At 63.3% G+C, this 56382-nt stretch carries 50 protein-coding genes and 1 pseudogene (2 of these 51 running past the window's edge); 23 read left to right on the top strand and 28 right to left on the bottom strand.

The features are described from left to right. Positions 1–973: the 5' portion of a GMC family oxidoreductase gene (locus tag AC3A4M_RS08360; protein WP_498735183.1), read on the bottom strand. 614 nt of this gene lie to the left of the window's left edge; only the first 973 of its 1587 coding nucleotides appear in the window; it begins with the start codon at positions 971–973; the stop codon falls past the left edge of the window. After that, positions 970–1548: a gluconate 2-dehydrogenase subunit 3 family protein gene (locus AC3A4M_RS08355; protein ID WP_498735182.1), complete on the bottom strand. Its 579-nt coding sequence runs from the start codon at positions 1546–1548 to the stop codon at positions 970–972. The genes AC3A4M_RS08360 and AC3A4M_RS08355 overlap by 4 nt, the downstream gene beginning before the upstream one ends. A gap of 184 nt (positions 1549–1732) precedes the next feature. Between AC3A4M_RS08355 and AC3A4M_RS08350 the strand changes: the two genes are divergently transcribed. Further along, positions 1733–2371, top strand: coding sequence for an MBL fold metallo-hydrolase (locus tag AC3A4M_RS08350; protein WP_498735181.1), 639 nt, complete (start codon positions 1733–1735; stop codon positions 2369–2371). A 35-nt stretch (positions 2372–2406) separates the two neighbouring features. On the opposite strand, the gene AC3A4M_RS08345 is transcribed toward AC3A4M_RS08350, so the two are convergent. Beyond that, complete coding sequence (locus tag AC3A4M_RS08345) at positions 2407–3312, bottom strand: LysR family transcriptional regulator (protein ID WP_498735180.1); 906 nt, start codon at positions 3310–3312, stop codon at positions 2407–2409. A 68-nt stretch (positions 3313–3380) separates the two neighbouring features. Between AC3A4M_RS08345 and AC3A4M_RS08340 the strand changes: the two genes are divergently transcribed. Further along, positions 3381–4268, top strand: a complete 888-nt coding sequence (locus AC3A4M_RS08340) for an EamA family transporter (RefSeq protein WP_498735179.1) — start codon at positions 3381–3383, stop codon at positions 4266–4268. Positions 4269–4432: 164 nt separating this feature from the next. On the opposite strand, the gene AC3A4M_RS08335 is transcribed toward AC3A4M_RS08340, so the two are convergent. From AC3A4M_RS08335 to AC3A4M_RS08300, 8 genes are read right to left on the bottom strand one after another with little or no spacing between them, the layout of a single operon-like run. Next, positions 4433–4942 carry a heme-degrading domain-containing protein gene (locus AC3A4M_RS08335; RefSeq protein WP_498735177.1) on the bottom strand — a complete coding sequence of 170 codons (510 nt, stop codon included), beginning with the start codon at positions 4940–4942 and terminating at the stop codon, positions 4433–4435. After that, positions 4943–5992 (bottom strand): L-glyceraldehyde 3-phosphate reductase, encoded by a 1050-nt coding sequence (gene mgrA / locus AC3A4M_RS08330; protein WP_498735175.1) that lies wholly within the window; start codon positions 5990–5992, stop codon positions 4943–4945. A 45-nt stretch (positions 5993–6037) separates the two neighbouring features. Beyond that, positions 6038–6664, bottom strand: a complete 627-nt coding sequence (locus AC3A4M_RS08325) for a bifunctional 4-hydroxy-2-oxoglutarate aldolase/2-dehydro-3-deoxy-phosphogluconate aldolase (RefSeq protein ID WP_498735174.1) — start codon at positions 6662–6664, stop codon at positions 6038–6040. Continuing rightward, on the bottom strand, positions 6652–7395 hold the full coding sequence (locus tag AC3A4M_RS08320; RefSeq protein ID WP_498735173.1) for an IclR family transcriptional regulator: 744 nt from the start codon (positions 7393–7395) through the stop codon (positions 6652–6654). Before AC3A4M_RS08320 ends, AC3A4M_RS08325 begins: the two co-directional genes overlap by 13 nt. A gap of 7 nt (positions 7396–7402) precedes the next feature. Then, positions 7403–8314: a sugar kinase gene (locus AC3A4M_RS08315; protein ID WP_498735171.1), complete on the bottom strand. Its 912-nt coding sequence runs from the start codon at positions 8312–8314 to the stop codon at positions 7403–7405. Continuing rightward, entirely contained in the window at positions 8286–9791 is a 1506-nt protein-coding gene (locus AC3A4M_RS08310) for a tripartite tricarboxylate transporter permease (protein ID WP_498735169.1), read from the bottom strand. The genes AC3A4M_RS08315 and AC3A4M_RS08310 overlap by 29 nt, the downstream gene beginning before the upstream one ends. Continuing rightward, positions 9788–10294, bottom strand: coding sequence for a tripartite tricarboxylate transporter TctB family protein (locus tag AC3A4M_RS08305; RefSeq protein ID WP_498735574.1), 507 nt, complete (start codon positions 10292–10294; stop codon positions 9788–9790). The genes AC3A4M_RS08310 and AC3A4M_RS08305 overlap by 4 nt, the downstream gene beginning before the upstream one ends. Before the next feature lie 14 nt (positions 10295–10308). After that, complete coding sequence (locus AC3A4M_RS08300; protein ID WP_498735167.1) at positions 10309–11154, bottom strand: tripartite tricarboxylate transporter substrate binding protein; 846 nt, start codon at positions 11152–11154, stop codon at positions 10309–10311. Between the two features lie 507 nt (positions 11155–11661). On the opposite strand from AC3A4M_RS08300, the gene AC3A4M_RS08295 reads away from it, so the two are divergent. Beyond that, positions 11662–12234 carry an MOSC domain-containing protein gene (locus AC3A4M_RS08295; protein ID WP_498735165.1) on the top strand — a complete coding sequence of 191 codons (573 nt, stop codon included), beginning with the start codon at positions 11662–11664 and terminating at the stop codon, positions 12232–12234. A 562-nt stretch (positions 12235–12796) separates the two neighbouring features. Continuing rightward, positions 12797–13678, top strand: a complete 882-nt coding sequence (locus AC3A4M_RS08290) for a hypothetical protein (RefSeq protein ID WP_498735163.1) — start codon at positions 12797–12799, stop codon at positions 13676–13678. A gap of 78 nt (positions 13679–13756) precedes the next feature. On the opposite strand, the gene AC3A4M_RS08285 is transcribed toward AC3A4M_RS08290, so the two are convergent. Next, complete coding sequence (locus tag AC3A4M_RS08285; RefSeq protein WP_498735161.1) at positions 13757–14677, bottom strand: restriction endonuclease; 921 nt, start codon at positions 14675–14677, stop codon at positions 13757–13759. 347 nt (positions 14678–15024) lie between these two features. After that, positions 15025–19827, bottom strand: coding sequence for a DEAD/DEAH box helicase (locus AC3A4M_RS08280; RefSeq protein WP_498735160.1), 4803 nt, complete (start codon positions 19825–19827; stop codon positions 15025–15027). A gap of 385 nt (positions 19828–20212) precedes the next feature. On the opposite strand from AC3A4M_RS08280, the gene AC3A4M_RS08275 reads away from it, so the two are divergent. From AC3A4M_RS08275 to AC3A4M_RS08245, 7 genes and pseudogenes are all read left to right on the top strand, one after another. Further along, on the top strand, positions 20213–22126 hold the full coding sequence (locus AC3A4M_RS08275) for a GmrSD restriction endonuclease domain-containing protein (RefSeq protein WP_498735159.1): 1914 nt from the start codon (positions 20213–20215) through the stop codon (positions 22124–22126). Between the two features lie 130 nt (positions 22127–22256). After that, complete coding sequence (locus AC3A4M_RS08270; RefSeq protein ID WP_498735157.1) at positions 22257–22913, top strand: hypothetical protein; 657 nt, start codon at positions 22257–22259, stop codon at positions 22911–22913. After that, positions 22906–24141, top strand: a complete 1236-nt coding sequence (locus tag AC3A4M_RS08265) for an exonuclease domain-containing protein (RefSeq protein ID WP_498735155.1) — start codon at positions 22906–22908, stop codon at positions 24139–24141. The genes AC3A4M_RS08270 and AC3A4M_RS08265 overlap by 8 nt, the downstream gene beginning before the upstream one ends. Positions 24142–24226: 85 nt before the next feature. Continuing rightward, complete coding sequence (locus tag AC3A4M_RS08260) at positions 24227–25150, top strand: exonuclease domain-containing protein (protein WP_498735153.1); 924 nt, start codon at positions 24227–24229, stop codon at positions 25148–25150. Positions 25151–25228: 78 nt separating this feature from the next. Next, a complete protein-coding gene (locus AC3A4M_RS08255; protein WP_498735151.1) occupies positions 25229–26023 on the top strand; it encodes a nuclease-related domain-containing protein in 795 nt (264 codons plus the stop codon). Beyond that, positions 26020–26265 (top strand): annotated as a pseudogene (locus tag AC3A4M_RS08250) (zinc-ribbon domain-containing protein); the annotation flags it as partial. The gene AC3A4M_RS08255 and the pseudogene AC3A4M_RS08250, both read left to right, overlap by 4 nt. A 12-nt stretch (positions 26266–26277) precedes the next feature. Further along, complete coding sequence (locus tag AC3A4M_RS08245) at positions 26278–27471, top strand: zinc-ribbon domain-containing protein (RefSeq protein WP_498735573.1); 1194 nt, start codon at positions 26278–26280, stop codon at positions 27469–27471. A gap of 436 nt (positions 27472–27907) precedes the next feature. On the opposite strand, the gene AC3A4M_RS08240 is transcribed toward AC3A4M_RS08245, so the two are convergent. Continuing rightward, complete coding sequence (locus AC3A4M_RS08240; protein WP_498735572.1) at positions 27908–28705, bottom strand: hypothetical protein; 798 nt, start codon at positions 28703–28705, stop codon at positions 27908–27910. A gap of 323 nt (positions 28706–29028) precedes the next feature. On the opposite strand from AC3A4M_RS08240, the gene AC3A4M_RS08235 reads away from it, so the two are divergent. Then, positions 29029–29280: a hypothetical protein gene (locus tag AC3A4M_RS08235; RefSeq protein ID WP_498735149.1), complete on the top strand. Its 252-nt coding sequence runs from the start codon at positions 29029–29031 to the stop codon at positions 29278–29280. Positions 29281–29544: 264 nt separating this feature from the next. Then, positions 29545–29769 carry a hypothetical protein gene (locus AC3A4M_RS08230; protein ID WP_498735147.1) on the top strand — a complete coding sequence of 75 codons (225 nt, stop codon included), beginning with the start codon at positions 29545–29547 and terminating at the stop codon, positions 29767–29769. A gap of 526 nt (positions 29770–30295) precedes the next feature. On the opposite strand, the gene AC3A4M_RS08225 is transcribed toward AC3A4M_RS08230, so the two are convergent. Next, on the bottom strand, positions 30296–31333 hold the full coding sequence (locus AC3A4M_RS08225) for an LLM class flavin-dependent oxidoreductase (RefSeq protein WP_498735145.1): 1038 nt from the start codon (positions 31331–31333) through the stop codon (positions 30296–30298). A 264-nt stretch (positions 31334–31597) separates the two neighbouring features. Beyond that, positions 31598–31732 (bottom strand): hypothetical protein, encoded by a 135-nt coding sequence (locus AC3A4M_RS08220; RefSeq protein WP_498735144.1) that lies wholly within the window; start codon positions 31730–31732, stop codon positions 31598–31600. Positions 31733–32014: 282 nt separating this feature from the next. Between AC3A4M_RS08220 and AC3A4M_RS08215 the strand changes: the two genes are divergently transcribed. Together AC3A4M_RS08215 and AC3A4M_RS08210 are read left to right on the top strand one after the other, a co-directional pair. Then, entirely contained in the window at positions 32015–32314 is a 300-nt protein-coding gene (locus tag AC3A4M_RS08215) for a DUF4193 domain-containing protein (protein ID WP_498735142.1), read from the top strand. A 145-nt stretch (positions 32315–32459) separates the two neighbouring features. Next, positions 32460–34634 (top strand): amylo-alpha-1,6-glucosidase, encoded by a 2175-nt coding sequence (locus tag AC3A4M_RS08210; RefSeq protein ID WP_498735141.1) that lies wholly within the window; start codon positions 32460–32462, stop codon positions 34632–34634. Between the two features lie 293 nt (positions 34635–34927). Here the strand turns inward: AC3A4M_RS08210 and AC3A4M_RS08205 are convergent, their stop codons facing one another. Both AC3A4M_RS08205 and AC3A4M_RS08200 read right to left on the bottom strand, forming a co-directional pair. Further along, the gene (locus AC3A4M_RS08205; RefSeq protein WP_498735139.1) at positions 34928–35875 is read right to left on the bottom strand and encodes a DUF368 domain-containing protein; all 948 of its coding nucleotides are present in this window, start codon (positions 35873–35875) and stop codon (positions 34928–34930) included. Between the two features lie 238 nt (positions 35876–36113). Further along, positions 36114–36890, bottom strand: coding sequence for a YkvI family membrane protein (locus AC3A4M_RS08200; RefSeq protein ID WP_498735137.1), 777 nt, complete (start codon positions 36888–36890; stop codon positions 36114–36116). A gap of 232 nt (positions 36891–37122) precedes the next feature. Between AC3A4M_RS08200 and AC3A4M_RS08195 the strand changes: the two genes are divergently transcribed. Beyond that, the gene (locus tag AC3A4M_RS08195; protein WP_498735135.1) at positions 37123–38352 is read left to right on the top strand and encodes a dicarboxylate/amino acid:cation symporter; all 1230 of its coding nucleotides are present in this window, start codon (positions 37123–37125) and stop codon (positions 38350–38352) included. Positions 38353–38464: 112 nt separating this feature from the next. On the opposite strand, the gene AC3A4M_RS08190 is transcribed toward AC3A4M_RS08195, so the two are convergent. The 3 genes from AC3A4M_RS08190 to xsc form a co-directional block, all read right to left on the bottom strand. Beyond that, positions 38465–38857, bottom strand: coding sequence for a RidA family protein (locus tag AC3A4M_RS08190; RefSeq protein WP_498735134.1), 393 nt, complete (start codon positions 38855–38857; stop codon positions 38465–38467). Between the two features lie 96 nt (positions 38858–38953). Beyond that, positions 38954–40342 (bottom strand): NAD(P)/FAD-dependent oxidoreductase, encoded by a 1389-nt coding sequence (locus tag AC3A4M_RS08185; protein WP_498735132.1) that lies wholly within the window; start codon positions 40340–40342, stop codon positions 38954–38956. Between the two features lie 142 nt (positions 40343–40484). After that, positions 40485–42293, bottom strand: a complete 1809-nt coding sequence (gene xsc, locus AC3A4M_RS08180) for a sulfoacetaldehyde acetyltransferase (RefSeq protein WP_498735131.1) — start codon at positions 42291–42293, stop codon at positions 40485–40487. A 12-nt stretch (positions 42294–42305) separates the two neighbouring features. On the opposite strand from xsc, the gene AC3A4M_RS08175 reads away from it, so the two are divergent. The 6 genes from AC3A4M_RS08175 to AC3A4M_RS08150 all read left to right on the top strand — a co-directional run bounded on the left by AC3A4M_RS08175 (position 42306) and on the right by AC3A4M_RS08150 (position 48054). Then, on the top strand, positions 42306–42500 hold the full coding sequence (locus AC3A4M_RS08175) for a hypothetical protein (protein WP_498735129.1): 195 nt from the start codon (positions 42306–42308) through the stop codon (positions 42498–42500). Beyond that, positions 42488–43327: an IclR family transcriptional regulator gene (locus tag AC3A4M_RS08170; protein ID WP_498735127.1), complete on the top strand. Its 840-nt coding sequence runs from the start codon at positions 42488–42490 to the stop codon at positions 43325–43327. Before AC3A4M_RS08175 ends, AC3A4M_RS08170 begins: the two co-directional genes overlap by 13 nt. Positions 43328–43329: 2 nt before the next feature. After that, positions 43330–44298: an AAA family ATPase gene (locus AC3A4M_RS08165; RefSeq protein WP_498735126.1), complete on the top strand. Its 969-nt coding sequence runs from the start codon at positions 43330–43332 to the stop codon at positions 44296–44298. 4 nt (positions 44299–44302) lie between these two features. Further along, positions 44303–46093: a cobaltochelatase CobT-related protein gene (locus tag AC3A4M_RS08160; protein ID WP_498735125.1), complete on the top strand. Its 1791-nt coding sequence runs from the start codon at positions 44303–44305 to the stop codon at positions 46091–46093. A 381-nt stretch (positions 46094–46474) separates the two neighbouring features. Further along, a complete protein-coding gene (locus tag AC3A4M_RS08155; RefSeq protein ID WP_498735124.1) occupies positions 46475–47626 on the top strand; it encodes a thermonuclease family protein in 1152 nt (383 codons plus the stop codon). A 53-nt stretch (positions 47627–47679) separates the two neighbouring features. Beyond that, the gene (locus AC3A4M_RS08150; protein WP_498735122.1) at positions 47680–48054 is read left to right on the top strand and encodes a PH domain-containing protein; all 375 of its coding nucleotides are present in this window, start codon (positions 47680–47682) and stop codon (positions 48052–48054) included. 2 nt (positions 48055–48056) lie between these two features. On the opposite strand, the gene AC3A4M_RS08145 is transcribed toward AC3A4M_RS08150, so the two are convergent. Together AC3A4M_RS08145 and AC3A4M_RS08140 are read right to left on the bottom strand one after the other, a co-directional pair. After that, a complete protein-coding gene (locus tag AC3A4M_RS08145; protein WP_498735120.1) occupies positions 48057–49130 on the bottom strand; it encodes a DNA polymerase IV in 1074 nt (357 codons plus the stop codon). Between the two features lie 439 nt (positions 49131–49569). After that, a complete protein-coding gene (locus AC3A4M_RS08140) occupies positions 49570–50136 on the bottom strand; it encodes a helix-turn-helix domain-containing protein (protein WP_498735119.1) in 567 nt (188 codons plus the stop codon). A gap of 65 nt (positions 50137–50201) precedes the next feature. Here AC3A4M_RS08140 and AC3A4M_RS08135 point away from each other — a divergent pair, with 65 nt between their 5' ends. Then, a complete protein-coding gene (locus AC3A4M_RS08135; RefSeq protein WP_498735118.1) occupies positions 50202–51071 on the top strand; it encodes a class I SAM-dependent methyltransferase in 870 nt (289 codons plus the stop codon). Positions 51072–51237: 166 nt separating this feature from the next. Here AC3A4M_RS08135 and AC3A4M_RS08130 read toward each other — a convergent pair whose 3' ends face one another. The 5 genes from AC3A4M_RS08130 to pta all read right to left on the bottom strand — a co-directional run. Beyond that, positions 51238–51687, bottom strand: a complete 450-nt coding sequence (locus AC3A4M_RS08130) for a sensor histidine kinase (protein WP_498735117.1) — start codon at positions 51685–51687, stop codon at positions 51238–51240. A 369-nt stretch (positions 51688–52056) separates the two neighbouring features. Next, the gene (locus AC3A4M_RS08125) at positions 52057–53184 is read right to left on the bottom strand and encodes a PLP-dependent cysteine synthase family protein (protein WP_498735116.1); all 1128 of its coding nucleotides are present in this window, start codon (positions 53182–53184) and stop codon (positions 52057–52059) included. Positions 53185–53219: 35 nt separating this feature from the next. Further along, a complete protein-coding gene (locus AC3A4M_RS08120; protein ID WP_498735115.1) occupies positions 53220–54293 on the bottom strand; it encodes a YeiH family protein in 1074 nt (357 codons plus the stop codon). A 76-nt stretch (positions 54294–54369) separates the two neighbouring features. Beyond that, entirely contained in the window at positions 54370–55947 is a 1578-nt protein-coding gene (locus AC3A4M_RS08115) for an APC family permease (protein ID WP_498735114.1), read from the bottom strand. Between the two features lie 43 nt (positions 55948–55990). After that, a protein-coding gene (gene pta, locus AC3A4M_RS08110; RefSeq protein WP_498735112.1) for a phosphate acetyltransferase crosses the window boundary here: on the bottom strand, positions 55991–56382 show its 3' portion. The gene runs 694 nt beyond the window's last position; only the last 392 of its 1086 coding nucleotides appear in the window; the start codon falls outside the window, past its right edge — the gene reads right to left on this strand; its stop codon occupies positions 55991–55993.

Raw genomic sequence — 56382 nt, 5'->3', positions numbered from 1 at the left:
ACATGTTGACCGGCATGTCGAACTGCGCATAGACCGAGCCGGTGGTGTGGCGCATGTAGTTGCGGCCGAGCTGCCCGGAGGAGTTGGCGAGGCCGTCGGGGAAGAGCGGCGAAGCGGAGAGCATCAGCAGCCGTGGCGTCTCGATGGCATTGCCGGCCACCGCGACAAGGCGGGCCTTCTGCCGCTGGAGGTTCCCCTCGCCGTCGATGTACAGCACGCTGTCCGCCTTGCCCTCGGGCGTGTGCGTGATCTGCACCGCCTGGCTGTCCGGCCTCAGGTCCAGCTTGCCGGTGCGCAGCGCCTTGGGAATCTCGGAGACCATGATGGACCATTTGGACTTGTTCTTGTCGCCCTGGAAGTTGAAGCCGTCCTGGATGGAGGCCGGCCGGCCGTCATAGGGCTCCGCGTTGGTGGCGTACGGACCGGTGGCGTAGTGCTGGTAGCCCAGCCGCTCGGCGCCGTTGGCCAGCACCTTGTAGTTGTTGTTGGCCGGCAGCGCCGGGCGGCCGTGCCGGTGCGTGCTGCCCATCTTCTGCTCCGCCCGGTCGTAGTACCGGGCCAGGTCCTCGAGCGTGATGGGCCAGTCCAGCAGGTTCGCGCCGTCGATCCGGCCGTAAGTGGAACGCGCCTTGAATTCGTGGGCCTTGAACCTCGGGGTTGCCCCGGACCAATGCGTGGTGGTGCCGCCTACGGCCTTGACAATCCAGGCCGGCAGGTTCGGGAAGTCACGCGCAATCCGCCAGGATCCCGACGTGGTGCGTGGATCCAGCCACGCCATCTGGTTGAAGGCTTCCCACTCGTTGTTCTCGTAGTCCTCATTGGTCAGGTGCGGCCCCGCCTCCAGCAGGACAACCTTGATTCCCTTCTCCACGAGTTCGTGGGCGAGGGTACCGCCGCCGGCGCCGGACCCCACGATGACGACCACTGAATCGTCGTCGTAATCAAAACGTGCAGATTCATCCTGAATGTTCACAGCGACTGTGCTCCTTCGACCTTGTCGGTGCCCTTGAAGAGGTCTTCCACGGATTCGATGCCTTCCGACAGCGGCTTGAGCGCCAGCTGGTACGGCAAGGGGCCGACCTCCGTCAGGGTTTCTTCGCTCTCCTCGATCCGGGGATCCGGCAGCCAGGCCAGATCGTTGAAGCCGCGGTTGATGTAACCGCCCTTGGAGAAGGACTCGCCTTCGTAGCCCAAGGCTTCGCACACTTCCGGGTCCTCGTAGAAGTTGAGGACGGTGGTCCGGCGGATGAAACCAAAGAACTCAAGATCGGTAATGCGCTTGAGCACCGCCAGGGCCCTGTCCTCCGGAAGCTCCAGGAAGTGCTCTTCGGTCAACGTGTCCAGGGTCATCAGACCCTGCGTGAGCGCCATCCGGAACCATCGCGATTCTTCCGAAACTTCAATGATCTTCTGAGTCATCCGCTCGTAGGGCCCATCCGGGATCTTGGGATGCGGGAAAGCTACCCGGATGATCCGTGTCAGGACCTGCCGGGCTTCCTCAGAAAGCTCAAGCGCGTTGAGTTCTGAGTATTTTGCGGGAAACACCATCGTTGTCACCTCTGGTCGTAACGGGCATCTGCCAGGCTCGTCAACTGGGCCGGCCCCGAGGCCTGCACCGCCAGAACGAAAGCCGGTTCCAGCAGTCTCTCCGGCCACCCCTGCCCGAGCCAACGCCCATTATCGGTTTGTGAGAATCCATTTCCTGACGCCTGAAAGCCATTAGGCTGGCGCCATGATTGACCTCCCAGAGATCACCATCCGCAGCATCTCCGTCAGCGAGATGGACAACAACGTGTACTTGCTGACCTCGAAGAAGACCGGACAACAGGTACTCATCGATGCGGCCGACGACGCCGACGCGATCAAATCGATGCTCGAAGAAGCCCGCGCGGATTCGGCCCAGGAAACGCGCGTGGCCTACGTCGCCACCACGCACTCCCACTGGGACCACGTCCGTGCGCTGAAGGAAATCGCCGACCACACCGGTGCCAGGACCGCGGCCGGGACCGAGGACGCCCCCGACATCGAAGTGCGGACGGATGTGCTGCTCGACCAGGGCGAGTTGCCGGACCTGGACGGATTCAACCTCGAACTCATCAAGCTCCGCGGCCATACTCCCGGTTCCGTGGCGTTCCTCTACCGGGATCCGAACGGGCCCGCGCACCTGTTCAGCGGAGATTCGCTCTTCCCCGGAGGAGTCGGCAATACCTTCAACGATGCGGATAAATTCCAGCAGCTCTTCAGCGATGTGGTTGCGCGCGTTTTCGACAAGCTGCCGGATGACACCATCGTGCACCCGGGCCACGGCAAGGGCACCACCCTCGGGGCGGAACGGCCGCACCTCGATGAGTGGAGAGCCCGCGGCTGGTAGCTGGCACACGTCCCTCAACGGGCGGGATGTGACGGCTAGCTCGATTCCGCTGCGAGGCGGGCAAGCACGTAACGCAACGGCGGCCACGTGGTACGCCCTTTCCTCGTGTGGGCATAGGCGCGTAGCCGGACCTCGGGCTCGGCGAGCGGGAGAATTACGACGCCGGGTGGCGGCTTCCTATCCGCGGGCAGCAGACCGACACCCATGCCGGCAAGGATGAGGTCTTCGACGAGATCGAGGCTGTCGGCTTCGTGGCGCAGGCGGGGTTCGAAGCCGGCGAGGGAACCTATGGACCGCACCACGACCTCGTCCGCCCGGTTGCGGGAATTACCGACCCAGTCCCGGTCGCGGAACGCGCTGAAAACCTCCGGGGCGCTGCCCTGCACCGATTGCTGGTCGTCCGCCGGGACGCCAAGTCCCCAAGATGTGGACCAGAGCGGAAGCCTGTCGAGCCGGGGATCCTCTAGCTCCGGGGCGAGGTTGTAGTCGTAGGTCAGTGCGAGGTCCGTCCTGTCAGCCAGGAGCATCTCGAGCGCCTCGGCCGGCTCATGTTCCTGTACGGCGATCCTGAGTGCCGGATGACTGACCGCAGCCTCTTTGACGGTGGGGATGATGTTCCTGCGGATTGCGGTGGCGAAACCGGCCACGCGGAGGGTGCCTGAAGGCGCGGCTTCCGGATCAAGATCCGCCCGCGCGGCCTCGACCGCGGCGAGGATATTGGCCGCGTGCTCGGACAAGCGCCGTCCGGCTGGCGTGAGGCGCACTCCCCTGCCCTCAGGCTCCAGAAGGACCGTGTCCGTCTCGCGGGCGAGCAGTGCGATCTGTTGCGAGACCGTTGAGGTCGTAGTGCCGAGCAGGTCGGCCACTTCCCGCATCGACCCGCTGCGCGAGAGCTCAAGCAGCGTTCGGAGCCGTCGAATATCCACCCCTTGATTGTCCATGTTTTATGAATGGTATGCACGTGATCATCACGTGGACGTGAATAGAGGATTCCGGTTCTACTAGTGGGATGACAACTGCGCTCCGCATCTCCGGCACGACCTCCGGCACCGCCATGGCGTTCGCCGCCATGTGCTGCGTTCAGATAGGCCTGGCCGTTTCTGTCGGACTCGTTGACCGGCTCGGCGCCGGAGGCGTCGCATGGCTCCGCCTGGCGTGGGCGGCCGTGATCCTGGTTGCCATCGCACGCCCCTGGCGGATCCGCTTCAGCCCCGCGGCGTTGCGCACCTGCGTCCTGCTCGGCGTCGCCACGGCCGGCATGACCATTCTGTTCATGGCAGCAGCCGAACGGCTGCCCTTGGGCACCGCCGTCGCGCTGGAGTTCCTCGGCCCGCTGGGCGTGGCCTTGGTGCGCGGACGGGGGGTGTCGCGGCTGTGGGCACTGGTAGCCGGCGCGGGCGTCGTCGCGCTGACCGAACCCTGGCATGGCCAGACCGACGGTCTGGGCGTGCTCTTCGCGCTGGGCGCGGCCCTCTGCTGGGCGGCCTACATCCTCCTGACCCAGCGGGCGGGCGACGCCGCCGAAGGACTGGGCGCCCTGGCCGTGTCCATGCCGGTCGCGGCGCTCGTCGCAACCTTTACGGTGGGGCCGGAAGCGTTCGCCCACCTCGACTGGCGCCTGCTGCTGGCCGGCGTCGGACTTGCGCTCCTGCTGCCAGTAGTGCCGTTCAGCCTCGAACTGCTGGCCCTGCGCCGGCTCACCGCCGCGGCCTTCGGCACGCTGATGTGCCTGGAACCGGCCATCGGCATGGTCGTCGGCCTCGCCTTCCTCGGCCAGGTGCCCAGTCCCTTCGCGATCCTCGGGATCGCCCTCGTCATCGCCGCCGGCATCGGCGCCACCCGCACCGGAAACCGCCCTCCTGTTACCACCAGCCCCGAAACCCTGCCCGTCACATAAGTGAAGACAGCCGTCTGATTCGCACCTTAGTCAGAGGTTGCCCTGACGCTGCAAGTGCGGGCACGGGGAGCGGTGGGCGCGGTGCGCTTTGACATCCCGGAACTGATCAACTCACAACCGGTCAAGCAGTGGAAGGCCTGCTCGATGGCAGGCCTTCCGGCGGATCACGGGTCGGTGCGCGTGCTGGGAGCACCCGGCGCAGATCCTTCGGACAGAAACGCCCGCAGTTGTTGGACCAAGAAGGCGTGATCGTCCTTTTGGGGCAGGCCGGAAACCCCGACTGTTCCGACGACGAGTCCAGAGCCCTGAAGCCGGATGGGGAACACTCCGCCATTAGCCGCGTAGCGCTGGGACGACAGACGTGAATCTTCCTCGAAGACGCGGCCGAGGACCCGGAAGTCCTCGCCAACTCCCATGGAGCTGCGTTCAAAGTGCGTGACGACGGCCGCTTTGCGTTCGAGCCACGCGTCATTGTCGGGGGTTGCCCCCGGCAGAGCCGTGTGGAAGACCTGTTGCGCACCCAGTCTGATACCGATAACCAGCGGCAGTTGCTGTGCCAACGCTGCCGCGCGCATCTCGCAGCCCAGACGCCAAGCATCGTGACGGTCAAAGGAGGGGAACTGCAAATCGCGCTCGTCGTCTTGAATCTGGTTATAGAAGGCGGTGTCCGTCATTTAGGCCTCGCTCGATACGGTCCAGAGGTTGAGTCCGCCGTCCCGCGCGTACTCGTCAATGAGTGACAGCTCTTCATCCGAGAATGGCGGGCTCTGTAAGGCCTTGACCGTGTCGTCCAGTTGCTCGGGCCTGCTGGCGCCTACCAGCACGGAGGAGATCCTGGTATCTTTCAGAACCCAGGCAACGGCCATGTGCGCCAGCGATTGTCCCCGATCCTCTGCGATTCTGGCTAAAGCACGGGCACGGTCAAGGTTCTCCTGGGATAGCATGCCGTCCTTCAGCGTCTTGCCTTGGGTAGCGCGGGAGCCGGCAGGCACACCATCCAGGTACTTGCCCGTGAGCAACCCTTGGGCGAGAACCGAGAAGGCGATGCATCCGACACCTGAGTCTGCCAAAACGTCTAGGAGGTTAGGATCCCCCTCCTCCACCCATCTATTCAGGAGCGAGTAGGAGGGTTGGTGGATGAGCAGCGGCGTACCAAGCTCCCTCAGGGCGGCAACGATCTCTTGCGTGCGGCTCGGGGAGTATGAGGAGACACCGGCATAGAGTGCCTTGCCCTGACGAACTGCAGTATCGAGGGCGGCGGCTGTTTCCTCCACAGGCGTCTCCGGGTCGAAGCGATGGCTGTAGTAAATATCCACGTAGTCCATCCCAAGGTTTTCAAGGGATCGGTCCAGCGCGGCAAGCAGGTGCTTGCGGGAGCTGCCCCCGCCGTACGGGCCGGGCGAGAATGCATAACCAGCCTTTGTCGACACTACGATTTCGTCACGCAGGCCGCGGAAGTCTTCGGACAGGATTCGTCCGGCGTTGCGTTCTGATGCTCCTGCCGGAGGCCCGTAACCGTCTGCGAGGTCGAAGTGGGTGATGCCCAGATCGAAGGCCCGTCGAACGATGGCACGCTGTCGGTCGATAGGGGTGTCATCGCCGAAATTGTGCCACATGCCCAGGGAAATAGCGGGCAGTTTGAGCCCGCTAGTCCCGACTCGGCGGTAAGGCATCGTGTCATACCGGGTGGGGTCCGGGACGTAGCGGCCTGTGGTGTTTTGCATGGATGTATGTCCTTGTCCTTGTAGTTTCTGGGGAATCTGCTCCGCTTACGGCGTATGGGTAGAGGCAGCCGGCATAAGTTCTGCCAGCAGGTCGAACTGGGCCGGGTCTTCGAGTGCGGAGCCAACGGCAACGACGTCTGCACCCGCTGCCAGGTATGCGGCAGCATTGCTCCCATTGATGCCACCGGTGGCGACGATGCGGATGTCGGGGAAGGGCCCCCTCATGCCTTGGAACCAGGAGAGCCCGAGGCTGACCGCGGGAAATGCCTTGACCCAGCGCATCCCGTGGCCGGCAGCGAGTTGCACTTCCGAGGCCGTTGCCACTCCGGGCAGGTGGGCCAGACCGGCCTCGATACTGGCCTGTGCCAAAGTGAGATCGAGGCCGGGTGCCACGGTGAAGCCTGCCCCGGCAGCCACCGCCTGCTCCAGGCGCTCCAAGCTGGTGACGGTGCCCGCGCCCACGACGCGGCCGCCGGCACGGCCCGCAGTGACAGTTGCAGCCAAAGCCTCGACCGCTGAAGGGGACTGAACCGGAACTTCCACACAGTCGATACCAAGTTCCCAGGCACGGGTGGCCAATTCGACTGTCCGCTCAGGCGTATAGCCGCGGAGGATGGCCATGACTGATGTGCCGGTGAACGTGCGGTCAAAGAGGTCGTCTACGGACGCCATCCCAACTCCTCGGAGATTGTTGTTGTTGTTGTTCTCAGTGCTGGCAATAACTGTGCGAGGTCGTGCATGGTTGCCCGTGCTTTGAGTGCTGTAATGGACACGGCTCCGGTAACCTGCCCCGTGGCATCCCTCAGTGGCATGGCGACGCAGTTTACGAAGTCTTCGTACTCGCCGTCGTCGACCGCAAAACCCTGCTCCCGGATCTCGGCTAGTTGCTGGAGAAATTCTTCGCGTGAGGTGATCGTCGTGGAGGTGTAAGGGGCGAAGTCAGTGCTGTCCAGGACGTGCTCCACGAAGCCAGGCTCGCGGTAGGCGAGGATGGCCTTGCCTACCCCGGATGTGTGGATGGTAACCGGGTGACCTATCTGCGAGTACAGCCGCACCATGCCCGGCTGCTCGATTTTGTCGGCGTAAACGATGGTTCTGCCTTGGACCGCGGCCAAGTGCACCGTATGTCCGCACCGGCTTCCAAGCGCCTGTAGATGAGGGTGGGCGATGTTGGCCAGGTCGAACTGCTCCAGAGCGAGGTTTGCCAGTCCGGCGAGTCGATAGCCGACGCCGTAGCGCCCGTCTTCTCGCCGCCGTGTCAGTCCACTGTCGGTGAGAGTCTGCAGGGTGCGCAGAGCGGTGGAACGGTGAATCTCGAAGTGCGCGGCAACCTCGCTCGGTGTGCGCGGTTGGACACTGACGTACTCGAGGATTTCGATGGCGCGCTGAATGCTTTGTGACATAGCCCCACTACACCAGATCGAAGTCTTGAACACTGGACAAGGCCCGGGCGGCGAGAGCGTGCCCGAGCATCAACCGCTCGCCGGCCTGTTCACCGGCGAGCAGGCCCGAAAGGTAGCCAGCGGCGAAAGCATCGCCGGCTCCTACTACTTCTACGACGTCGACGGCGCGTGCAGGCATGAAAACGGCTCCCGCCGCCGAAACGTCCGTGGCTCCTATTGCCCCGTCCTTCACCACCAAGTGCTGCGGACCCAGGGCACCGTACAATTCGTTGGCGTCGCCCGTGCCCCATAGCGTTTCGGCCTCGTCCCTGCCCACGAACACGATATCGGCGCGTCCGGCAAACTCCGCGAGCACCGGAGCGGCTTCCTTCGCGCTCCACAGGCCGGGCCTGTGGTTGACGTCGAAGGACACCAGCGTGCCGTTGGCCTTGGCGGCTGTGAAGGCTGATGCAAGTAAGTCGCGGCAGCTGAGGGAAAGCCCGGCGGTGATGCCTGAGAGGTGCAGCAGCGGTAACGCCTGCCAATCAATCTTCTCGAGAATATCCGGCCCCATCCGCGACGCGGCCGAATTTGAACGGTAGTAGTAAACGCTGGTGGTTGACCCACCGGGGTCCTTGAAGTACACACCCGTCGGGGCAGTGGGATCTGTGTCGACGAGCGAGGTGTCGACCCCGTGCGCAGCCAGTTGTCGTAGCAGGCGCCTGCCCAAGGGGTCGTTGCCGACACGGCTCAACCAAGCCGAGCGGTATCCCTGTCCAGCAAGGTAGAGGGCCACGGTAGATTCCGCGCCCCCGGCAGACACGACAAAACTCTCCGCGGTCTCAAGAGGCTCGGCCTCGGACGGCGTGACGAGGGCCATGGTTTCACCAAGGCACAGGACGGAGGGCCTGTTACCGGAGGGCTTCAGTGGCTTGTGCATCAAGCTTCCTCGCTTTCGTCTTCGAACGGAGCCAAGGCAGCAGCACAGCGCCCAGACTAAGGACAATGAGTCCGACGGCGATGGGACTGGTGAAAATTGTTCCGAGACCGTCGATGACGAGCGCGCGTCGCAGATTGCTCTCGGCCAGCGGGCCAAGGATAAGGCCCAGCACCATGGGGCCCGCAGGGAAACCAAATCTGCGCATGAGCAAGCCGACGACGCCGAAACACAGCATGAGGACGACGTCGAAGACGCTGCTCTGAACCGCGTACGTCCCCACGATGCAGAAGGAGATGATGATTGTCGTCAGATACTGCTGCGGCAGGGCAAGCAGCTTGACCACGCCCTGCATCCGCACGAGGGCGAGGGCCAGGGCCAGCAACGTCGCCACCACCATAATGGTCGCAAGGCTGTAAACGAGGTCGGGGGACTCTACGAACAAAGCCGGACCGGGCTGCAGTCCCCAGATGATCATGGAACCGATCATCACCGCCATCACCGAGTCGCCGGGTACGCCTAGGGCGAGCGTGGTGGTGACGGAGCCGCCCATGGTCGCTGTGCTTGCGCTGTCGGCGGCCGCCAGGCCCTCGAGCGAGCCTCGACCGAACTTCTCCGGGTGCTTGGAGGCGCGTTTCGCCTGCGCCCAGGCTATGACGCCGGCGATGTCTCCGCCCGCTGCGGGGACGACACCCACGACGGCTCCCACCCCCGTCCCAATAGCTGAAGGCTTGACCAGTTCGCGCCGTTGGAGTTTGGTGGGCCACCATGCCCCGAGCTGGGTGATCGGCGCAGGTGTCTTCTTGGACCGTGTCTCGGCGAGCTGGTTGAAGAGCTCCGCGATCCCGAACAGTCCGATGATGGCAGCGATGAACGGCACTCCGGAACTCAGTTCCGCAAATCCCAAGGTGAACCGTTGGTCGCCTGTGATGGGATCGCGTCCTATCGTGCCCAGCAGAAGTCCGGCGGCTCCAGCAACCAGGCCGCGCAGAACGTTGCTGCCTGAAACACCGACCATCATCGTGAGACCGAACACGACGAGGGCAAACATTTCGGCCGGTCCGAACCGGAGAGCAACCGAAGCAAGAGGCTGGGCCGCGAGCACGAGGATGAGAATCCCGGCGAGGGAGCCCACCGCGGAGACCAAGGCAGAGCTGGTGAGGGCGATGCCGGCCTTGCCCTGCTTGGCCAATGGGTAGCCATCGAAGGTTGACGCGATGGAGGCCGGGGTGCCCGGCGTGTTCACGAGGATGGCAGGGACGCGGTCTCCGAATTGTGCTGCAACGTAGATGGACAGCAGGACGGCAAGGCCTTGCAGCGGTTCCAGCGTGAGTGTGAATCCTGCTGCCAGGGCAACGGCCATCGTTGCTGTGATTCCCGGCACCGCACCGACCAAGGTGCCCAGAAGCACGCCGGCGAGCAGGCACAGGCCGATGGTCGGATCAAGGAGAGCGGTGGCGCCCTCGACCAGCGCGTTCACAGCGGAACCTGCAGCAGCATTCCGAACAGCCCGTAAAGCACGGCTGCCGTTAGGACGGGAAAGACCGCCAAGGCTTTCACCCCTCGCCCGCCGGTGATGAACATCAGGGCACTGAGGAAGACGACGGTAACCGGAAGGAAGTGGAAGAATCGCCAGGCGAAACCGTAGAGGATGATAGCGGTGACGACGGCTCCCAACCGCCGAAGCCCGTGCGGGCTCACTCGCTGCTCCGGCAACGGCTCAGGTTGCCTGAAAGCCAGCAATGCGATGGCGAAGGCGCCAGCTACGAGCGTGCCACCCAGCACGGTGGGCCACCATCCCGGACCGATGGACCCATCCGAAGCAAACAACTCCAGGTTGTGAATGGGCAGCACCAGTGCGCCGCCAACCAGGGCCACCGAAAGTGCCACGAGAACGCCGCGCGCATTGAATCCCTTGGTTCGCTGTGGAGACTCCCCGGGGGCAGCGGAGCTGTTACCTGGAATCCCGACCGAGGTTCCCATCACGGGCGTGTCCTTCATGACCCGGCTTCGAGCAACTTGGCGAAGCGGTTGCTCTCGGCATCAACGAACTCCGCTGTCTCCGCCGCGGGACGGTAGAGCGGCAAATTGCCGCCCTTCTCAATGAAGGAGACGTAAGCATCTGACGAAGCCGCCTTCTCCAGAGACTCCTCCAGAGTGCCCGCAACGTCCGGGTCGAGGCCGGTTGGGGCAGCTACTGCCGCCCAGCTGCCGATGACCACGTCCTGCCCCTGCTCGATTGCCGTCGGCACATCCGGGAGGACAGGAGCGCGTTCCTCGGTGAAGACAGCCAGCACTCTCAAACGGCCGTCTTTGTGGGCGGGAGCGGTCTCGCCAATGCCTGCAACAACCGCATCAACTTGACCGCCTGTCGCAGCCGTTACCGCGGGGGCACCGCCGTCGAACGGGACATTTTTGAACTTCACGCCCGAGACGCTGCCCAGTTCGGTCGCCCCCAGCTCCCAGATGGAACCCGGCCCGGCGTTGGAAACGGCCACGCTGCCCGGATCGTTCTTAGCTGCCTGGACGAGGTCCTCCAAGGTACGGAACGGGCTGTTGGCGGGGACAGCTATGGTTCCGGGCTGAGAATTCGCCTGTCCGAGGAAATCGTAGTCGGTGGGATCGATGTCGTATCCCTGGTGCCCCAGCAGGCTGACTTCCACGGGCAGGACAGCGATGGTGTAACCGTCGGCAGCCTGACCTGCGAGATGCTCCATACCCACGCTGCCGGAGCCGCCGGGGCGATTCTCCACAACTATGGAAACACCCAGGTCCTTCTCCATCTCGGTGGCAAGTGTACGGGCGGTGAGGTCGGTCGCGCCTCCTGCGGAAGTTGGCGTCATGAATGTGATCGTCTCCGAAGGAAAGTCATCTCCGGACGCCGCAGCTCCATTGCGGTCGGCGCATCCTGTAGTGGTCATCAAGGTGGTGAGGGCGGCAGCACTTGCGATAGTGCTCCAGCGTCGTGTCGTTCGAGGGGGCATTTCATCCTCTTCTATCTTGTTGCATATATTGCAACACTGCTGTGTATGTTGCACAAGCATAAGTGCCATGTGACTGCTGTGACAAGAGTCACCTCGATTTTGTTTAGGCAAGCATCACGACGAGTGGACCGGAATTGACTCATTTGGGAACACTTACCAGGAATGCCGATGGCAGGAAGAGCAACGACACCGAGTGCTACTGCGTTCAGGAACCCGCACTGCCACGCCACGCAGGCAATGTCTTCAGCCTTCGTCTTGCTTGGCACCTATAGCGAACCTCTCGCGGTCGCCATCAGGCGAGATACGCATGTGGCAGGGCTTGGCGGCGCCGTACGTGTCTTGGGGGCTACGCCTAAGCTTGAGGGCATGACGGTGACCTACAGGTACAGCGTGGAGATCCTGCACCTGCTGGTGTCATCGGGCCATGCCTACTTCGGCAGGGCCAACGACGGCGCCGCCAGCGTTCCCACGTCGGATCTCGACCGGGTCGAGGTGGTTGCAGGCAAAGGCATCGTGGGCGACAGATTCTTCGGCAAGGCAGCACATAGGGATGCAGCCGTCACGCTGATGGCCGTCGAATCCCTCGAAGCCATTGCAGCTGAACTCGAGGTCTCGCCGTTTGACCCGCTCTTGACGCGGCGCAACATAGTCCTGCGCGGCGCCCACCTGGCTCCGCTGATCGGCGAAGAATTCGCTGTGGAATCCCGTGGGGAAATCGTGCGGCTCTGGGGCGGACGGCACGCCCATCCCTGCGTCTGGATGGATCGTATGCTTGCTCCCGGCGCCCATGCCGCGATGCGCGGACGAGGAGGCCTGCGCTGCCAGCCGCTGTCGGACGGCGTCCTCCACCGCGGACCAGCCGTGCTGCTCAGCCCAGTCCCCCTCCAACCCGAACAAGCCGGCGCAGCCGCTCGGCTGAGACCCGGGCGACTGCCCTAACGCATCGAGCGCTGAAGTGCGGCGGCACGGACGTTCACCTCGCCCCCGGGAACTAACCACAGACGCTGAATGTTTGGAGACACTACTGGACGACGGGCCGGCCCCCGAAGAATCACCGACTTCCCTGAAGTCCAGCGAAAGGCCATCTTTCCTGATGTTGAGAAGAACGGTCGCGAGACAGGTATATGAGACAAGCCGGGTCTTGGAATTCAAGTTCGAGCGCACATGATCTAAGTCCGCCCCCTCGTCTTGATAAAGGATCCTTAGTTGAGACGGTGTCAGTCCCAGAAGTCGTCTGCACGGAAATCCCGCTCATCCTTCCAGAGCCCGGGAGGATATGCAGGTCGAGCGCCTGGCCGTCGCGTAAACCGGTGAGGGAATGAACCTCTTGGAGCAGCTTGCCGTCCTCTGCCGCGCGATCAAGCAGAGAAAAATCACCGGGTAGCCCGATGAAGAGGCGTGAATGTGGATTCTCACATCTGGGCACTAATCCCTAAGCACGTTCCGACCTAGTCACATTCCACGACCTGTAGGGGGGCAAGTCTCCTGCAAGAATGATGCGATGAGCACTTACGACTTCTACACAGATCGCGTCACTGGCCGGGCGCCCAGGACGCGGGAAGAGCTGCCGCCGGCCACCGTTACGGCTCTCCATGCCTTGGTAACAAGCAAGGTTGACACCAACTGGTTCGCCAAGTTATATCCGGTTCGATGCGAAGACGGTAAGGGGATTACAGACACCAATCGTGGGGCTCTGTGGGATAACGCTCGAGGGCATATTCCTGACCTCCCTGAGCACATCGGGGGAAGATGGGACCAATCCGACGGTGTCCTGTTTGATCTGCTGGAGTATGCAGCACAACGGATCTCCGAACCGAGTGAGGAGAGGTGGCATTCTTTTTTCAACCACTACGAGTTGAGCTTTGATCAACAGGCTGGACAAAAGGCGTTCCGGACGGAAGTCAATCAAATCCTGCGTCGCGGTGGGACAGTCTATGAGATCAACGAGGATCTGCAGATTGTTCGCTTTGGTTCGCCCTCTGTACGGAAGGTGGTCAAGGACCTCATCCCTATGTCTGGCGATGGCAAGCTCGATAAGGATTTGAGACAAGCCAGGGACCTATTTCAGTCCCGCCATGTCGACGACCGCACACTCGCCTTGGAGCGACTGTGGGATGGATTCGAGCGGCTGAAGACGATAGACATCCCGTCTGGGAACAAGAAGGCCAGTGCGACAGCCCTGCTTGGCCACATTGCAAGCCATGAGTTCAGGGCGTTCGTGGAGGCCGAAATGAAAATATTGACAGACTTCGGCAACCAGTTCACGATCCGCCACCACGAAACGGACAAGCACGTCGTTCCACCCGAGGCGCAGGACTATCTCTTTGTCCGTATGGGATCCTTAATCTCGTTCCTTCTCAGCGAAAGTAAGCGGCTGGGCTGAAGATAAGGCGCGGCAGATCCCAGTCACCGGTCGTGCCCAGAAAACGAGGCATCACAATCCGCCACCACTTGAGCGTAGTCACCCCATCAGGTGCCAAGCGGAGATAAGAATTTCCCCAGTCCTTGCCGCGTGCTGCCGCTTTCGAATTAAGAGCTCGGGTAATGGAATACGACCTTGAAGGACAGCCGCTAAATCTCCTCCATCTGCCAATATCACCGAGGGCCTTGACCCAACGCTGAATAGGTCTAAAGCATTGGGTTGGAAGGCGTTTATCGAGATGAAGAACCCCAGAGTGTTGTCTAGCTTGCGGTTTACCTTGCCCCGAAATGCTTCTAGGTCGGGTAGGGGAGTCGGAGCATCCTGCCATTTGGCTTCAAGTAGATACTCGGTCCCTTGAAAGGTAAAAGCACCATCTACCTGTTCACCATGGATCCTAAATGACCCCTTGACATCAAGGTCGAACGTTTGAAAAAGCTTTGCCAAGAGCTTCTCCAGCGCGTATCCCCGTGGCTGAGGCGCCAAATTGCGGAGTGATTCAAAAAGTAGATTCAGTTCACTCAGTTTGTCGGTAACTATTCGGCGAGCAGCCGCCATCTCTTGTGCCATAGCCCTGCGTTGGTCAGCCAAATCCGTCTCAGTGCGAAGCATTCGGTATGGCTCAACATATAGACATAACGTCTCTAGCGCTGCAACAGCCTCCTCATACTTGCGTTGCCCATCATCCACTCTCTTGAGCCACACGGGGTCCTGAACATCCGCTACGGCAAACAGAAGGCTGAGAAGGTTGTCAAAGTATTTGTGCTGGTCAGCATCCAGTAAACGCACTAAGTCCCGGACGATCTGACGTTTTACTTGCGAGAAGTCAAGATTCGCCACCAAAGTGCGATCACCTACTGCCGCGTCAAGGAATGTTCGAAGTTCTGGCTTGTACCAATAAATGGCGGTAAGCGCGTCTTGGAGTGGTGCAAGAACGGCAGGTGCAACGCGGCGGCTAGACATAATTCGATCATAGGTCCGCGTTAGGTGCCAGCATGATTCAGTGGTGGAGGGTTTGAGCCGCTTCGGGTACGGGGACGACATCTCCAGCACGATCTCTCCGCGCATTGCCCACCCTTGTTGGCACCTGATCCTTCGCCCATCCTGAACAGTGAGGCCAGGAACGCCGAACGGCACCTTTATGCGGCCGGAGCCTCCTTGCAGAATGCCTCAGACGCCGTTCTGACGGCCGCGGATAGACCCATCACTCAGCTTCCGACTTAAGGCTTTAGGATCGATGCCCAGATAGTCTGCTGCCTCGTTCGTAGACAGTGGCATTGATTCCCCTATCCACCATTCGTTCCATAGATTCACTCAAGTCCAAGGGTCGGCAGTCTATCCACAATGCGCATGGTCTCCAGACTCACGGTGACTATCCGGCCAAGCAGATCCCGAATGTACCTAGGCTGCTCATGTTCCCTGGCCCAATCGTTGGGGTCATTTGTGATGCCGGAGGCCTTATCCGTCTTCACTTGGTATCGCTCGAGGATCCAGTCCACGGCGGAGCGGGAACCAAGCATGTACCGATGGGCTTCCTCGGGGATCCCTTCCAGCGTGATATTAGAGTTGTAGATGATGCGCGTCTTGTCCCATTTCCCAGCCTTGCCTGCATACTTCATCTTCACCACACGGTAGCGCTCATACTCGTCGTGCTCGAGGCCCAGTCCCGTCTCCCGTTCGGTCAGCGGGTAGGGCTCCACCACCTCGTAACCGGTATGCAGCTTGGCCAGCGCGCACCCCGCGGCGGCAAACGCTTGGAATCTGTCAGCCCCTGGGACTAGCGGGATCCGGGGCAACATCTTCTTCAAGTCGGTTGCAAAACGCTCTCGATACTCCGAAGAGTACAAGAGCCCGTAGGTGTAATAGAAGATGTCGTCCTTCGTCACAGCAGCCCCGTATGAGGAGCGGTAGTCCGCCAAGGCTGCATCCGTGATGTTGTCTACGCGGGTTGATGCCGGGGACAATTCCAGCTCCGCCAGAAGGTCGTCTTCATAGCTAGCGCTGATGTAGGTGTACCGGGAAAAGAACTGACCGGTATCTAGCAAGTGCAGGTCTGGGAGGCCATCGACCATCAAGGCTTCAAAGGTCGGATAGTGGGTCGCTGGCGAAGTGATGTAGAAGCCGAAGTTCTCGCTCTCCTGGGTTGGGAAGACGTTCCGAAGCTGGTACTGCCGCTCGTTCAGCTCTGGTTGAAAATGCACGTGCTGGGAGTTGAAAGGTCGATAGGCGGCCTTTCGGAGACCAGTGGCATCCACCGTTACAGCCTTGCCACGCTTTAAGGAGTTCCGGAGTCCTCCGCCCCAAGCAATTCGTGTCGGATCGTTGCTTACCTCTCCTCCTGAACTCTGGAGGACGAGCTGTTCCTTGTAGAAGTCGACCAGGGACTTCACATTGCTGCGAAGCTTGGGGAGCGATGAGTTGTAGACCCACGCATCTCGAGCTGTCGCTACTCCTCGAGTATGCATGTGGAAGAGACCGGGACCGCCGTCCTTCGCGCTGATAGGAGCGTATGTCTCGAACTCTTCATTGCGTTGGTTTATCCAGTCTCCGTTGACGTTGGGCCTGATCGATTCCCATTCAATGGTGGCAAGCGTACCCTCGTCAACGGTCGCGAGTTTTTGCTTGCGATCGAGGTAGTTACCTATGTCTCTGTAATTCAGCTGGCAGCCTTCCACGGGACCGGGTCTCTTGACTAAGAGGAGAATCGCCACGGTAGCTCGGGATCCAGAGTCGAAGATCTTCCCGCCCTCGCTTCGGCTTTGTTCGCCCGCAGTGCGCTGGTTGCCGCGGAGGTTGTAGACGTAGATCTCGTGGAATTCTTCCACCAGGGTTTTGCGAAGTCCATCGGCGGTGTTGCCATCGATGTAGCCCCCGTTGGAAACGTAGCAAACGACACCACCGTTGGGTGAGTTGAGGATGCGATTGGATGCCCAGCGGATGGCTCGAATGTAGGAGTCGTAGAGGGAGTTCTTATTCGTAGCCGTTGATTGAGCGGCGTAGGTAGTTCGAATCGATTCGTCGAGGGTGGGGTATTTGATGTTCGCGTTGTTGTCGTTGCCGCTGGTTTGACCCACGGAGTAGGGCGGGTTGCCGATGATGACGCGAATGTCGAGTTTGTTCTGGGCGGACGCGCGTTCGCTGTTGCTGGTGAAGACGTGTTCATCAAGGGTGTCGCCGTCTTCAGTCATCTGGAAAGTGTCGGTGAGTACGATGCCGTCGAACGGCACGTAGCCCACCGTCTCTGCGCCATCGTTGTTCTCCTTGGCCTGGTCTTCGAGGAGGCCATGGAGGGTAGCTTCAATGTTGATTGCCGCGATGTAATAGGCCATGAGCAGGATCTCGTTGGCGTGCAGCTCCTGTGTATATTTCCGCAACAGGTCAGCCGACTTGATGAGCCCGGACTGCAGGAGCCGGACAATGAACGTTCCGGTACCGGTGAAGGGGTCCAGGATGTGCACGCCCTCGTCGGAGACGGAAGCGCCGAATTCCTTTTTCAGCACGTCGTCGACGGCACGGATGATGAAGTCCACAACCTCAATCGGGGTATAGACGATCCCCAAAGATTCAGCGGTGCGAGGGAAGGCAAGTTTGAAGAAGCGTTCATACAGCTCCGTGACGATCTTCTGCTTGCCCTCGGCAGTGGTGATGCCCTCTGCTTTTACCCGTACCGACCGGTAGAAGTCCTCGAGTTTCTGGACCTCGGAGTCAAGGTTGTACCGGTCGAGAACCTCGACCATGGAATCCATGACCTGGGAGACGGGGTTGTGGGCTGCGAATGAGTAACCCTCGAAGAGGGCCTCGAACACCGGCTTGGTGATGAGGTGCTGGGAGAGCATGTCAATCGCGTCGGCCTCACCGATGGAGGCATTGAGGTTCCCTCGCAGTCCTTCCAGGAAGACCGCGAATTCCTCGCGGGCGCGCCGGTCGGGTCCGTCAAGGATGGACCGGATGCGGGTGGTGTGGCGGTCGGCGATGTCTTTTACATCCTTGGCCCAGTCTTCCCAGTAGCGGCGGTCTCCGACCTTGCGCACCATGCGGGCGTAGATCGCGTTGCGCCACGCGTCGGCGTTGGCCATGTGGAACAGGGCCTCGGTGCCCGCTCCCCCGTCTGTGTCCCCGTCGGTGCCCGTGCCGTCGAAGTCCGAGCCGTAGGGGTTAGCCACGGTGATGATGTCGATCTTGTCGTTGGTGTTCCGGTTGAGGTCGAGCTTGTTGATCATTGCTTCGAACCGGTCATCGTGGGCTCGAAGGGCCTGGAGGACGTCCCAGACGACCTTGTACTTCTTGTTGTCGTTCAGTGCCGTCTCCGGGTCCTGGGAGGAAGGAACCGCGATGGGCAGGATGATGTACCCGTATTCCTTGCCTTCGGCCTTGCGCATCACCCGGCCTACGGACTGGACCACGTCTACCTGCGAGTTGCGAGGGTTGAGGAATAGCACAGCGTCCAGGGACGGAACGTCTACGCCTTCCGAAAGGCATTTGGCATTGGACAGGATCCGGCAGACATCTCCATCGGTGTCGTCCTTGAGCCAGTCGAGTTTCGCGGACCGCTCCAGCACATTGAACGTCCCGTCGACGTGCTCTGCTTCGAGTTTCAACGCCTCGGGGGCATCTTCGCCGCGGTTAACGAGCAGTTGCCGGCTCACGAGCTCGAACTCGGAGGCGAGCTTCTTAGATTCTTTGATGTTGCGGGCGAAGGCGACCGCCCGGCGCATCGGCTTCCCGTCGCCGATATCCAGCCGCTGCCCGTTCACGCCTCGCTTGGACAGCCCGTTCCAACAACCGACGATGCGTGCCGCGTCGTCCAGGTTCAGGTCGCCATTCTCCTCGAACAGTCCCTGGAAGGAGCGGGAGACCGCGTCTTCGTCGACGGCAAGTACCAGCACCTTGTAGTCGGCTAGGTGTCCCATCTCGACGGCTTTGCCGAAGCCGAGGTGGTGGAACTCCGGCCCGTACACCACCTCGTCGTCCATCGAGTACACGGTCACGTCGTCCTGGGCTGCCTTGGCCTTGGACTCCTGCACGTAGATCCGCGGGGTTGCCGTCATGTACAGGCGTTTGGCGGCCTTGAGGTAGTCCTGGTCGTGGACCCGGACGAACGCGGAATCGTCGTGTGTGGCCTCGGTGATGCCCGTGGAGCGGTGGGCTTCATCGCACAGCACCAGGTCGAAGTCCGGCAGTCCGTTCTGCTGTGCCTGGGCGATGACGTCAATGGACTGGTAGGTGGAGAAGACTACCGTCACGGCCTCCTGGCCCGTGCTGATCCGGGCACGGTTCAGCAGCTTCACCGGATCCGTGGTGGCAGGGAAGGCCAGATCATGGACGGATACGTCCTCATGCTCGCGCCGGCCGACTTTCGTGTCCGAGCAGACGGCCAACGGCCGCAACGGAACGGTTGCTTGTGCGGTCCACTCGTTCAACGTCTGCTGCAGCAGCGCGATCGATGGGACCAGGAACAGCACCGAGCCGCCCACCGGGACCATTTCCTCGACAATCTTTAGCGAGGTATAGGTCTTGCCGGTACCGCACGCCATGATCAGCTTGCCCCGGTCGTGGGTCTCGAAGCCGGCCTTCACGTCGTCGATGGCTTCGCGCTGGTACTTCCGCGGTTCTTTCCGCGGGGACTGGACCATCTCCTCCGGAGTGTCGAGACTGAACTGCGACCAGTCGATCGTCGAATCGGCCAGGTCCTGCAACCGGAGCCGGGTGACCGGCTTCGCCTGACCTTCCAGGGCATCCTCGGCGTGCTTAGACCAATGGTCCGTTGTGGACACAACCATGCCGTAGGAGAAAGCGAGTTTTCCGGCGGCGGTGAAGAAGGAATCGATCTGCTTCTTCTCCAGCGTGCGCTGCGGATCATAGAACTTGCACTGGATCGCAGTCAGCTCGCCGGTGTACCGGTCCCTGGCTACTAAATCGATGCCCGTGTCGACTTTCCCGTCCCGCCCCGGCCACTCATTCCATAGCCATACGTCGGCGAACTGGTCGGCGTACTTTGGCTCCAACTCCAGATACCGCTTGATCAGCCGCTCGAACTTCGAGCCTTTGTCCCGCTCGTCGGTAGCAGAGAAATACAGCTGGTCTAGGACCTGCCCAAAGGATGATGAAGCCATGGAACCATCTTTCCCCATGAAAGCGGAGAGTTCGTGCAAGCAACGATATGGAGGTCCATACAGAACAACTTCCAGTCGCAGACAGCGGTTATCTGATTTTTTACTCCTTCACTCACATGAGTAAAGGAGTACCGGTGCAGGGCGTGCTCCTCGGGCTCGACCCACATAGCCATCGTTTAGAACCTGTTAGCGGTGATCGGAATTGGGGCGGCCACAGCACAGAACAGCGGCACTCCGCAGGGAGCTTATCCCTCAGCCCCATCCTCTGAAATGCCCCAATCTGTGGACATACCGCCCGTAGTTGTTGTGCCGGGCTCGGTGACCGGTTGAACCGTTGTTAGCATCGGAAGTTGTTGCCGTCTCACCCGTCGCATAGGAGCCCGCCATGAAGCTGTCGACCGTTCTGGACCAAATTGACAGCCAGGACGTGGCTCTGCCGGAGTTTCAGCGGGGCTATGTCTGGAACCGGCAGCAGGTGCGCGGCCTGTTTACTTCGCTCTACAGGGGCTACCCTATCGGCGGGTTCATGACCTGGAATACCTCCGTGACCACGGCCAAAGCCCGTGGGGGCGGCATTGAACGGGACGGCAGCGTCAAGCTCCTGCTCGATGGCCAACAGCGGGCAACATCCTTATACGGGGTTATCCGGGGCACCCCGCCACGTTTCTTTGAAGGCAACGCCCAAGCTTTCAAGGACCTTTACTTCAACGTGCAGGACGAGGTCTTTGAGTTCTACGCTCCCGTCAAGATGAAGGACAACCCGGCCTGGATTGATGTCTCCGACCTCATGATCCAGGGCGTAGGGAAGTACCTGGAGGCACATCCGGAAATCTCGCAGTTGGGTGTCGGCGAACTCGTCAAAGTTATGGCCCGGATGACGCGACTGACAGACATCCAGAACCGGGAAGTCCACATCGAGGAAGTCAGCGGTGCCGACAAGACCATCGATGTCGTGGTTGAGATCTTCAACCGGGTGAACTCAGGAGGAACCAAACTCTCCAAGGGCGATCTGGCCCTGGCCAAAATCTGTGCGGCGTGGCCCGAGGCGCGGGAGGAGATGAACAAATACCGCCAAAAGTGGGAATCCGCCGGCTATCGGTTCACGTTGGACTGGCTGCTGCGCAACGTCAACGCCATCTTGACCGGCGAGGCCCTGTTTACGGCGCTGGCCTCCGTTGAGGAAGAGCGGATCCGTAAGGGGCTGAAGGAGACCGCCGACCTGGTTTCGATCGTGCTCGATGTCATCGCTGCGCGCCTTGGCCTAGATTTCGACCGCGTGTTCCCTGCACGGTTCGCGGTACCCGTTATCGCACGATACATGTACCGGAACGGGGGCAAGTTCCCCAACGCGGTCGAGCGGGACCGGATTCTGACCTGGTACATCCACGCTGCAATGTGGGGCCGCTTTGCCGGTTCCACGGAGTCCTACCTCAACGTCGATCTGAAGGCCGTGGACGAAGCCGGTATCGATGGCCTGATGGAGCAGATGCGCCGCTTCCGCGGTGACCTCACGGTGCGCGAAGCCGATTTCGGCGGCAACACTATCGGCGCCCGCTTTTACCCGATGCTCTACCTGCTGACCCGGACACAGGGTTCCAAGGACTTTACGACCGGAATCAAGTTATCGGCACACATGCTGGGCAAGAATTCGTCCCTGCAGGTTCACCATATTTTCCCGAAGGCCCGGCTTTATGGAGCCGGCTATTCCAAGGAGGAAGTCAATGCCGTCGCCAACTACTGCTTCCTGACCCAGAACGCTAACCTCGACATCACTGACCGGGATCCCGCCGAATATTTCCGGGCGGTCGAACGCGACTTTCCCGGGACTCTGGCCAGCCAATGGATCCCAATGGACGAAAGCCTCTGGTCCATCGACCGTTACCGTGACTTCCTGGCCGCGAGGCGGGAACTGCTGGCCGATGCCATGAACAGTGTGCTCGATGAACTTTGGCACGGAACCAATACCGCTGACCTTGAACGCACGGAACCGGCGTCGGAGACACCCACCGGGCCGTCGCCCGACATCGCACAGCTTGTCCAAGACCTCGCAGGCATGGGACTGGCAGCCGGAGAAACGGAGGTGGAAGTCCGCAACCAGGAATCCGGCGACCTGGTATGCCTCGCGGAGGCATACTGGGCGGACGGCCTCCAACCAGGCATGAGCGCACCAGTGGTCCTGGAACTGGATGGCAACGCAGAAGAGCTGAACGAACTCGCCCGGCTCGGGTACCTCGTGTTCACTGACGTCGACGCTGTGCGCCAGCACGCGGAAGACCTCCTCCAAGAAGCCGCCGAATAGCAAACAAGGCGCCGATGGCTATTTTCGCTGTCATTTTTAGCTAAATGGCTAAACGGTTTATTGCTTTCGGGTGAAATAAGCACAAAGTGATTTAGGATGTGGAGAATCGGTTTGAGTCATTGGGGGGACAATGAACGATTCCATGGTCGGCTATCGCGGTATGGCGATACTCGATATTCATGACGGCCGCTGGGCGCTGTGGCAGGTGTCGGCCAATGCCTTCACCGGCCCGCTGCGGGCAACTGCCACGAACGCCGTCACATCCGATGGGTTCGATGAGAAGGCCTTCCGGAGCCTGGCCGGCGACCGGCAGCTGCTGCTGACGGCCAGGGCAGAGGCAAAGTGCACGGAGCCGCAGGTGCTGGAGGCTCCACGGTTTGAACCGGATGCGTTCATCCGGGATTGCCGTTCGTGGGTCGATTTGCTGCAGGATCTGTTCTGGGCCGAGAACGACCGCCGGGCCGCTTACAACACGGCCAAGGTGCAGGAGCGTAAGGACGCCCGGGCCGCCGGCCGCACAGTTCCTGAGTACAAGCGGCAGGCCCCGTTGCTGGACATTGACTGGCCCGCCCCTCCGCCCGCTTCGGTGTGGGAGTCGGATCCGGACTGCGCTGAACCTGTGGCGCAAGAAGCACTGCGGATCGCCAACGGCTGCGTGCGGCTGCTGAACTACTGGCTCGAGATCGAGGCGGACCGCACCCGCAGGACCCGCACCTACTTTGGCGGTGCCGGCGGAACGAGTGTGCGTCGATGGCCGGTTCCTGCGAAAGAGGCCACGCATGTCTGAACCGATGTTCGCAGTAGTCGATGTCGAGACCACCGGATTCCATCCCGGACAGCATCACCGGGTCGCTGAGATCGCGGTAGTGAGGGTCGATGCCTCCGGACGGGTCGTAGACCGGTGGGAGACGCTGATCAATCCGGGCAGGGACCTTGGCCCGCAGAGCGTCCACCGCATCCGCGCCGCCGACATCCTGGATGCCCCGACTTTCCAAGAGGCCGCCCCGGAGATCGCCAAGGTGCTGCGGGGCACCATCATGGTGGCCCATAACCTTCGTTTTGATGCGGGGTTCCTGGAGCATGAGTTTCGCCGGGCAGGAATGCCGGTTCCGGCATCCTTCGTTTCCGGGCTGTGCACGATGGGCCTGGCCCATGACTACGTGTACGGCAATGCCCGCTCCTTGGCTCACTGCTGCGAATTCCTCAGCATCGAGACCGGCACCGCACACTGCGCCGGTGATGACGCCATGGCCGCAGCCGGCCTGCTCGGACGCTATATCGACCTGGATCCGGATCGGCCAGACTGGGAAAAGGCCCTGCTGAACGCGAGCTTGGCTGATTGGTCAGGCTTTCCACCGTCGTCCTGGTCTTTCGCTCCGGTCCTCCGGCCGGCCGGAAACCGGGTGGAGAAACACTTCCTGTCCCGGATCACCGCCCACATGCCTGAATTCACCGGACCGGCAGAACATGACCAGTACCTGGACCTCCTGGACCGGGCTATGTTCGACCTGCACCTGTCGGCTACCGAGCAAGGGGAACTGGTCACTCTGGCCGACGAACTGGGCATCAGTCAGGAACGCTGCTTGGAACTGCACGAGTACTACCTGGATCAGCTGCTCGGCGCTGCCTGGGCCGATGGTCAAATCACTGCCGGCGAGGAGCAGGACCTGCGCCAAGCCGCTGCCCTGCTCGGACTACCTGACGAATTGGTGACAACAGGACTGGCCACCTGGCTCCAGACTACCGATCCCGTGCCTGCCCGAACCGTTTACCGTCCGGCACCGGGCGACAATATCGTCCTGACCGGCACCATGAGCCGGCAAAAGAGCGAAATCGCCGGCTTTCTGGAAGCCATGGGCTACACGATTGCTGACAACGTCACCAAGAAAACCAACCTGGTCGTTGCAGCCGACCCCGACAGCCTGTCAGGCAAAGCCGCCAAGGCACGCAAATACGGCATACCGCTGGCTGGCGAACACTACCTCTACGACGCCATCGGCGTACCAGCACTGTAAACAAAACCAGTTCTAAACAACAGCGGGCTGGCAGCGGACGGCATGCCCAACTTATGTCGATGTCCGCACATTCAAAGGGGGAAACATGGGGATGCTAAATTTCACGGCTATCGATTTTGAGACTGCAAATCAGAATTATGCATCGGCTTGTGCGGTGGGAATGACCAAGGTCCGCAATAGCAAAGTAGTGGATTCGCGCTGCTGGCTCATCAAACCGTCTCCGGGAGTGGACCACTTCGCTGACGTAAATATGCGAATCCACGGGATAACGCCCGATGACGTAGTGGACGCGGTCGACTGGGTGCCATCACTGGAACGCATAGTCAATTTCGTCGGAGCCGATTCTGCCGTCGCTTACAGCCCTTTCGATTCCGGCGTGCTCAAAGCCGCATGCAACTACAACAATCTCGACGTACCACCGCTGAAGTTTCTGTGTGCGATGGAGCTCTCGAAGATCCATCTGGAGCTGTCGTCTTACGAGCTCCCAGATGTTGCTTCCGCCCTTGGTCTGCCTGATTTTGAGCATCACCAGGCAGGGGCAGATGCCGATACATGTGCCGCAGCCGTCCTGCGCATAGCAGACCGGAGGCATCCCACTGGTTCGCTTGACGAGCTGTGGTCAAAGCCGAAAGTGCCCCGTCTAGCCTTGCAGGTTTCTCAACGCAGACGTTCGACTCGTTCGAAATCTCAGTGGCCGGTGAAGCCTCGCTTGGCTGATCTTCCGCAACCTAATCCAGATGCCGACCCGGCTGGGCCACTTTTCGATCAGGTAGTCCTGTTCACCGGTGATATGCCAGCGATGAGCAAAGATGAGGCTCGGATACAAGCCGCGTCGCAAGGAGCTGGTAGTGACCTGCGCCTTACCAACAAGACGACCTTACTGGTAATGGGATCCCGCAACGCTTCCGAAAAAAAGAGAGAAGAGGCGTTGAAGCGCGCAGCAACTGGGCAACAGATTCGGATAATTTCGGAGACTGAATTCTCCGAGATGCTGTCAGTCCGGTCGTAGAAGATGAGAGACGGCGCATTAGAATCAGAAATTCCGGCCGCGGGCCGTCCCACGGGCGCTGAAGGGCAAAGCAATCCTTTGAAAGAACGGATACCGGGTCAGGCCGTCATCAGCGAGCTACTAACCGTACAAAGCAGGGCGCAGCCTCGCTCGCGGTTGGGGCGAGGGTTCGGCGCCAATCCGCTCAGCGCGGATAGCCTGTCCTGGTACCAAGGTGCTTTAGGGGAAATCCGGGTCGGTCATATCCTGGCATCGCTCGGTTCCGAATGGACGGTACTGCATGCCGTTCCGGTCGGCACCGGCACTTCGGACATTGATCATGTGGTGATCGGCCCCGCCGGAGTCTTCACGCTCAATACCAAGAACCACGCTAACCAGAGTGTATGGGTAGCGGGCAGCACGCTGATGGTGGCCGGCCGTAAACAGCGTCACATGACTAACGCCGCCCATGAGGCGGCCAGAGCTGCAAAGCTTCTCGCCGCCGTTATGACTAAAACGGTTCCGGTCACCGGGGTCGTGGTCATTGTCGGGGCCAAGGATCTGACAATCCGGCGGAAACCCGCAGATGTAAGAGTAGTGACGGACCGGCAGCTATTGCGCTGGCTCACCCGCTGCAAACCCGTCCTGACCCACGAACAGGTGGCGGAGGTCGTTGCAGTGGCCAGCCGACCGGGAACCTGGCATCGGAATCCGCCCGACCGCGGAAACACCGCCGCACTGAGCCGCAACTTCCTGGAACTGCAGAAACGAGTGAACTCAGCCCAGAGCCGCCGCAGGGCCTGGGCGTTCGGAGCACTGGCCGTCATGGGCGCCTTGCTTGCCGTTCTTATCCCGGCCGCAGCCACCCTCATCCCAGAGATTCTTGCACCATGATTTCCAGCGATTCCGATGCCCAGCGCCGCACCGACAGAAGACAACAGCCCGTCCGCGACGAGGGCCATCGGTCGCTGCAGTACTTACATCCTGATATTGCTTCCGAGTGGGATTGGGCGAGAAACGATCTGACTCCTGCACAGGTCACGCCCGGAAGCAATCGGAAGATCTGGTGGCTGTGCGAGAACGGCCATTCTTGGGAAGCCGCACCATACACCCGCACGCGGGGCCATGGCTGCGCAGCGTGCAAAGGCATGAGGGCCACGCCCGAGAACAACCTGGCCTTAGCCCGACCGGACCTGCTGTCCACTTGGCACCATGAACGTAATCTCAGCGAACTCGGCTTGATCCCAGCAAAGATTCTTCCCCAAGCCAACAACAAGGTGTGGTGGATCTGCCCCAGCGACTCCACGCACGATTACCAGGCCTCCCCTGCCTACCGCTTCCGTGGCAGAGCCTGCCCGTACTGTGCGGGAAAGAAAGTCAATGCTTCCAACAGCGTCGCCGGACTACGGCCGATACTGGCCTCGGAATGGGACCCCGACAATGACCGGAAGCCCGAGGACGTCGCCGCCGGCAGCACCTACGCGGCAGCCTGGATTTGCCGGGCGAACCCCACGCACCGATGGGTTGCCCCGGTTAGCTCCCGTCCGGCGGACGGAGCGGGGTGTCCCTTCTGCGATGGCAAGCGCCCCTCGGATCGGAACCGGCTCGACCTGCACCGGCCCGCCTTGGCAAGGCAGTGGCACCCGGCCAGAAACGGAAAGCTGACTCCGCAACACGTCACTATCGGAAGCAACAAGCCCGTCTGGTGGACATGTCCTGTGGACCCAGAGCATGTTTGGCTCACGCAGGTGCGTGCCCGTGCCCTCGACGGCGATGGCTGTAAACAGTGCGCTCCGTCGAAGCGCTCACGAATGGACATCGCCTTGGCCTGCGAACTCGCGGCCGTCTTTCCGCAGGAGGTGGACCCGGTGAAGCAGGAGCGCCTGGATCTGGGCCACAACCGCCCCCACACCGTCGACATCCTCATGAAATCCCTCAGGATTGCAGTCGAGTACGACGGCTCCTACTTCCACAAAGGCATTGAGGAGCGAGACCGCCGGAAATCACAGCGGCTCCGGGACGCAGGATTCCGGGTCGTGCGTATCCGGGAAGAACCCCTGACACTGCTCGATCCTCAACACGACATCAGCGTCGTCACGCAGACCCGAACCCTGGACGTGAAAACCGTCGCGAACGCCCTCCTGCAGCACCTCACCGATCTGGGCTGGGTGTCTGGGGCGACGACGCGTGCCTACCTCAACTCAGTTGAAGCCTGGGCGACAGAGCGAGCCAACGAAATATGCGAAAACCTGCCCGAGTCCGAACGCGTGATACCGCTCAGTGCGAAAGCGGCACAGCAGCGCAAGACGCAGGAATCAGGAATCTTGGACACCCTCTTCTAGCCTTCCGGCTCCTCAGACATGGTTCCTTCTCTCCGACAAATCCTTGTTGGGATTGCACGCGGTCACTACCCCCGCGGCACCAACCTCAACAACCTGGCCCCGAAAACCGATCGCAGATACTTCAGCCATGCTGATTCCAAGAAGCCGTTCAACCGCCGATAACGGCGCATATGACGCGTAGGAAACCGCATTCCTGACAAAGGTGCGGCTCCCTCGGATCCCCAACATCATCGAGGGAGCACACTCTTTTGAGACGCCCCGCGAACATTTAGGCAACCTCCCCAAGAGTTCTTCTAAATGCGGTATCCCGGAGATCCTCGCGGGCTCCAGCCCAGGCATGACCGTTCGGACCGCTTACGGCTGCCATCGCAACAGGCCAGGCTTCACGGCCTGCACGGCGACCGCGGGATACCGGTTCTTCAGCTTGGCAGGGGTTTCAGAGTTCCCAGTCGGTCGGGCCTTCACCGCCGCCGAGCAGACCGTCGAAATGCCCGCCGGCCTGATCGGTGAGGCCTTCTCCGGCGGCTGTAACACCGTCGCTTAGTCCTTCGGTGGCGCCGGTGATCCCGTCGCCGAATCCTTCAGTTGCGCCGGCGATCCCCTCTTCGAGTCCGGAGAAACCATCCAGCAAGGGACCGGCGATGGCGGAGGCGGCGAAACCGCCGGCGACTCCTGCCAGCAGCCCGAGCCCCAGGCCACCTGCCGCGCCCGCGGCCAGTCCTGCGCCTGCGCCGCGTCCGGGGCCGCCCTTGGTGCCGGCCCCAAGGATTTTCTCCATGAATCCGGGCCTGGACATTTCAGCCCGTGTCGCTGATCTGGCCAGGTCGTTGGGAGCGTCGGAACGGGGACGCTCGGATGAGGGCAGCCGGGTGTTCAACTCGTCTTGCAGCATCCTGCGCTGCTGCGGGCTCAGCCGGCCGAAAGCCTCGGCATGTGCCCTTTCCATGTCTTCCGGCGGTGCCGTGCGCAGCATGTACTTGTACTTGGCGATCGCCTCTTGGTCCGCGTTCGTGCCCTGACCGGTGCCCTGCATCGGCCTGTCCGCGCCTTGATGCTGGTTGTTGTGTGGGCGGCCGGCGGCAGGATACGGCTGGGCGTACCGATTGTCCTGCCGGTACCCGGCATCGCCACGGTAGCCGTCGTCGCTGCGCTGCTTACCGACACGCCCGGACAGTTGTTCCTTGGCGTAGTCAACGGCCATTTTCTTGCCCTTTTGGACCAGCTTGTCGAACATTCCCACGTCGCGCTCCTTGCTACTCGGGCTGGCCGGCGGAATCACCGCAGCCTATCTCTACAACTGGCCCCGACGCAGGGAAGTTCCGCCCCGCTCCCCTGGCATCAAGGAAAAGAAGGACGCTGCACCGCGCGGAACCTACTGATTCGTCTCCGACCAAACACCGCGGTTAGAGTGAAAATACGTAAGGGAGTATTCCGAAGCGCTGCACACGTCAACACGTCAGGCACCGATGCCTCCCCGGATGCAGCGGCCAGCCGGACGGCGGGCGGGAGAGAGTTACCCGGCTCACCGCTGCCCACCTTACGAAAGCAGGAATACCCGTGACTGTTCCAACTTCCACGACATCCGAAACCGAACCCGTCGACCCTATTCCCGCTCCTGCCCGCCTTGATGGCCTCGATCTTCGTCGCGGCGACCAGATCGAAGCCACCGGCCCCGACAATGTCCGCTACCGCGAACGGGTGGAAGAGACCGCCCCGGAAATAGGCGTCGTCTGGATCAAGGACGACCCCCTCGGCAACCGAAGCATGATCGACACCATCGACTACAACATCCGCGTCATCCGCAGTTAAGACGCAAAGCCCCGCAACCAGAACTTGAAGAATCCGCAAGGCCGATAACGGCGTATATGACGAGTTCTAGCTACGGAGTCTCTCTCAATTGGGTTTGAGCGGGAGCAGCAGCGACCATGGAGGTAGCTGCCTCAAGCGGCCGGCTTCCGCCGCTACTCACCCTGATCACACATCATGAGCCTTTCGGTGGGCGCGTGCAGGAGCACGGTCCGAAGGTGCACCCGGCATAGAATGCCTAGCCATAAAGAGGGGAAAATAGATTCCATGACCACGACGACGGCGCAGAAGAAGATCACGGCCACCACGGCCGAGGAAGCACAGCGGTTACTCGACATCGTGGTGGATGAACTACGGCGCCTTGCCGTAAAAGAGGGAACCCACGGCATTCTGGTCACCAAGACCGGCCCGGGTCAATTCTCCGTCGAGCTGAGCGAAAACGTGCCGTACGGCATCACAGAAGAAGCTATAGCGGACCACACTGAGGTCTGAACAGCTCCCTGGCTAGAGGACATGCGCAGGTGCAAGCTTCTCGGGACACAGAATGTCACCCTGCATCTTGAACACCGATAACGACACATGCATCCTGGTGGTTGGACGGGCACAAGCAATCTCTTCGGTGACGAATCGAAAGTAGCGAAGGTTCGCCGTCAAACCGCAAAGTTTGGCGGATTTCCGGGGCTAATAGCTGCGAGGGACGGGTGTCGGGGCGGACAGGTCTCCCCAAAGTCCTGTCCGTGCCCCGCGCCCTATAAGCCGAGACGAGCCGGCCGCTGACAGTCCGTGCACTCCCCAGTAGCCGGACTCCGGCTTCAACTCCCGCCATCTGCTGGTCTAAGAGTGCGCGAGAAAGCTCAAGGATTCCGCAGGGTTAGCTCAAATTTGTCTCAAGACGCATGCCTCGCCCTGCCGATCGGCCGATTCGGCAGTATTCGATTCAGTGCAGATATCGGCCTGGTTGGAAGTCTGGTCAGAGCGTCGACACAACCACAACTAACCGCGAACGCAGTACGAGGGGTCAGCGCCAGCCCAGCTGCGGCGCCACATACTTCAGGATCGACTCGATGACGTGGGCGTTGTAGTCAACGCCGAGCTGGTTCGGGACCGTGAGCAGCAGTGTGTCCGCCGCGGCGATCGCCTCATCCTCGGCCAGCTTCGCGGCCAGCTCGTCCGGGGCACCCGCGTAGGAGCGGCCAAAGACCGCCCGCGTTTTCTCGTCAATATTGCCTACCTGGTCGGAGCTGTGGCGGTCGCGGGCGAAGTATTGCCAGTCTCGCTCGTCCGTCAGCGCGAAGATGCTGCGGCTGACCGAGACGCGCGGCTCCCGCTCCTGCCCGGCCTCCTTCCAGGCCTGCCGGTACAGCCCGATCTGCTCCGCCTGCTGGACGTGGAACGGCTTACCGCTCTCGTCATCCTTGAGCGTGGAGCTCTGCAGGTTCATGCCGAGCTTCGCGGCCCAGATGGCCGTGGCGTTCGAGCCGGAACCCCACCAGATGCGATCGCGCAAGCCCTCCGAGTACGGCTCAACGCGCAGCAGGCCCGGAGGGTTCGGGAACATCGGGCGGGGATTCGGCGCCGCGAAGCCCCCGCCGGTCAGCACCTCGAGCAGCCGCTCGGCGTGCCTGCGGCCCATGTCCGCGTCCGACTCGCCCTCGGCGGGAACGAAGCCGAAGTGACGCCACCCATCAATGACCTGCTCGGGGGAGCCCCTGCTAATGCCCAGCTGCAGTCGGCCCCCCGAGATCAGATCGGCCGCGCCCGCGTCCTCGGCCATGTGGAGAGGGTTCTCGTAGCGCATGTCGATCACGCCGGTACCGATCTCAATGCGGTTTGTCCGCGCCCCGATGGCAGCGAGCAGCGGGAACGGGGAGGCGTATTGCTGCGCGAAGTGGTGGACGCGGAAGTAGGCGCCGTCCGCCCCCAGCTCCTCGGCCGCGACCGCGAGGTCGATCGCCTGCAACAGCGCGTCCGACGCGGTGCGCGTGCCGGACTCCGGGTGGTCGGTCCAATGGCCGAAGGACAGAAATCCGATGTTCTTCACAGCGGAAACGAACATGGTTGCGGCGGTTCTTATTCCCGGGAGCCTCAGCCTCTATGGGCTTGTCAAGGATAATCGTTGGTTGCTGGTTGTTATGCCCGATCCGGAGGTGGCCCTGGGATGTCCATGATTGGGGTCAATCCGGGTTATCCACGGCTGAAGATTTGGGAGCCCTTGGGGTAGCTCCCCCCGGCAGCCGTAGCGGTGGATAACCCAGGAGGATTGTCCCCGGTTGTGGGCAGCGGAACTTTGCGTTTGTGCAGCGTCCGCCCCGGGCAGCGCTTATCGGGCAGCGATGCCCCACAGGTCAAGGACCGCCCGGACCAGTGCGACCAGCAGGCCCGCCGCGCCGATCCACACGCCGGCCAGCTGCAGCCGGTATGACTTCTTTTCCTGGTCCTGATCAAGCCGCGGCATCGTTAGCTTTCCTCCCTAATGGCGGAGAAACATCGTAGGCCTCCCGGCCTGCCTCCGGAACGGCTCCTCCCAGCTGTCCGCCGGCTGCCCACACTCGATCCACAAGCCCTGCACCGATCCCCCGGCACCTTGGCCGGGAGAGGTGGATAACCGGTCCACAGAAACCAACCGGCGTGTCACCAAGCACGGTGTGTCGCGGCCAGGAACAAGGTCGGCGGCGCGATATGTTGTTCGCTTCTGAAAGCACCGACACGCCATTACAGCAGACAGGAAACAGCAGCCATGGCAACCGACTACGACGCTCCGCGGACAAAAGACGACGACCAGACCGCCCAGTCGCTGGAGGCCTTGCGGGCAAGCCGGGCAGGCGCCCAAACCGCTGTCCTCGACCTCGACGAAGCCGACACCGCCGAAGGCATCGACCTACCCGGCGCCGACCTCTCCGCCGAGGAGCTGGTCGTCACCATCATTCCGCCGCGCCAGGACGAGTTCACCTGCATGTCCTGCTTCCTGATTCGCCACCGCTCCCAGGTCGCCAGGGAGAAGGATGGCATGAAGTACTGCCGGGACTGCGAAAGCTGATCCGCAAACCCTGAGTCGACGCGGGCACTGGCTTCAGGGAACAGACCGGCGTAGCGTCGGTAAATGCACGAAAGCGCGGCGGGCGGTTAGACAGGACGGATCCTGCCGTGGCTTGCAGACGCGCATCCTTGAGAAGGAGCGGGAAATGGCTGGCTGGAATGCCGACACGGCCGCCGGGCCACTCGGGTCCGGTACTGTCACCTTGGTGGAGGGCGCGTCCTTCTGCATATCCTCGGCGAACGGGGACATGTATCCGGAATACCCGCACGGGGTTTTCTTCCAGGACACGCGTATCCTCTCCCGCTGGAGCATGACAGTCAACGGCCAGCCGCTGGAGCCCCTTGCGGCGACGATGAAGGAGCCCTATCGGGCGCTGTTCGCGGGCCGCGTTCCCCGCTCGGACGGCTATGCGGATACCCCGCTCATCGTGGAGCGGCTGCGCGAAGTCGGGGCTGGAATCCTGGAGGAGATCACCGTCCGGAACTATTCGGCGGACCCCGCCGAGTGCATGATCGCCCTGGCCGTTGAATCGGATTTCGCGGACCTGTTCGAAGTGAAGGAGGCGCGAATCCAGCGGCGCTGGGACGAGACCCGCGAGCCCGGGGACGCTTCCTTGGTCATTCGCGCCAGCTGGCAGGACGTTATCAAAGGCATCGTCGTCAAGGCTGGCGGCGCCGACGTGGCGCCGGAGGGTCTGATGTACCGGGTGGTCATCCCGTCGCATGGGTACTGGCACACCCGAGTGAGCGTGGTGCCCACCGGGGACGCAACCGGTCCCGCCGGGCCGTTCGAGCACCCGATCTCGGGCGAGATGTCCCCGCGCGATAAGCGCCGGCAGGAGTGGGTGGCCAGGATCCCAGTGCTACACATGAGCAACCGCGCCATTCAACGGACCCTGCAGCGCAGCTACGACGACCTGGGCGCCCTGCGCATCGAGGACCCGGACCATCCGGACCGGATCGTAGTGGCCGCCGGCGCGCCTTGGTTCATGACCCTGTTCGGCCGTGACTCATTGTGGGCCTCACACATGGCGCTGCCGGTAGACCCATCCCTGGCCCTGGGCACACTCCAGACCCTGGCCGACCGCCAGGGCACGCACGTGGACCCGATGAGCGAGGAGGAACCGGGCAAGATCCTGCACGAAGTCAGGCTCGGGGTCGGCACCGGGCAGGCGCTGGGCGGCAAGTCCGCCTACTACGGCAGCATTGACGCCACCCCGCTGTTCGTGATGCTGCTCGGAGAGGTTAGCCGCTGGGGTTTCGCCAAGGAGACCATCGCCGCGCTGCTGCCGCACGCTGACCGGGCCCTGGACTGGATTTACAACTACGGCGACAAAGACGGCGACGGATTCGTCGAGTACGAGCGCCTCAACGAGCATGGGCTGCTCAACCAGGGCTGGAAGGACTCCTGGGACGGTATCAACTTCGCCGACGGCACCCTGGCCGAGCCGCCGATCGCCCTGTGCGAGGTGCAGGCCTACGTCCACAGCGCCTACACGGCGCGCGCGTGGATGGCATACGACGCCGGCGACCTGGCTTTGGCAGCCGAGCTGCGGGACCGCGCCGCACGCCTGAAAAAGCAGTTCAACGAGCAGTTCTGGCTACCGGACAAGGGCTACTATGCCATTGCACTGGACAAGGACAAGCGGCCGGTGGACGCGTGCACGTCCAATATGGGCCACTGCCTCTGGTTCGGTCTTGTGGACGAGGACAAGGCGCCCCAAGTGGTCGAACGACTCATGTCACCGGAGATGTTCACCGGCTGGGGCATCCGCACGCTAGCCTCTGACATGCTCGCCTACAACCCGGTCAGCTACCACAATGGCTCGGTCTGGCCCCACGACAACGCGATCATAGCGGCCGGTCTGCTGCGCTACGGCTTCGTCGAGGAGGCGCAGCGGATCGCCACGGCCCTGCTGGAGGCGGCTGAATATTCAGAGGGGAGGCTGCCAGAGCTGTTCTGCGGCTTCGGCAGGGAGCAGTTCTCCGAGCCTGTGCCCTACCCGACGGCGTGCTCGCCGCAGGCCTGGGCGGCGACCACCCCGATTCTGCTGGTAACGAGCCTGATGCGGTACGACGCGCACGTGTCCCTCGGCGGCCTGTGGCTGGATCCGGTCCTCCCGGAGTCCTACGGAGACCTGCACATCACCAATGCTCCGATGGCTGCCGGGCGGATCACCATCGAAATTTCCGGTTCCACCGCAACCGTCCAAGGGCTTCCCGAGGGCATGGTCCTCCACCCCGGGCACCGACCTTGGATGACCGAACTCGTGGAGCAGGCCAAACTGCACCGGAAAAAGAGTGGGAACGCTCGGCCCTGACGGTCTGCCCCAGCGACGACGCCAGGGAGAAGTTCGTCAACGACTTCGTCGCGCCTTGGGTGAAGGTGCTGGAGCTCGACCCGCTTCGACCTGGGTAACTGAGGCGTCCGGCCGGCTGCAGATGCGGCCGGCCCCAGAGCAGCCGCGGCGTCCGGAGCGCCCCGCTAGCCCATCCAGGAAAAGCCCCGATTACGGCGCATCCGTCAACCGAGCGGAAAGTGGTTGGGCCCGCTGACGTTCCGTGTGAGCCTAAGGACCAACATTGACTAATCTGTCAGGTCTATATCGCGGTGTCAGCCCCTCGCGGCGACCTGCCGGGCCTGTCGTTCCCTTAGCCAGAGGACGAACACCAATACGGCGCCGACAGCCCAAATCAGCAGCGGCCATCCCCAAGCATGGGATTCGGGAGGAAGGAGCCCGCCGTCCACCTGCCAAGGCCACAAAGCGCGAAGCGATCCGAGGATCAGTCCGATACTGACCAATAGCGTGATCCTGCGGTGCGCCTTTAAAAGATAGGCGAGGAGCCGGACAAAAGACCCTAGACCTGCGACCGCCCCAAGGAGGAAGGCACCAATGTATGCGAAGTCCCTGTCGCTCACGGCCCCTAGAGTCGGCTCGTACATGCCCACAGTGAGCAAGATAAACGAACCGGACAACCCCGGCAGGACCAAAGCACACACGGCCACGGCTCCGCTGAGTGCAACGACCCACCACCCCGGGTCCTCCCGCGCCGGCGTTGGCATCCCGAGCAGCAGAAACACCGTGCAGGCAACACCCAGCACCATTGCGGCCTCGAGAGCCAAACGCATTCCGCGCACGGGCGCAGTGTCTCGGACCATCGAGACTGGCACGAGCAGGCTGGCGGAAACCATGCCCAAGAAAAGCGAATTCGTCAGGATCGGCTGGGCCTCGAGGAGATGGCGGAGCGGACCGGACAAGGCGAACAATGCAAGGAACATCCCCACCGCCAGAGGCACGACCAGCGACCACTCAACGAGCCGGAATCGGGCGCGGGCCTGGTCCTTGGTTCCCTTGCGCGCACCGAGTATAAGGGCGTGGACGAGACTGTTGGCCGAAGAGATAAGGCGCTCGTAGAGGCCAAGGACCAGCGCCACGGTACCACCGGAGACGCCGGGCACCAGTTCGACCAACCCGATGAGCGCGCCGTGAAGGCTGTATCCAATTTTCCGGCAGACGGCGGTGAACGGACGCGGACGGACATCAACTGGTTCTGCGGGCATCCCTCCAACTTAACAGCAGCCAGGTTGAGCGCCGGCCCCGCAACACCACGGCCACCTTCTCGTGACACCCGTCACGTCAGCGCTTAACCTTCGCTGCGGACCGTCTCAGATCGAGCAGCGGCTTCAGCGCTTCATTCTGCTGAGAAACTCCGACCACTTCACGCCGATAAAGCGCATACGCGCGCAGTCCGCCGCACGCGCCGTCGTTGACCGGAGGGCGTGCCGCGGACTGGGCCAGTCAGAGGGCCTGGCGCCGGGCCAGCCGCGTACCGGTCTTTGCCAGCATCAGGACCAGCAGCAGGATGCCGACGTAGCCGTTGATCACATACACGAGATTGACCATTTGGGAGAACGGCAGGATCAGGCCGATCACGGTGCCCGCTGTGGCGAGGGCGATGGTCAGGTACTTGAAGCGGGGCGTCTTGTCGGCGGAAAAGCGTGACGAGACGGTCCACAGCAACGGTACCGCCGTCGTGTAGATGCCGGCAAGGATCACGACCGAGATCCCGGAGGCGAGCAGCGGGCTAACGTCGGACGCCAGGACGAGCATCGGAATTTCGGTGCCGCCGACCCGGGTGATGTTTGCGAGCAGGCCCAGGCCGACGATGATGCAGGCAACCGAGAAGGCGACCGCCCCGACCAGACCGCCGGAGGCCGCTTCCTTGCGGCTGCGCGCCGTTTTGCCCAGCGCGATGAGGAAGGCTGCCAGCCACAGCATGCAGAAGCCCACATAGGACAGCCCGGACATGAACCAGTTCGTGGACGCCTGGGTCAGCTCCAACTCGGGCAGCAGTGTGTTGCCCTCGGCGATGCCGGCCGGGTTTTGGACAATCCCGACGATGCCGAGTGCGACAGCTATCACGACGATCAGGGGGCCGATCTTACCGATGACGTCAACCAGGCTTTTCAGACCGAACCACACGCTGATGCCGACCGCCACGGCCAGCCCGACGCCGCCGATGTACTTCGACATGCCGTAGTGCTCTTCGAAAACAGCGCCGGCGCCGGCGACCATCACGGTGAAGCTCAGGAAGACGAAGAGGACGGAGAAGAAATCGAAGAACGTTCCGAGATGGAGCAGGCACGTAGTGTATCCATCCGGGTAGATTAGGCTTCCGTTTTCCGGTCAGACGCGACAGTATTGCAGCAAAATCCACACACGAATCAGAGTGGGAAAGACCGATGACAATGCTGCGTGCTTGGAGCTTGGAGGGACGATGAAGACCCTTAAGAAGGCCTTTAGGAACATGGCGGCCCAAATCGCCGTCGCCGCGATCGCAGGAACCGTGTTCGGCCTCATCGTGGGTGAATGGGCGAGCAACCTGAAGTTCATCGGAGACTTGTTCATCCGACTCATCCAGATGTCGATCGTCCCACTCGTGATGGCATCGGTCATTTTCGCCACCGGTTCGATGACCGGCACAGGGGTAGGCAAGATGGCCTTTCGCACCTTCAAATGGATGTTCGGCTTCGCCATCATCGCCGCTGTACTGGCTGTAGGGCTGAGCCTCCTCATCAACCCCGGGGGCGGCCAGGTCTTTAGGGGTGAGATCGACAGTTCACTGCAGGAGAGCGCGACGGAATCGGCTGGGTGGCAGGAGACGATCCTCGGGTTCGTTTCCACCAACATCTTCGAGTCGATGTCCTCGAGCTCGATGGTCCCCATCATCGTCTTTTCGTTGCTCCTTGGGATGGCGCTGAACTTGTTCGTGGAGAAGACGGAGAACCGGCTGCTCCTCGACTTCTTCGGCCAAGCCCAACAAGTGGTGCTGATCACCATCCGCCTCGTGATGTACATCGCGCCAATCGGGGTCTTTGCTCTCCTGGCCGCGCTGGCAGGCGACGTGGGGTTCGCGGTCGTCACCAGCGCACTGAAGTACCTCGGTGCTACCTTGATCGGCGTCCTCATCCTCACGGTGCTGTTTGTGATAGTGGTGTCGGTGCGAACCGGCCTCAACCCGTGGAAACTGCCTGCAAAACTAGCCGAACAGACCATGGTGGCCATTACGACGACCAGTTCGGCCGTCACCTACCCGACGGTGCTGAAGAACACGGTAGAGAAGATCGGTGTGAGCCAACGCTGCGCCGACTTCACCCTTTCGATTGGTTTGACCATGGGATCGTACGGAGCCGTGCTCAACTACACGATCGCCATCATGTTTCTCGCGCAGGCAGGAAACGTTGATCTTTCCATCGGCCAGATCATTATGGGAATGGGGCTTGCGATTCTTCTCAACATGGGAACCATCACGGTCCCCGGCGGCTTCCCCGTGGTCGCGCTATTCCTCGCATCGGCGCTCAATCTCCCCATCGAGGCAGTGGGTCTCCTCATTGCCGTCGACTGGTTCGCTGGCATCTTCCGCACGTTCCTCAACGTCAACGGCGACACCTTCGTCGCGATGTTGGTGGCCAACGCGAGTGACGAGATCGATCGAGACGTCTATGCCGGAGCCCGGGAAAAGCCGGCGATCGTTTAGCGTCGCGTGCGGCCGGTCCTGATCAGACCATCGCCCGGCTGCCGGCTGCGCATTCAGTTGATCGATTGGTCAGTCCGGGCTCCCGTTCCAAGGAACGTCGGCGCGTGAAGACTCATACCGCGGCGACGGCTGTCACTTCCACTTTCATTCCTTCAACCGCTAGGGCGGACACCTCGACGGCACATCGCGAGGGAAAGGGCCGCGGAACAGTGCGTTCATAGACTTGATTGAAGGCCTCGCGGTCCGCAATATCAGTCAGATAGATGGTCAGATGCACGAGCCGATCCATCGAGGATCCGGCTTGGCTTAGGACGGCGTCCAGATTGGCGAAGATCTGCTCCGTCTGGTCATGGACGTTGCCGGTCTCGATGCTGCCGTCCTCGCGGCGGGGAATGACGGTGGCGTACACGAGGCCACTGGCAACCACGGCACGCGAGGCGAGGGCGCCTGTAGCAGCGGGGTCCGCCGGCGGAACGTGGACGAGATCGGTATCTTGGACGTTCATTCTCTTGCCTCCTGGAAATTGTCGTAGGGCGACGCTGGCGACTGGGCCCTTGGAATGGGAGCCCAGTCGCCAGCGTCATGGGCGATACAGGATTGGTCAGCGCAGCGGGTCGAAGCGGCGCATGACGGTGGGGGTGCTGTCGCCGGTGATGGAGGCGGCGAGCATTTTGCCGGTGAGCGGGCCGAGGGCGACGCCCCACATGCCGTGGCCGCCGGCCACGTGGACGCGGGAGGATTTGGTGGTGCCGATGAGGGGCAGGCCGTCGGTGGTGCAGGGGCGGGAGCCGACCCATTCCTCCTTGCGGTCCTGCCAGTCGATGCCCTCGAACATGGGGGTGGCTGCGTCTATGATGGCCTTGATCCGGCGGGGGTCCAGGGGTGCGTCGGCGTCGCGGAATTCCATCATGCCGGCCACGCGGAAGCGGTCCCCCAGCGGGGTGCAGGCCACGCGCTGCGCCGGGAAGTAGATGGGGTGCGTGGGCATGACCTCGGGGACCACGGTGAAGCTGTAGCCGCGGCCGGCCTGGACCACGCGCTTGACCCCGAAGCGGCGGGCGAGCTTGCCCATCCAGGCGCCGCTGGCGATGACCACGTTGTCGGCCTGGAGCAGGCGGCTGTCCGCGGCGATCACGCGGACACCGGTTCCGTCGTCCCTAATGTCCACCACGTCGAAACCGCTGACGATCTCGCCGCCGCGGGCCTTGACGGACTCGGCGAGGGACTCCATGAACTTGGGCGGGTTAATGAAGCGCTGGTCACGGATCTGCACGCCGGCCCGGACGCCGGAACCCAGCGTCGGCTCGAGGGCGCGGAGCTCGTCGCCGTCCACCAGGTTGTAGTCCACGGTGCCGCCGGCGCGGCGGACGGCGTCGAACTCGTGGACCAGGGCGTCGCGGTGCTTGTCCGAGACGAAACCGGCGAGGAAGGGATCGGCGACCTTGGTGGGCTCGCGGACCGCGCCGTCGGTAGTGGCTGCGGCGGTCATGGTGGTAGTCCCGGCGCGGGCGGTGGTCGTGGTGCCGGAGGCTGTGCTGCCACCGGCGGTGCCGGACGCCGTCGTCGTTATTTGATGTGAAGTGTTGAGGAGGTTGCCGCCTTCGGCGAGTTCGTCGTAGGCGTCCATGCCGATGCGGTTGACCTCGGTGAAGACTTCCATCGCCTCGCGCCATTTGCCGGGGGTGCAGTGGCGGGCGAAGCCGATCAGGAAGCGCAGCAGCTGCGGGTTGGCGGAGAGCGGGATGTAGAGCGGGGAGGACGGATCGAGCATCGCCTTGAGTCCGTAGCTCAGCACCGCCGGTTCGCTCAGCGGCAGGGTCAGCGCGGGGGTCAGCCAGCCGGCGTTGCCCCAGGAGGAACCGGCGGCGACGCCTTCCTTGTCGACCACGGTGACCTGCACGCCGCGTTCCTGCAGGTACCAGGCGGTGGAGAGTCCCACCATGCCTGCGCCTACCACCACTACTTGCTCAGGCGCCTTCGAGTTGCCCATTGTGTTCTCCGATCAGTGCTTCAGTTGGTGCCAATCCTGTGTTGTGTGTGCGGCAGGCCGGTGCCACCCCCATGGGGCACCGGCCTGCCTGTCCTGCTAGGTGGAGCTGATTCGGCCCGGCTGCTTCGGACCGGTGCCTGGTTTAGACGTAGTCCTTGTACTTCTCGAGCATCCGGACCGGCTTCTTCAGGGCGTCGCGGCGGAACGGGTCGCCGAGTTCGCGGGTGCACATGACCTCGATGACCGTGGTGACGCCGTCGTTCATCTGGGCGTTCAGGGCGTCCTTCAGCGCGGCGCCGACGTTCTCCAGTTGGTCCACCACGATGCCCTCGGCGCCCATGGAGCGGGCCATCTCGGCGAAGCTTTCGCCGTCGTTATCGAGCTCGCCGGCAACGAAGCGGCGGTTGTAGAACTCCACCTGGTTCTTCTTCTCCGCGCCCCACTGGCGGTTGCGGAAGACGATGGCGGTGACCGGGATGTTGTGCCGGACGGCGGTGAGGACCTCTCCCATGCTCATGGCCCAGGCACCGTCGCCGGCGTAGGCCACGGCGGGACGCTCGGGGGCGGCGGCCTTGGCACCGATGATGGTGGGCAGGGCGTAGCCACAGTTGCCGAAGCTCATCGGGGCGAAGAAGCTGCGCGGCTTCTCGAAGCGCAGGTAGCTGTGCGCCACCGAGTTGATGTTGCCGATGTCGGTGGAGATCATGACGTCCTGGGGCATGGCCAGCTCCAGCTCGCGCAGGACCTGGCGCGGGTGCAGCCAGTTGCCCTCCTCGTGCTTGGCCTCCTCGATGACGTCCAGGCTGTACTCGTCCTGCTCGTGGGTCCAGGCGCTGAGCTCCTGCTCCCAGGCGTCCTTCTCCGCCTTGATCCGCGCGGCGCGCTCCGCCTTGGTGGCGTCACTGGTCAGCGTGCGGTCGGCGAGGAGCTGGGTCAGTTCGGTGGCGACGGCCTTCGCATCGCCGCAGATGCCGACGTCGATCTTCTTGACCAGGCCGAGCATGGTGTGGTCCGCGTCCACCTGGATGATCTTGGCGTTCTCGGGCCAGTAGGCCTGCCCGTACTGCGGCAGCGTGCCGAACGGGCCCAGCCGGGTGCCGAGGGCAATAACGACGTCGGCCTCCGAGATGAGTTTCATGCCCGCCTTTGATCCCTGGTAGCCCAGCGGACCGCACCAGAGCGGGTGGCTGGCGGGGAAGGAATCGTTGTGCTGGTAGCTGTTGACCACCGGGGCGCCGAGGCGTTCGGCGAGCGCCTTGCACTCCTCCACGCCGTCGGCCATGACCACGCCGCCGCCGGAGACGATGACCGGGGCCTTGGCCGTGGCGATCAGCTCGGCCGCCGCCTCCAGGCTCTCCTTGCCGCCGGCGCCGCGGTCCACCCGGCGGGGCTTGGGGATTTCGGTGGTGATCTCGCCGTAGAAGTAGTCGCGCGGGATGTTCAGCTGGGTGGGGCCGTTCTCGCTCATGGCGCGGTCGAAGCAGCGGGCGGTGAACTCGGCCATGCGGGCGGGGTTGACCACGTGGCCCTGGTACTTGGTGAACTCCTGGAACATGGGCAGCTGGTTGGCCTCCTGGAAGCCGCCCAGGCCGATGCCGTTGGTGCCGGCTTCCGGGGTCACGATGACCACCGGGCTGTGGGCCCAGTAGGCGGCGGCGATGCCGGTCACGCAGTTGCTGATGCCGGGGCCGTTCTGGCCGATGACGACGCCGTGGCGGCCGCTGGCCCGGGCGTAGCCGTCTGCCATGTGGGCGGCGCCCTGTTCGTGGACCACGGGGACCAGCCGGATGCCGGCGGGGGCGAAGATGTCCATGGCGTCCATGAAGGCCGAGCCCATGATGCCGAAAATGTCCGTGACATCGTTGGCGACCATGGTCTCGACGAAGGCCTCCGACGGGGTCATCTTCTGGACGCCCTGGACGACCTCCCGGCCCGTGTTCTGCTCGCTCATAACAACTCTCCTTTGAATCGTGCCGCCGCACTGGGCGATAAGAAGTTCCAAAAAATGGTTCGGATTGCTCCCGAAAACGGGACTGGAAACAACATATGCGGTGCAGATCACATTGGTCAACACATATTCCGTTTTTTCTTCCCGGTGATACTATTTTTTGAAACAGCGGAAGATTTTCTCGGCAAGGAGGCATCATGGAAGGCTTGACGGAGCCGGACCTCGGTCCGGTAGGCAGCGTCCAGGGCGAGACGCCGGCATTGCGGCTGTTCGCCCTGCTGGAGTTCATCACCACGCGCGACCAGCTCTTCACCCTGCAGTCCCTGGTGGACCAGACCGGGATCCCGAAGCCCACCCTGCACCGGATGCTCCAGCAGCTGGAGAGCGCAGACCTGCTGATGCGCCAGAGCGACGGCAAGCACTACGGCACGGGCGCCCGGATGCGGCGGATGGCCGAGGACGTGCTGCTCAACGACACCCGGCACGGCTCCCGGCACGCGGTGCTGAAGAGCCTGGTGGACGAGATCGGCGAAAGCTGCAATATCACCGCGCTCTCCGGCAACGAGGTGATCTACCTGGACCGGGTGGAAACCACCGAGCCGCTGCGCATCCATCTGGGCCCGGGCTCCCGCGTGCCGGTGCACTGCTCGGCCAGCGGCAAGATGATCCTGTCCCAGTTCGGCCCCGCCCAGCGCGAGCGCGTGATCGCCATGCAGCCGCTGAAGGTGTTCACCCGGCATACGCAGACCAATCCGGCGCTGCTGGAGGAAGAGCTGCGGCAGATCCGGCTGGATGGCTACGCGCTGGACCGCGAGGAATTCCTCGACGGGCTGGTCTGCATCGCCGTCCTCGTGCCCAACGCCACCACGCGTTCCAACATGTGCGTGGCGGTCCAGGCGCCCATTGTCCGGATGTCCTCGGAGGACCTGGTCGCCCTGCTGCCCTCGCTGCGCGCCGCGGCGGAAACCCTGGGCCGGATCGAAGAGCAGCAGATGTCCGATGGGCCCTCCCTCGCCCTCTCACTGGCAGGAGGATGAGCATGGAGTTCCGCCCCGGCCTGACGGTCTCGGCCCGCGACGCCTTCGGCATCGACAGCGGCCTGATAGTGCCGATGTTCCCCGAGCCGAACGAGCACGTGCCGGAGATCGATCCGGCCTACCGCTTCAACCACGACGTGACGCTGGCTCTGCTGGCCGGCTTCGCGCACAACCGGCGGGTGCTGCTCCAGGGGCTGCACGGCACCGGCAAGTCCACGCACATCGAACAGGTGGCCGCGCGGCTGAACTGGCCGTGCATCCGGGTGAACCTGGACGGGCACATCAGCCGGCTGGACCTGGTGGGCAAGGACACCGTGGTGATCGAGGACGGCCGGCAGGTCACCCGCTTCCAGGAGGGCGTAGTGCCGTGGGCATTGCAACAGCCCATGGCGCTGATCTTCGATGAGTACGACGCCGGACGGCCGGACGTCATGTTCGTCATCCAGCGATTGCTCGAGCGGGACGGCTCCTTCACGCTGACGGACCAGAACCGCGTGCTGCGCCCGCACCCCGGCTTCCGGCTCTTCGCCACCTCCAACACGGTGGGGCTGGGCAACCTGAACGGGATGTACCACGGGGTGCAGCGGCTCAACCACGCGCAGATGGACCGCTGGAACATTGTGGCCTCGCTCAACTACCTCCCCGCGGCGGAGGAGATCGCCATCGTCCAGTCCCGCGTTCCTTCCCTGGCGGACGGACCGGGCACGGCGCTGGTAGCGTCGATGGTGGAAGTGGCCAACCTGACCCGGCAGGGCTTCCTGGCCGGCGACGTGTCCACGCTGATGTCGCCGCGGACCGTGATCAGCTGGGCCGAGAACGTGGCGGTCTTCCGCGACCCGGCGCTGGCCTTCCGGCTCTCCTTCGTCAACAAGTGCGACGAATCCGAGCGGACCGTAGTGGCCGAATACTTCCAGCGTTGCTTCGACGCCGAACTCGAGGAATCCTTCGAGCTCGCCCCCGCGTACGCCTGAGCGCATGGTGACGACGGATGCCACGGTGACGGCAGGTCGCACGATGCCGGCGGATTCCACGGTGACGACGGATACCGCTGCCCGGCGCCGGCAGCAGCAGATCCGGCAGCTCTGCGCAGCGAGCATCCGCGCGCTGGCCGCAGACCCCGGTCTGGATTTCCGCGGCGACCACCTCTACCGCGGCCGCAGCGTGCTCCCGCTGAACGTACCGCACCTCTACCCGGGCCAGGCGGCCGACGGCTTCGGTTCCTTCCGCGGCGCGGCGGACGGGATGGCGCTGCGGCTGCTGCACTCGGACGCTTCGCTCCACGCCCAGCTCCGCCCTGCCGGCCAGACCGCGCGGCTGGTGTTCGAGCTGCTGGAGCAGTTCCGTGCGGAGTCCCTCGCCGGCCAGCCCGGCGTGGTGCGCAACCTGCGCCTGCGCCACGAGGCCTGGTCCACGCAGTTCCACCGCTCCGGCCTGACCGAGACGTCCTTGGGCCTGCTGCTCTACACCGTCGCGCAGGTCTGCCGCTCCCGCGTGACCGGCGAGCCGGTGGTCACCGAGACCGAGGACCTGATCGAGCAGACCCGCGGCAGGCTCTCGGCCCTGCTCGGTGGGGACCTCGCCCTGCTGCGGCGGACGCGCACCCGCCAACAGGACTACGCCAAGCCGGCGCTGGCAATCGCCGTCGTTATTGAATCCCTCGCCGATTCCGTCCAGGCGGACAACGACGGCGGCACCGAACGTTCCGCCCGCAAGACCCGCGAGCAGTTCAGCCTGCTTGTGGACGCGGAAGAGGACGCGTGGCTCCCGGAGACCGCGGCCTCGGGCGCCAGCCCCACGCTGGCGGACAACGGCGGAGCCTACCGCGCCTTCACCACCGCCTATGACCGGGTCCAGCGCGCCGCCTCGCTGGTGCGGCCCGAGCTGCTGCACGATTACCGGCGCCGGCTGGACAAGCGGATTGCGGACAGCGGCGTGAACGTGGCCCTGCTGGCGCGGCGGCTCGAGCCGCTGCTGTGCGTGCCGGTGACCTCGGGCTGGAACAGCGGGCAGGAAGAAGGAATGATCGACGGCGCCCGGCTCAGCCAGCTGGTCTGCTCCCCCGCCGAACGCCGCCTCTTCCAGACTGAACGGCACGAGGCCAGGCCTGCCACCGTGGTCAGCTTCCTCATCGACTGCTCCGGCTCCATGAAGCAGCACGGCGAGGGCATCGCGGCCTACGTTGACGTGTTCCTGCGCGCGCTGGAGCGGATCGGGGTGGCCACCGAGGTCCTGGGCTTCACCACCGGCGCGTGGAACGGCGGGAAGGCCGCGCGCGACTGGAAACGCGCACGCTCCCCGCGCCGCCCGGGCCGGCTCAACGAGGTCAACCACCTCATCTTCAAGGACGCGGACACCAACTGGCGCAAGGCCCGGCCCGGTATCGCTGCGCTGCTGAAGACCACGCTCTACCGCGAAGGGATCGACGGCGAGGCGGTCCAGTGGGCCGCGCGCCGGCTGGCCGACCGGACCGAAGAGCGACGTATCCTGATTGTCCTCTCCGACGGCAGCCCGGCCGACGGCGCCACCGCGCTGGCCAACGACGAGCATTACCTGCAGCAGCACCTCGCCACCGTGGTCCGCGAGCTGGAGGACTCCGGCGCGGTCAACGTCTTCGGCGTCGGGCTCGGCCTGGACATGAGCCCGTATTTCTCCCGCTCGCTAATCCTCGACACCGAGCGGCTCGGCCAGCCCGAAGGCGTGCGCGAACTGACCGGCCTGCTGGAGCGTTCGCTGCCGCCCCCTGCGGTAGCCGGCCAGGAAACATAGGAGAATTCGTCCAAGAAACCGGTACGTCCGATGATAGCCGGGACCGTGGCGCCCGCCGCAGGACGGAACAGATTTCGCAAAACACCCTCCAGTGAGTGTTGGTGAGACTAATGAGTTTGGTGAGTCTTCGGCGTCGGACTCGGTCTGGACATGTGCCCGCACTTCTCCCGCTCGCTGATCCTGGACACCGAACGGCTGGGCCAGCCCGAAGGCGTGCGCGAACTGACCGGCCTGCTGGAGCGTTCGCTGCCGCCGCTGCGGTAGCGATCCGTGCACGGAACAGAACACTCCCAACTCTTGGTGACGTGAAAGCTTAAAGGTACAATCAAGTTCTGGCCCGGCCGCTCGCGCCGCCAGTAAGTCTTGTTGGGGGAAATAACAATGGCACGTCTATCAGGGCGCCTTCTATCCGCGCGCCTTCGCTCGTTTCCGGCTTTCGCCGTCGTCGCAGCCTTGGCCGTCATGGGCCTTTCGGCCTGTTCGCCGGATGATTCAGTGGAGGCGGAAGTGGTCCGCGTGGTCGACGGCGACACGTTCGAAGCGCAGTACGGCGGGGCCACGAAAATGGTCCGCCTGCTGAATATCGACACTCCGGAAACGAAGCACCCGAACAAGATTGTGGAGTGCCAGGGTCCGGAAGCCACGGAGTTCCTGCAGAACAAGCTGCCGCCGGGATCGACCGTCACCTTGCGCTTCGATGAGGAGAAGACGGACAAATTCGACCGTGTCCTGGCAGCAGCATTTCTCGGCGACGAACTGGTGAACGCCTCGATCGCCCGCGTCGGCCTTGGCACAGCCGTAACGTTCGGCGCTAACGACAAGTACTACGACGACGTTAAGGCTGCCCAGGACGAGGCAGCGCAGAACAAGGCCGGGCTGTTCCAGGACGGGCTCGCCTGCAGCCCCGCTGTCCTCGCGGAAGCGCAGATCGCTGCACTTGCCGCACCAGTGGAGCCGGGGGCCGCGGCGACGTCGGCCGAGATTGCCGCGGCGGCAGCGGCACTGGGAACGACCATTACTGCCGCTTCAGCAGTAAAGGGCCTCTTCAACGATGCGAAGGGCGCGGTAGTGCTCGCAGCTCTCGGCGCAACGGCTGCCGCGGACTCCGAGAAGAAGCTGGGACGCTCCCTCGCTACCGCCGGGACGCAGCACAAGGCACTCGAGGAGCGCGCCGCCGACGTCAAGGCGGACGAGAAGCGGAAGGCTGCTGCCGCCAAAGCCAAAGCGGACGAGAAGAAACGCCTGGCAGAGGAGAAGCGCCGCGCGGAAGAACGGGCGGAAAAAGCTGCCGCACAGGCAGCCGAGGAAGCCGCCGCACGCGCGGCCGCGGAGGCAGAAGCTGCTGCTCGAGCGGCAGCCGAAGCGGAAGCTGCCCGGCGCGCCGCACCCCCTGCGCCACCAGCACCGGCTTACGAAGCGCCGAAACAACATAATGTCGCGCCGGCGCCGGCACCTGCCCAGCAGAATCCCTACCCCGGATACAACGGACCGCGCTGCTATGCACCGGGCGGCAAGAGCTGGAAGCCCTGCTAGCCAGTAGCCATGTCTAATTCCACTCAAACGCTGACTTTTACGGGAGAAACCTCATGATCGACTTCGCTAACGGCTCGCTCTTCAAACTTCAAGCAGCCAACATGCAGGACTTCTTCGGCGACATCCAACCGCTGCTCATTCAGGGCGAAAATGCGATTGCCGCTTTTCGTGGCATCCGCGATTTCGTGGTCTTCACCGACAAGCGCTTGATCGCCGTTAACATCCAGGGTATGACGGGCAAGAAGCGCGACTTTACCTCGCTGCCTTATTCGAAGGTCCAGGCGTTCTCCGTGGAAACTGCCGGTACGTTCGACCTCGACGGCGAGCTTGACCTGTGGTTCAGCGGCCTTGGCAAGGTCCGCCTCGAGTTCAAGGGAAACGTCAATGTCCAGGGGCTCTCGCAACTCATAGCCCAGTTCGTCCTGTAACTTCACCAGCCGCCGCGCGTCGGCGTATGCCCCTTTCGGGCGTCGTCGGGCATCGTCATTTCGGCGCGCAGGCCCAGGAGCCGAATGGGCCGGCCCGGTTCTATTGCGGCGGCGAGGTCCAGGACCCGCGCGAGGATGTCGTCCCGGTCGAAGGTCTCCGGGATCTTTTTCGCATGGGTCTTGGTGAAGAACGGCGCGTAGCGAACCTTGAGGGTCAGGCCTACGACAGGCCGTCCTTCGGCCACCACATCCTCGAGTACGTGCGCTGTCAGCTCCCTCACGGCGTCGTCCACCTGGGCGGGCACGGTCAGGTCACGCTGGAAGGTGGTCTCCCGACTATGGCCGCGGGCAACCCACGGGGTGTCGTCCACAACGCTTGCCCCGTCCCCGCGTCCAAGTTCCGCGTACCAAGGACCCATCTTCGGGCCGAACTCGGGGACCAGGTCTTGGGGGTCGGCCGCGGCGAGCTCGGCGACGGTGTTGATGCCGAGTTTGGCCAGCCGACCCGACACTTTGGTACCGATGCCCCACAGGTCCTTGGTGGGGCGGCCGCCCATCACATCGAGCCAGTTTTTGGCGGTAAGGCGAAAGACTCCGGCCGGCTTGCCGAAACCGGTGGCGACCTTGGCCCGGACCAGGGTGTCGCCGATGCCCACACTGCAATGCAACTGTGTTCGCTCAAGGACTGCGGCCTGCACCTGCCGGGCGTAAGCTTCCGGCTCGTCGGTCTCCGTGCCGACAAAGGCTTCATCCCACCCCAGCACCTGCACGGTGGCGCCGGGTTGCGCCCGCAGGGTAGCCATCACCGTTTCAGAGGCAGCGAGGTAAGCCTCCTGGTCGACAGGCAGAATCACAGCGTCGGGAACTTTCCGGGCCGCAATGCGCAAGGGCATGCCGGACCCGACGCCGAACGCTCTGGCTTCGTAGGATGCAGTCGACACCACGGCTCGTTCCGTTGGGTCGCCCCGGCCGCCGACAATGATCGGTTTGCCCGCAAGCTCCGGCCGCCGGAGCACTTCGACCGCAGCGATGAACTGGTCGAGATCGACGTGCAGCACCCAGGGGATTCCGCTCACGCCACCAGTCTGCCCTAAACATCCTTTGCAAGCATCAACTCTGCAGCGAGCTTGGCCGTGGATCCTGCAATGTTCTGAGTATGCCGGCCCAAAATCGTTACCGCTCGGGTTCCTCTTCCAGGAACCCTCGAGACCTTAGTCGCCACCCAGCTCCTAGACTGCTCCGAGGTGTCTCGTAACTAACGGCGAACACACCGATTCACTACGAAGATTTCGAGACATAGTTACGAGAATCACCGGACGTGGACGAACTCTCACGGTTCTGTCGTTTTCCGAAGGCGACTGCATTAGGCGTCCAAAGTCGCCTGCGCAGCTCTTCCGTGTCCGGTCGGGGAAAATCCGGCGGACGGTGGCAGAAGTCTTGCTGCTGTCTCGATGTCGATTCCCTCAAATCATGTCCCTCCCAAACCATTCGTCTCGCGGGAGTCGACAGGCATTCTTAGCTCAATCGCTCCGGAGGGTGAAGATGTGCGCGTTCTCCGCCGTGGTCGAAGATGCTCAGGATCTCCACCGGCCCGTCGTGGGCAGCAACATGGTGCGGGACCATGGTGGAGAACTCGGCGGCCTGCCCCTCGTGCACCAGAATGGTGCGGTCCCCGAGCAGCAGGCTGACGGTTCCCGACAAAACGGTGAACCACTCGCGGCCTGGATGCACGCTCCGGTCAATGTCGGCTATGGAGCGTTCGGGCGTGATGCGCATCTTGGCCACGATGGTGCCGTTCGCCGAGTGCTCGCGTGAGAGCAGCCAGCTGGTCAACCCTTGTTGGTGTTCGGGCTCGGGGCGGATGACGACGTCCTCGTCCGATGTGGGCTCGACCAGCTGGTCAAGTGTGGTGCCAAGCGCCTTGGCCAGAGGTACCAGCTGGTCCAGGGCAATCCTGCGGTGTCCTGTTTCAATGCGGCTCAGTGTGGATGGACTTAGGAAGCAGCGTGCGGCAAGTGCGTCCAGAGACCAGCCCTTGGCCAGTCGCAAGCCCTTGATGCGTTGGCGAATAACAGTATCCATTGAAAGTTCTTGCGTCATACGCAAGAGTGTATGCCACTGGAGCATCCCTTGGTTACGCTTGATCCATGACAACTGAGCATTCACGCGGACGCCACCACGGTCGCCAGCAGGGCCGGCACAACGAGCACCATCAGTCGCACGAACCGGGCCTGGCCGAAACGCTGGACCTCGATGCCCTGCTGCTACACGAGCATCTGCAGGAGATCTTCGATTGGACCGCCAAACACCAGACGGCTCCGGGGACCATTGTGGACCTGGGCGCGGGAACGGGCACCGGAACCCTAGGCCTGACGCGAACCTTTCCCCAGGCCAGCGTCGTGGCAGTCGATCAGTCCGAGTTCATGCTCGCTCACCTGGCCTCGACGGTTGAGAAAAACCAGGTGTCGGATCGGGTTTCCACCCTTCAAGTGGACCTCGATGCCACATGGCCCGACCTTGCCGACATCGACCTGATTTGGGCGGCATCCTCAATGCACCACATGAGCGACCCGGCCAACATCTTGAGCCAGATCAGCAAAACGCTGGCACCGGGGGGCCTGCTGGTGGTCGTGGAAATGGATACTTTGCCGCGCCACCTGCCCGATGACCTTGGATTCGGCGCCCCGGGGCTCGAACAGCGCCTCCACGATGCTGTGGCGCTTGCTGGCTGGAACGCGCACCCGGATTGGGCTCCGGCCATCCGGGAAGCTGGAATGGAGATCGCCGAACAGCGCACCTTTACTTACGACACGAATGAAAACCGGGAACTGATTGCGCACAACGCCCAGACGTTCCTCTCCAGGATGCGCACCAGCCTGGGAGACACCCTGTCAGCGGAGGACCTTGCCACCATCGACCAGTTGCTTGATCCCCACGGCCCGCAGTCCCTGACCAGACGCACGGACCTGTCGATGTGCGGAAGCCGCACCGTGTGGGCCGCACGTCCGGGGCGCTAACCTCCCTCGCGCCGCAAGGGCCCGGCGGGCCTCCTTGGACGGCTTGGCGCGCACCCGCATGCGCTTGCCCCGGCCCCGAAAAGGCTGAGGAACGCCACCCCGCTGGGCCAGGAGCTGCCGGTGACATTGAAGGAGGGCAGGCAGTGTCCAGCCTGCTGGGGCCGGGTCAGTCCAGCGGCAGCGTAATGCTGACCTGGTTTGTGGAGGGGGAACCGAAGCCGGTGCCGATGCTGCCGCCGGCAAGGTCCACGGCCGTGAGCAGCGCCTGTCCCATTGTTGCCGGCTGCCCGGCGGGAACGGGGCCGGCGCTGTCCTCGATGGTCAGACGGATGCCGTGGTACACGGCCGCCAGGCGGACGGTTACGTGCGTGGCTGTGGCGCGGGCGAGGATGGCATCGAGAACCTGGGCCGCGGCCCGGTAGAGCAGGGCAGCCGTACTTGTGTTGATCTCCATCCCGTGATGCGGGGTCTGCCATTCAATGGAGGTACCGTTTTCGCGCAGACCGGTGGTGAGGAGGTTGATGCTTCCGGCTAGGCCCAGCGCATGGAAATCAGGCATTCCGGCTACGGTGTCCGGGGTGGTGAGGGCCGGATTAAGAGTGGCTGGGTGGTTCATGACGGTTCCTGCGCCTTCTGCGTTACGGTTCCTTCGGTTTCGGCTCCGGCTGCCGGATTCATCGCCGGGAATTGCTCTTAGACCTACTGTGCCTTGACTTTCTCAAGTTTCCCGCAGGCCTTCCTCAAGTTTCAGGCAGGACGACAGGCAGCTCCCTACGGGCCAACGGGGCGCAGGCCGGTGCTGTCGCAACGGCGTCCGGTCTGGTAGCCGTTTCAGGCCGGACAGCCTGCCCCGGCACTTTCTGTTGGCGGTGGCCAGCCGGTTCTTCGACCAGGATAAGGACGTGATCGAGCCGAGCGTTCATGCCAGTGCTGAGAACACGAGGGCTGCTACCGGCTAGTCATTGACGAGTAAAACCAGGCGACTTCACGACAGGGTGCCTGTGTTCATGAAAGTTTCCAACCGGCGGTAGTACGGTCCGACGTCGATCTTGTTCTCCGCGAGCCATTCATCGGAGTAGTACTTGTCGAGGTATCTGTCCCCCGGGTCGCAGATCAACGACACGACGCTGCCCTGCTGGCCGGTGCTGATCATGTCGGAGATGATCCGGAACGCCGACCACAGGCCCGTTCCGGTCGACGCGCCGGTCCGCCGGCCCAGCAGTTCTGCCAGCAGGCGGATGGAGGCCATGGCCGCGGCGTCGGGCACGCGCATCATCCGGTCGATAGCGGACCCGATGAAGCTGGCTTCGACGCGCTGGCGGCCGATCCCTTCGATGCGGGAACCGGTGGCCGTGGTGACGCTGGCGTCCTGCTCCCGCCAGGCCGGGAAGAACGCCGAGTTTTCCGGGTCGGCCACGCAGATGCCGGTGGCCCGCCCGGTGTAACGGATGTAGCGGGCGAGCGTGGCGGAGGTGCCGCCGGTGCCGGCGGTAGCGACGATCCAGGCAGGCTCCGGGTGCCGCTCCTGCGACATCTGGTCGAAGATTGATTCGGCGATGTTGTTGTTGCCCCGCCAGTCGGTGGCCCGCTCGGCGTAGGTGAACTGGTCCATGTAGTGGCCGCCGGTTTGCCGGGCCAGGGCCGCGGCCGCCTCGTACACCTCGTTCGGGTTCTCCACGAAGTGGCACTGGCCCCCGTAGAACTCAATGAGCTGGACCTTCTGCTGGCTGGTGGACCGGGCCATGACCGCGATGAAAGGGACGCCGATGAGGCGCGCGAAGTACGCCTCGGAGATCGCGGTGGAGCCGCTGGAGGCTTCGATGACCGGCTTGCCCGGCCTGATCCAGCCGTTGCACAGGGCGTGTAGGAACAGGGATCTGGCCAGCCGGTGCTTCAGCGAGCCGGTGGGATGGGTGGACTCGTCCTTCAGGTACAGGTCCACGCCCCACTGTTCCGGCAGCGGCACGGCAAGCAAATGCGTGTCGGAAGAGCGGTTGGCGTCCGCCTGGACCTTCGCCAGCGCCTCGGCCAGCCAAGTGCGGTAACCGGCGTCGTACCGGTCGACGTCCTCTTCGGCGTGGACCTGCGGGGTGGCTGGGGTGGGGACGGTCATTGCTTCCTTCCAGAATGTTGCTCGGCGAAAGAAGCTTACTGCAGCAGCAGGATCCCGCCGTAGGCCAGGCCGGCGATCAGCGCCCAGGAACACAGCGCCATCAGCACGGCGCTGCCGCGGGAGCTGAACAGTTCGCGCATGCGCACGGCCGAGCCCAGCCCGAAGAGCGCGGCGGCCAGCAGCACGTCCTGGACAATGGTCGCCGCCTCCAGCACGCCCTCGGGCACCGGCAGCAGGGAGCGCACGGCCACCAGCGCGACGAACCCGAGGATGAAGGCCGGCACGATTGGCGGCAGCTTCAGGTGCTCGGAGCCGGCGGTCCCCTTATGGCTGCGGCGGCTGATAATGCCGGTGACGGCCACCATGGGCGCCAGCGTGAGCACGCGGGTCAGCTTGATGACGATGGCGACGGCGAGCGCAGCGGTTCCCGCGGTCTGCGCGGTGGCAACCACCTGGCCGACGTCGTGCACTGAAGCACCCACCCACTGGCCGAAGGCCAGCGGACCCAGGCCCAGCGGCTGCATGAGCAGCGGCAGCACGGCGATGGCCAGCGTGCCGCACAGGGTCACCAGCGCCACCGGAATGACGGTGTCCTGCTGTTTGGACCGGCGGACCGCGCTCATCGCGCCGATGGCCGAGGCGCCGCAGATGGAGAAACCGGTGGCGATCAGCAGCGGCTGGTCGCCCGGCAGCCGGAAGGCCTTGCCCAGCAGGTACGTACCGCCGAAGGCCAGAAGCACGACGGCGACAATCACCGCGAACGTGGCCCAGCCCAGTTCCAGCACGTCCACCACACTGAGCTTCAGGCCCAGCAGGACGATCCCGGCACGCATCAGCCGCTTGCCGGCGAAATCCAGGCCCTTCCGCCACGGGCCGACTGTGAGGCGGGAGATGCCGGGCAAGTTGGCGGCCAGCACGCCCATGATCACGGCCAGGGTCATCACCGGCACGGCCGGCATCAGCAGGTGCAGGGCGAACGCCGCCGGCACGGCAACGGCACAGGCAGTGAGGCCGGGCCAGTTCCGGCGCAGCCACTCCGCCAGCGAGCGCAGCCGCGATTGCTTCCCGGCCGGGCCGCCCTTTACCGTCTGTGTCACGGTGTTCACCATAGTCGTTTTCCTTTCCGTTCATGGCCGCCGGTGCGCCGCGGGGAGTGCCCGCGGCGCACCGGCCTTGCAATGTTGGCTAAACCGACGTCGTGTCGCCCTGCGCCCGCTGCGCGTTCTTGTCCTTGATGGCGAATCCTTCCGGCCGAGGCTTGCCCAGCACCAGCAGATCCACCTGCTCGTTAGTCAGCGTCCGGTTGTGCTTGCGCCGCAGTAGGAAGAAGACCACTCCCACCACAATCCAGATCAGCAGGGCGATCATGGACTCCGGGCCGAGCATGGCGGGCGAGCCGGGCAACAGCAGCAATGCCATGAAGGACACCGAGATGACCGCGCCGACCATGCTGAGCACCTTCTTCGTCGTCGAACGCGTGCCCTCCAGGTCACCGGGGCGGGGCGCCGAGCCGGAGCTGCGGAAGAGCTTGAAGGCGCACAGGCAGGTGTACAGGTAGGCCACGGTGACGCCGACGGCGGACATGTTGACCACCCATTCCAGCGCGGCCCGGCCGAACCACGGGGTCACCAGGCAGAAGGCGCCGACAAACAGGATGCCCACGTACGGCGTCTTGTGCTTCGGGTGCAGCTTGGCGAAGACCTGCGGGACCATCTGGGCCCGGCCCATGGCCAGCAGGATGCGGCTGGCGGAAACGTAGAAGCCGTTCAGGCCGGTGGTCACGCCCATGGTGATGCCGATGGCCAGCAGCAGCATCCCGCCACCGCCCAGCAGACCGGTCACCGCGTCCGCCGTGCCCCAGGCCGACTGGCCGGACACGAGCGCTTCCCACGGCTCGGCAACAGCAACGGCGGCGATCATGGCCGCGTACAGCAGGGCCGCGGCCAGCAGTGCCAGCACAATCAGCTTCATGGCCTTGCTCGGCGGGAAGTCGAACTCCTCGGCGGCCTGCGGCACGTTGTCGAAACCGATGTAGGCCCAGGGTGCAATGGCGACGATCGCCAGGATGGCGGTCAGCGGTGAGACACCCTCGGGGAAGGCCGGCGCGGCGTTGCTGACCAGGCTGCTCGGGTGGATCAGCACGGCGGCGAGGATGCAGGCGACGGCGATCAGCATGATCACACAGGCGATGAACTGGACCCGGCCGGACAGTGCCGTGCCGCGGATGTTCAGGTAGGCGAAGACCGCCAGCGCGGTGATCGAGATGAGCACTTCCACCATGTACACGTCGTAACCGGCGATGGTGTAGAGGTAGCCCTGCTGGACCACCCCGGGCAGCAGTTTCCGGAACAGCAGCGCCAGCGCCGAGGCGTTCAGCGCCACGATGCAGGTGTAGCCCAGGGTCAGGAACCAGCCGCAGAAGAAGGCGTGGGTCCGTCCGAAGCCGACCAGCGCGAACGCCAGCTCGCCGCCCGAGACGGGGAAGCTGCGGATCAGGAAGCCGTAGCTGACGGCGATCAGCACCATCAGCCCGCCGCCGATGAGGAAGCCGCTCATCGCGCCCACCGGTCCCGCCGCGGCGATCCAGTCGGTGGGCAGGATGAACGCGCCCCAGCCGACGGCCGAGCCGAGGGCGATGGCCCAGACCCAGCTGGGCTTGAGGGTCTTGGCCAGCCGCTCGGGCTGGTCGGGTCCGGGGGTTGCCGCCGGTCCGGTTGAAGCTCCGCTGCCGGCCACGTTGCCGGTCTCAGTTGTTGCTTTCATGTAAACCTCATTCTCCAGGGGCAGAGGTCTCTGCCCGTGCTGGCTACAGTCCGAGAGGACCGGGCCTGGTGACGCTGGTTTGGGATTGCAAAACGCTGATGATCGCTACATTCACGACGTCGGCCGCAGTGCAGCCGCGGGAGAGGTCGTTGACGGGCAGGGCAAGCCCCTGCAGGATCGGCCCGTAGGCCGCCGCTCCGCCAAGCCGCTGGGTGATCTTGTAACCGATGTTGCCCGCGGCGAGATTGGGAAAGATGAAGACGTTGGCGTGCCCGGCGACGCCGGAGTCCGGCGCCTTGCTGCGGGCCACGGATTCGAGCAGGGCGGCGTCGAACTGCAGTTCGCCGTCGACGGCCAGCCCCGGCTCCCGCTCCCGCACGATGCCGGTGGCCTCGCGGACCCGGGACACGCTGGCATGGTCGGCGCTGCCCATGG

It is taken from the genome of Arthrobacter sp. Soil_C_60 (genome assembly GCF_057656375.1).
The sequence above is the reverse complement of the archived record's forward strand: the minus strand, read 5'-3'. Positions and strand labels throughout refer to the sequence as shown.

Excerpts from the sequence above, each read along its gene's own strand:
- AC3A4M_RS08355 (WP_498735182.1), bottom strand. The coding sequence starts at position 1,548 with ATGGTGTTTCCCGCAAAATACTCAGAACTCAACGCGCTTGAGCTTTCT.
- AC3A4M_RS08350 (WP_498735181.1), top strand. The coding sequence starts at position 1,733 with ATGATTGACCTCCCAGAGATCACCATCCGCAGCATCTCCGTCAGCGAG.
- AC3A4M_RS08345 (WP_498735180.1), bottom strand. The coding sequence starts at position 3,312 with ATGGACAATCAAGGGGTGGATATTCGACGGCTCCGAACGCTGCTTGAG.
- AC3A4M_RS08340 (WP_498735179.1), top strand. The coding sequence starts at position 3,381 with ATGACAACTGCGCTCCGCATCTCCGGCACGACCTCCGGCACCGCCATG.
- AC3A4M_RS08335 (WP_498735177.1), bottom strand. The coding sequence starts at position 4,942 with ATGACGGACACCGCCTTCTATAACCAGATTCAAGACGACGAGCGCGAT.
- mgrA (WP_498735175.1), bottom strand. The coding sequence starts at position 5,992 with ATGCAAAACACCACAGGCCGCTACGTCCCGGACCCCACCCGGTATGAC.
- AC3A4M_RS08325 (WP_498735174.1), bottom strand. The coding sequence starts at position 6,664 with ATGGCGTCCGTAGACGACCTCTTTGACCGCACGTTCACCGGCACATCA.
- AC3A4M_RS08320 (WP_498735173.1), bottom strand. The coding sequence starts at position 7,395 with ATGTCACAAAGCATTCAGCGCGCCATCGAAATCCTCGAGTACGTCAGT.
- AC3A4M_RS08315 (WP_498735171.1), bottom strand. The coding sequence starts at position 8,314 with ATGCACAAGCCACTGAAGCCCTCCGGTAACAGGCCCTCCGTCCTGTGC.
- AC3A4M_RS08305 (WP_498735574.1), bottom strand. The coding sequence starts at position 10,294 with ATGGGAACCTCGGTCGGGATTCCAGGTAACAGCTCCGCTGCCCCCGGG.
- AC3A4M_RS08300 (WP_498735167.1), bottom strand. The coding sequence starts at position 11,154 with ATGACGCCAACTTCCGCAGGAGGCGCGACCGACCTCACCGCCCGTACA.
- AC3A4M_RS08295 (WP_498735165.1), top strand. The coding sequence starts at position 11,662 with ATGACGGTGACCTACAGGTACAGCGTGGAGATCCTGCACCTGCTGGTG.
- AC3A4M_RS08290 (WP_498735163.1), top strand. The coding sequence starts at position 12,797 with ATGAGCACTTACGACTTCTACACAGATCGCGTCACTGGCCGGGCGCCC.
- AC3A4M_RS08285 (WP_498735161.1), bottom strand. The coding sequence starts at position 14,677 with ATGTCTAGCCGCCGCGTTGCACCTGCCGTTCTTGCACCACTCCAAGAC.
- AC3A4M_RS08280 (WP_498735160.1), bottom strand. The coding sequence starts at position 19,827 with ATGGCTTCATCATCCTTTGGGCAGGTCCTAGACCAGCTGTATTTCTCT.
- AC3A4M_RS08275 (WP_498735159.1), top strand. The coding sequence starts at position 20,213 with ATGAAGCTGTCGACCGTTCTGGACCAAATTGACAGCCAGGACGTGGCT.
- AC3A4M_RS08270 (WP_498735157.1), top strand. The coding sequence starts at position 22,257 with ATGAACGATTCCATGGTCGGCTATCGCGGTATGGCGATACTCGATATT.
- AC3A4M_RS08265 (WP_498735155.1), top strand. The coding sequence starts at position 22,906 with ATGTCTGAACCGATGTTCGCAGTAGTCGATGTCGAGACCACCGGATTC.
- AC3A4M_RS08260 (WP_498735153.1), top strand. The coding sequence starts at position 24,227 with ATGGGGATGCTAAATTTCACGGCTATCGATTTTGAGACTGCAAATCAG.
- AC3A4M_RS08245 (WP_498735573.1), top strand. The coding sequence starts at position 26,278 with ATGAGGGCCACGCCCGAGAACAACCTGGCCTTAGCCCGACCGGACCTG.
- AC3A4M_RS08240 (WP_498735572.1), bottom strand. The coding sequence starts at position 28,705 with ATGTTCGACAAGCTGGTCCAAAAGGGCAAGAAAATGGCCGTTGACTAC.
- AC3A4M_RS08230 (WP_498735147.1), top strand. The coding sequence starts at position 29,545 with ATGACCACGACGACGGCGCAGAAGAAGATCACGGCCACCACGGCCGAG.
- AC3A4M_RS08225 (WP_498735145.1), bottom strand. The coding sequence starts at position 31,333 with ATGTTCGTTTCCGCTGTGAAGAACATCGGATTTCTGTCCTTCGGCCAT.
- AC3A4M_RS08220 (WP_498735144.1), bottom strand. The coding sequence starts at position 31,732 with ATGCCGCGGCTTGATCAGGACCAGGAAAAGAAGTCATACCGGCTGCAG.
- AC3A4M_RS08215 (WP_498735142.1), top strand. The coding sequence starts at position 32,015 with ATGGCAACCGACTACGACGCTCCGCGGACAAAAGACGACGACCAGACC.
- AC3A4M_RS08210 (WP_498735141.1), top strand. The coding sequence starts at position 32,460 with ATGGCTGGCTGGAATGCCGACACGGCCGCCGGGCCACTCGGGTCCGGT.
- AC3A4M_RS08205 (WP_498735139.1), bottom strand. The coding sequence starts at position 35,875 with ATGCCCGCAGAACCAGTTGATGTCCGTCCGCGTCCGTTCACCGCCGTC.
- AC3A4M_RS08200 (WP_498735137.1), bottom strand. The coding sequence starts at position 36,890 with ATGGTCGCCGGCGCCGGCGCTGTTTTCGAAGAGCACTACGGCATGTCG.
- AC3A4M_RS08195 (WP_498735135.1), top strand. The coding sequence starts at position 37,123 with ATGGCGGCCCAAATCGCCGTCGCCGCGATCGCAGGAACCGTGTTCGGC.
- AC3A4M_RS08190 (WP_498735134.1), bottom strand. The coding sequence starts at position 38,857 with ATGAACGTCCAAGATACCGATCTCGTCCACGTTCCGCCGGCGGACCCC.
- AC3A4M_RS08185 (WP_498735132.1), bottom strand. The coding sequence starts at position 40,342 with ATGGGCAACTCGAAGGCGCCTGAGCAAGTAGTGGTGGTAGGCGCAGGC.
- xsc (WP_498735131.1), bottom strand. The coding sequence starts at position 42,293 with ATGAGCGAGCAGAACACGGGCCGGGAGGTCGTCCAGGGCGTCCAGAAG.
- AC3A4M_RS08170 (WP_498735127.1), top strand. The coding sequence starts at position 42,488 with ATGGAAGGCTTGACGGAGCCGGACCTCGGTCCGGTAGGCAGCGTCCAG.
- AC3A4M_RS08165 (WP_498735126.1), top strand. The coding sequence starts at position 43,330 with ATGGAGTTCCGCCCCGGCCTGACGGTCTCGGCCCGCGACGCCTTCGGC.
- AC3A4M_RS08160 (WP_498735125.1), top strand. The coding sequence starts at position 44,303 with ATGGTGACGACGGATGCCACGGTGACGGCAGGTCGCACGATGCCGGCG.
- AC3A4M_RS08155 (WP_498735124.1), top strand. The coding sequence starts at position 46,475 with ATGGCACGTCTATCAGGGCGCCTTCTATCCGCGCGCCTTCGCTCGTTT.
- AC3A4M_RS08150 (WP_498735122.1), top strand. The coding sequence starts at position 47,680 with ATGATCGACTTCGCTAACGGCTCGCTCTTCAAACTTCAAGCAGCCAAC.
- AC3A4M_RS08140 (WP_498735119.1), bottom strand. The coding sequence starts at position 50,136 with ATGGATACTGTTATTCGCCAACGCATCAAGGGCTTGCGACTGGCCAAG.
- AC3A4M_RS08135 (WP_498735118.1), top strand. The coding sequence starts at position 50,202 with ATGACAACTGAGCATTCACGCGGACGCCACCACGGTCGCCAGCAGGGC.
- AC3A4M_RS08130 (WP_498735117.1), bottom strand. The coding sequence starts at position 51,687 with ATGAACCACCCAGCCACTCTTAATCCGGCCCTCACCACCCCGGACACC.
- AC3A4M_RS08125 (WP_498735116.1), bottom strand. The coding sequence starts at position 53,184 with ATGACCGTCCCCACCCCAGCCACCCCGCAGGTCCACGCCGAAGAGGAC.
- AC3A4M_RS08120 (WP_498735115.1), bottom strand. The coding sequence starts at position 54,293 with ATGGTGAACACCGTGACACAGACGGTAAAGGGCGGCCCGGCCGGGAAG.
- AC3A4M_RS08115 (WP_498735114.1), bottom strand. The coding sequence starts at position 55,947 with ATGAAAGCAACAACTGAGACCGGCAACGTGGCCGGCAGCGGAGCTTCA.